Source organism: Pseudoalteromonas sp. SWXJ133, assembly GCF_015864365.1.
Lineage (GTDB): Bacteria > Pseudomonadota > Gammaproteobacteria > Enterobacterales > Alteromonadaceae > Pseudoalteromonas > Pseudoalteromonas arctica.
Map to the genome: position 1 here is coordinate 1 of NZ_JADYXJ010000012.1, position 57,671 is coordinate 57,671.

Annotated in this window: 39 protein-coding genes and 1 pseudogene (1 of these 40 running past the window's edge); 18 read left to right on the forward strand and 22 right to left on the reverse strand. The window is 38.0% G+C overall.

From position 1 onward, the window contains the following. Together I6F40_RS10720 and I6F40_RS10725 are read left to right on the forward strand one after the other, a co-directional pair. Positions 1 to 1,501, forward strand: a 1,501-nt coding sequence (locus I6F40_RS10720) for a cytochrome c3 family protein (protein ID WP_197192912.1), incomplete at its 5' end; no start/stop codon positions are given. 344 nt (positions 1,502 to 1,845) lie between these two features. Next, positions 1,846 to 4,386, forward strand: coding sequence for a TonB-dependent receptor (locus I6F40_RS10725; protein ID WP_166377577.1), 2,541 nt, complete (start codon positions 1,846 to 1,848; stop codon positions 4,384 to 4,386). Positions 4,387 to 4,465: 79 nt separating this feature from the next. Here I6F40_RS10725 and I6F40_RS10730 read toward each other — a convergent pair whose 3' ends face one another. From I6F40_RS10730 to I6F40_RS10785, 12 genes are all read right to left on the reverse strand, one after another. Further along, positions 4,466 to 6,394, reverse strand: coding sequence for a CRTAC1 family protein (locus I6F40_RS10730; RefSeq protein ID WP_166377578.1), 1,929 nt, complete (start codon positions 6,392 to 6,394; stop codon positions 4,466 to 4,468). Positions 6,395 to 6,406: 12 nt separating this feature from the next. Beyond that, positions 6,407 to 7,411, reverse strand: a complete 1,005-nt coding sequence (locus I6F40_RS10735) for a family 16 glycosylhydrolase (RefSeq protein ID WP_231609347.1) — start codon at positions 7,409 to 7,411, stop codon at positions 6,407 to 6,409. A gap of 386 nt (positions 7,412 to 7,797) precedes the next feature. Continuing rightward, positions 7,798 to 9,441, reverse strand: a complete 1,644-nt coding sequence (locus tag I6F40_RS10740; protein WP_024594191.1) for a hypothetical protein — start codon at positions 9,439 to 9,441, stop codon at positions 7,798 to 7,800. 112 nt (positions 9,442 to 9,553) lie between these two features. After that, complete coding sequence (locus I6F40_RS10745; protein WP_197192913.1) at positions 9,554 to 11,350, reverse strand: Ig-like domain-containing protein; 1,797 nt, start codon at positions 11,348 to 11,350, stop codon at positions 9,554 to 9,556. Positions 11,351 to 11,412: 62 nt separating this feature from the next. Beyond that, positions 11,413 to 15,123 carry a TonB-dependent receptor gene (locus I6F40_RS10750; protein ID WP_197192914.1) on the reverse strand — a complete coding sequence of 1,237 codons (3,711 nt, stop codon included), beginning with the start codon at positions 15,121 to 15,123 and terminating at the stop codon, positions 11,413 to 11,415. A 580-nt stretch (positions 15,124 to 15,703) separates the two neighbouring features. Continuing rightward, positions 15,704 to 16,834 (reverse strand): Vgb family protein, encoded by a 1,131-nt coding sequence (locus I6F40_RS10755; RefSeq protein WP_197192915.1) that lies wholly within the window; start codon positions 16,832 to 16,834, stop codon positions 15,704 to 15,706. 107 nt (positions 16,835 to 16,941) lie between these two features. Then, positions 16,942 to 18,813: a CRTAC1 family protein gene (locus I6F40_RS10760; RefSeq protein WP_197192916.1), complete on the reverse strand. Its 1,872-nt coding sequence runs from the start codon at positions 18,811 to 18,813 to the stop codon at positions 16,942 to 16,944. Positions 18,814 to 18,838: 25 nt separating this feature from the next. Beyond that, positions 18,839 to 20,281, reverse strand: coding sequence for a sulfatase-like hydrolase/transferase (locus I6F40_RS10765; RefSeq protein ID WP_197192917.1), 1,443 nt, complete (start codon positions 20,279 to 20,281; stop codon positions 18,839 to 18,841). A 69-nt stretch (positions 20,282 to 20,350) separates the two neighbouring features. Further along, positions 20,351 to 21,874, reverse strand: coding sequence for a sulfatase-like hydrolase/transferase (locus tag I6F40_RS10770; RefSeq protein ID WP_024594196.1), 1,524 nt, complete (start codon positions 21,872 to 21,874; stop codon positions 20,351 to 20,353). 179 nt (positions 21,875 to 22,053) lie between these two features. Further along, the gene (locus I6F40_RS10775) at positions 22,054 to 22,944 is read right to left on the reverse strand and encodes a family 16 glycosylhydrolase (RefSeq protein ID WP_024594197.1); all 891 of its coding nucleotides are present in this window, start codon (positions 22,942 to 22,944) and stop codon (positions 22,054 to 22,056) included. A 73-nt stretch (positions 22,945 to 23,017) separates the two neighbouring features. Beyond that, entirely contained in the window at positions 23,018 to 25,444 is a 2,427-nt protein-coding gene (locus I6F40_RS10780; protein WP_166377582.1) for a glycoside hydrolase family 42, read from the reverse strand. An 817-nt stretch (positions 25,445 to 26,261) separates the two neighbouring features. Further along, entirely contained in the window at positions 26,262 to 26,480 is a 219-nt protein-coding gene (locus I6F40_RS10785; RefSeq protein ID WP_024594199.1) for a helix-turn-helix domain-containing protein, read from the reverse strand. A gap of 87 nt (positions 26,481 to 26,567) precedes the next feature. Here I6F40_RS10785 and I6F40_RS10790 point away from each other — a divergent pair, with 87 nt between their 5' ends. Genes I6F40_RS10790 through I6F40_RS10800 form a run of 3 tightly spaced genes read left to right on the forward strand, consistent with a single transcriptional unit; the run spans position 26,568 to position 28,873 of the window. After that, positions 26,568 to 26,819 carry a hypothetical protein gene (locus tag I6F40_RS10790; protein ID WP_024594200.1) on the forward strand — a complete coding sequence of 84 codons (252 nt, stop codon included), beginning with the start codon at positions 26,568 to 26,570 and terminating at the stop codon, positions 26,817 to 26,819. Then, entirely contained in the window at positions 26,812 to 28,023 is a 1,212-nt protein-coding gene (locus I6F40_RS10795; RefSeq protein ID WP_024594201.1) for a site-specific integrase, read from the forward strand. Before I6F40_RS10790 ends, I6F40_RS10795 begins: the two co-directional genes overlap by 8 nt. After that, positions 28,016 to 28,873, forward strand: a complete 858-nt coding sequence (locus tag I6F40_RS10800; RefSeq protein WP_024594202.1) for an HD domain-containing protein — start codon at positions 28,016 to 28,018, stop codon at positions 28,871 to 28,873. The genes I6F40_RS10795 and I6F40_RS10800 overlap by 8 nt, the downstream gene beginning before the upstream one ends. 33 nt (positions 28,874 to 28,906) lie before the next feature. Here the strand turns inward: I6F40_RS10800 and I6F40_RS10805 are convergent, their stop codons facing one another. Next, a complete protein-coding gene (locus tag I6F40_RS10805) occupies positions 28,907 to 29,527 on the reverse strand; it encodes a hypothetical protein (protein ID WP_197192918.1) in 621 nt (206 codons plus the stop codon). A gap of 51 nt (positions 29,528 to 29,578) precedes the next feature. Between I6F40_RS10805 and I6F40_RS10810 the strand changes: the two genes are divergently transcribed. Further along, a protein-coding gene (locus tag I6F40_RS10810; protein ID WP_166377585.1) for an IS3 family transposase occupies positions 29,579 to 30,759 on the forward strand; the annotation gives its coding sequence in 2 pieces (ribosomal slippage) (positions 29,579 to 29,837 and positions 29,837 to 30,759; 1,182 coding nt in all). 389 nt (positions 30,760 to 31,148) lie between these two features. On the opposite strand, the gene I6F40_RS10815 is transcribed toward I6F40_RS10810, so the two are convergent. Beyond that, positions 31,149 to 32,510 carry a S41 family peptidase gene (locus I6F40_RS10815; RefSeq protein WP_166377586.1) on the reverse strand — a complete coding sequence of 454 codons (1,362 nt, stop codon included), beginning with the start codon at positions 32,508 to 32,510 and terminating at the stop codon, positions 31,149 to 31,151. 157 nt (positions 32,511 to 32,667) lie between these two features. After that, on the reverse strand, positions 32,668 to 33,111 hold the full coding sequence (locus I6F40_RS10820) for a DUF3592 domain-containing protein (RefSeq protein WP_166377587.1): 444 nt from the start codon (positions 33,109 to 33,111) through the stop codon (positions 32,668 to 32,670). A 726-nt stretch (positions 33,112 to 33,837) separates the two neighbouring features. Between I6F40_RS10820 and I6F40_RS10825 the strand changes: the two are divergent. From I6F40_RS10825 to I6F40_RS10835, 3 genes and pseudogenes are all read left to right on the forward strand, one after another. Next, positions 33,838 to 34,020: pseudogene (locus I6F40_RS10825) on the forward strand (NrtR DNA-binding winged helix domain-containing protein); the annotation flags it as partial. Between the two features lie 271 nt (positions 34,021 to 34,291). Further along, on the forward strand, positions 34,292 to 35,782 hold the full coding sequence (locus tag I6F40_RS10830; protein WP_007585195.1) for a SulP family inorganic anion transporter: 1,491 nt from the start codon (positions 34,292 to 34,294) through the stop codon (positions 35,780 to 35,782). Between the two features lie 10 nt (positions 35,783 to 35,792). Continuing rightward, on the forward strand, positions 35,793 to 36,644 hold the full coding sequence (locus I6F40_RS10835; RefSeq protein ID WP_166377588.1) for a universal stress protein: 852 nt from the start codon (positions 35,793 to 35,795) through the stop codon (positions 36,642 to 36,644). Between the two features lie 88 nt (positions 36,645 to 36,732). Here the strand turns inward: I6F40_RS10835 and I6F40_RS10840 are convergent, their stop codons facing one another. Next, positions 36,733 to 37,650, reverse strand: a complete 918-nt coding sequence (locus I6F40_RS10840) for a LysR family transcriptional regulator (protein WP_166377589.1) — start codon at positions 37,648 to 37,650, stop codon at positions 36,733 to 36,735. A gap of 114 nt (positions 37,651 to 37,764) precedes the next feature. Here I6F40_RS10840 and I6F40_RS10845 point away from each other — a divergent pair, with 114 nt between their 5' ends. Then, positions 37,765 to 38,388, forward strand: coding sequence for a glutathione S-transferase (locus I6F40_RS10845; RefSeq protein ID WP_166377590.1), 624 nt, complete (start codon positions 37,765 to 37,767; stop codon positions 38,386 to 38,388). Between the two features lie 455 nt (positions 38,389 to 38,843). On the opposite strand, the gene I6F40_RS10850 is transcribed toward I6F40_RS10845, so the two are convergent. Both I6F40_RS10850 and I6F40_RS10855 read right to left on the reverse strand, forming a co-directional pair. Further along, on the reverse strand, positions 38,844 to 39,788 hold the full coding sequence (locus I6F40_RS10850; protein ID WP_166377591.1) for a siderophore ABC transporter substrate-binding protein: 945 nt from the start codon (positions 39,786 to 39,788) through the stop codon (positions 38,844 to 38,846). Between the two features lie 162 nt (positions 39,789 to 39,950). Beyond that, positions 39,951 to 40,934, reverse strand: a complete 984-nt coding sequence (locus tag I6F40_RS10855; RefSeq protein WP_166377592.1) for a LysR family transcriptional regulator — start codon at positions 40,932 to 40,934, stop codon at positions 39,951 to 39,953. A gap of 134 nt (positions 40,935 to 41,068) precedes the next feature. Between I6F40_RS10855 and I6F40_RS10860 the strand changes: the two genes are divergently transcribed. Beyond that, positions 41,069 to 43,141, forward strand: coding sequence for a TonB-dependent receptor domain-containing protein (locus tag I6F40_RS10860; protein WP_166377593.1), 2,073 nt, complete (start codon positions 41,069 to 41,071; stop codon positions 43,139 to 43,141). Positions 43,142 to 43,257: 116 nt separating this feature from the next. On the opposite strand, the gene I6F40_RS10865 is transcribed toward I6F40_RS10860, so the two are convergent. Next, entirely contained in the window at positions 43,258 to 45,414 is a 2,157-nt protein-coding gene (locus I6F40_RS10865) for a 2Fe-2S iron-sulfur cluster-binding protein (protein WP_166377594.1), read from the reverse strand. A 395-nt stretch (positions 45,415 to 45,809) separates the two neighbouring features. On the opposite strand from I6F40_RS10865, the gene nirB reads away from it, so the two are divergent. From nirB to I6F40_RS10895, 6 genes are all read left to right on the forward strand, one after another. After that, entirely contained in the window at positions 45,810 to 48,383 is a 2,574-nt protein-coding gene (nirB, locus tag I6F40_RS10870; RefSeq protein ID WP_197192919.1) for a nitrite reductase large subunit NirB, read from the forward strand. Next, a complete protein-coding gene (nirD, locus tag I6F40_RS10875) occupies positions 48,370 to 48,723 on the forward strand; it encodes a nitrite reductase small subunit NirD (RefSeq protein ID WP_002959861.1) in 354 nt (117 codons plus the stop codon). Before nirB ends, nirD begins: the two co-directional genes overlap by 14 nt. Before the next feature lie 9 nt (positions 48,724 to 48,732). Next, positions 48,733 to 49,596 (forward strand): uroporphyrinogen-III C-methyltransferase, encoded by an 864-nt coding sequence (gene cobA / locus I6F40_RS10880; protein ID WP_165727787.1) that lies wholly within the window; start codon positions 48,733 to 48,735, stop codon positions 49,594 to 49,596. Positions 49,597 to 49,870: 274 nt separating this feature from the next. Continuing rightward, positions 49,871 to 51,133 (forward strand): nitrate regulatory protein, encoded by a 1,263-nt coding sequence (locus I6F40_RS10885; protein WP_197192920.1) that lies wholly within the window; start codon positions 49,871 to 49,873, stop codon positions 51,131 to 51,133. A gap of 269 nt (positions 51,134 to 51,402) precedes the next feature. Further along, positions 51,403 to 52,593 (forward strand): sensor histidine kinase, encoded by a 1,191-nt coding sequence (locus I6F40_RS10890; RefSeq protein ID WP_197192921.1) that lies wholly within the window; start codon positions 51,403 to 51,405, stop codon positions 52,591 to 52,593. A 58-nt stretch (positions 52,594 to 52,651) separates the two neighbouring features. Beyond that, the gene (locus I6F40_RS10895) at positions 52,652 to 54,370 is read left to right on the forward strand and encodes a two-component system response regulator (protein ID WP_197192922.1); all 1,719 of its coding nucleotides are present in this window, start codon (positions 52,652 to 52,654) and stop codon (positions 54,368 to 54,370) included. Positions 54,371 to 54,523: 153 nt separating this feature from the next. Here the strand turns inward: I6F40_RS10895 and I6F40_RS10900 are convergent, their stop codons facing one another. The 3 genes from I6F40_RS10900 to I6F40_RS10910 form a co-directional block, all read right to left on the reverse strand. Next, positions 54,524 to 54,973, reverse strand: coding sequence for a response regulator (locus tag I6F40_RS10900; protein ID WP_166377599.1), 450 nt, complete (start codon positions 54,971 to 54,973; stop codon positions 54,524 to 54,526). After that, positions 54,970 to 56,424, reverse strand: a complete 1,455-nt coding sequence (locus I6F40_RS10905; RefSeq protein WP_166377600.1) for a sensor histidine kinase — start codon at positions 56,422 to 56,424, stop codon at positions 54,970 to 54,972. The genes I6F40_RS10900 and I6F40_RS10905 overlap by 4 nt, the downstream gene beginning before the upstream one ends. 289 nt (positions 56,425 to 56,713) lie before the next feature. Beyond that, on the reverse strand, positions 56,714 to 57,151 hold the full coding sequence (locus tag I6F40_RS10910; RefSeq protein WP_197192923.1) for a PACE efflux transporter: 438 nt from the start codon (positions 57,149 to 57,151) through the stop codon (positions 56,714 to 56,716). A 129-nt stretch (positions 57,152 to 57,280) separates the two neighbouring features. Here I6F40_RS10910 and I6F40_RS10915 point away from each other — a divergent pair, with 129 nt between their 5' ends. After that, positions 57,281 to 57,671: the start of a LysR family transcriptional regulator gene (locus I6F40_RS10915; protein ID WP_166377601.1), read on the forward strand. It continues 518 nt past the right edge of the window; only the first 391 of its 909 coding nucleotides appear in the window; the start codon lies at positions 57,281 to 57,283; the stop codon falls past the right edge of the window.

Sequence of the window (57,671 nt, forward strand, 5' to 3'; positions counted from 1 at the left end):
TCAAACAAGCCCTACCAATATGTCGCAGTGGAAAATAATTGGCGATAATAAAATTGCTACTTGGCAAGGTGAGCCGCGCGATAACAGCTTTATGCAAGGCTGTTATGCGTGTCATTCGCTTAGAAGCCCGCTGACTGATGGCTTTGATAACAGCCAAGCGTTTTTGGATCAATTTAGCCCTTCATTTTTAGAACCGAATTTGTATCACGCCGATGGCCAAATTAAAGAAGAAGTGTATGTGTTTGGCTCTTTTGCACAAAGTAAAATGTACAAAGCCGGGGTTAACTGTGTTGACTGCCACGATAAACACACCATGAAAGTTAAAACAAAAACGAATGGGCTGTGCTTACAGTGCCACAGTGCCAGCGAATACAACAAACCCGAGCATCATCGTCATAAAGAACAATCAACCGGTGCACAATGTGTTAGCTGCCACATGCCAACCAACAGATACATGGGCGTTGATGACAGGCGCGACCACAGCTTTAAAATTCCGCGCCCTGACATATCAATAAAATACGATACACCTAATGCGTGTGTGCAATGCCACGACGGTCAAACCAACGAATGGGCAGCAAGCACGCTTGAAAAATGGCATGGTAAAGCACCGGCTTTGAGTGCAAGCGAGCACAGTATGCTTGAACTGCGCTCATTAAAAGCGATATCGCAAAATGCACATATGAGCTTAATTAATGACTTTTCGTTAAATGAAATAGACCGCGCCAGTGCAATTGCCTATTTAGGTAATTCGGGCGCTGAGCTAAACGATGCCACAGTAAAAAGTTGGGTTAATTCGCCGCTCCCGCTTATTCGCTTAGCGATTGCTAAAGTAGGCTTTTTACTCCCCGAAGCAGAGCGCTTAAAAAGCTACAAACAACTATTAACCGACAAATTAAAGTCGGTGCGTGTTGCTGCAGCGCAAAACCTAAGCCAAACAACAGCGCAGTTAAACGGGCTTAATCAATCAATTATAGAGCTTGCACACGCCAATACCGTCAATACATGGCGCGGTGAAGGCAACATCAATCAAAGTATGCTCGCGCTTAATAAACAAGACATAAACGGTGCTATAACGTCGTTACAAAAAGGCATTAGCGTTGACCCTTACTTTGATGCAAGTTATGTAAATTTAGCCGATATTTATTATCGCCTTGGTCAAACAGCGAAAATGCAAAGCACGTTAAACAGTGGTTTAAAGGCCGTACCTACGTCTGCGTCGCTGCACTATGCAAACGGTATGGCGCTTATTAGAAGCGGTAACAAACCCGCTGCGGTTGACTCGTTTAAACACGCAATGGCACTTGAGAATAATAACGTGCAATACGCTTATTTATACTTTTTAGCACTAGATAGCATTGGCTCAACAGCGCAAGCCGTGAGTGAATTAAAACTCAAAATTGGTGCTTATAATAATGCGCCGCAGCTTAAAAATTTAGGAATGAGCTTTGCTCAAAAGCTTAAAAATGCTGAGGATTACCACTTTTTTGCTCGTTTAAAATAATTTTTAAAAATTGAATTATTTTTCATTCTAAATTTGTAATTTAGATTAGAGATTAAAATTCAAACACTTAACTTAATAATCTTGTGTTACTTAAACGGTAATACAAGGTTATAACCTCAATATCACAAGCAACATTTAATAAACAAGTAATCAACACATTGCACTTGCAAACATCATATGTTTAAATTGTTAGAATGAATCATTCGTGATTATTTACACTTCTTGATTGCTTATAGCTTTATCGCAATTAAGAGTCGCTGTTTAATTAGCCTGATTCTAAATAACAGATACTGCCGTTGCATTATCTGCACACACAGTAATTATGAAGAAACGGAGTGGTTAAAATGCTTAAACACAGTAAATTGCATACAGCAATATTACTTGCATGTTGTTCTTTATCAGCTTTCACACACACTGCATATGCACAAGAAGAAACAACCGCAAAACAAGCTAAAAGCAATTCAGACGATTTTGAAGTTATTTTAGTGAGCGCACAAAAACGCGATCAAGCATTAAAAGAAGTTCCCTCTTCAATCGAAGTGCTAAGCGGTGATTTAATTCAAGAAATTGGTATAGATAATGGGTTTGATCTAGTCACCTACTTACCTGGTTTTGGCATTGATGACAGCAGTGAAATACGAACTACAACATTAAAAACACGTGGTATAGGCACTTTTACAAATTCAATTGGCTTACAGTCTTCAAACCTAGTCGTTATAGATGGTGAAGTATTACCTCGCCAATCAATGCTTAACTTACCTATTTCAGATGTACAGCGTGTAGAAGCAATGCGCGGCCCACAAGGGACTTTATTTGGCCAAAACACATCAACAGGCCTATTGCATTATGTAACTAAAAAGCCGCAACTAGATGACCGAGTTTCAGGCACGGTTAGAGCACAAGTTACTGAGTTTGATGGCACTGATTTTAGCGGCACCGTAAATGTACCACTTAACGAAAACTGGGCAGCTCGATTTAACGCACAATACAGTGATATTGATGGTTGGATAAAAAACACCATGCCTGGTGAAGAAGATTACACTATTGGCGCAAAAACAACGAAAGCTGGTCGCGGCCAACTTTTGTACGACAACGGTGAAGAGCTAAACGTACTATTTCGCTTAGAATATTCAGAGACAGACACAAATTGTTGTTCTCTTACTCGTTTAGGTGGAATAAACCCAGATTTTGGCCCTCGTCCAATCGTTAATGTAAAAGACGATGGCACTATTGAAGGCACAACCTATAACCGTGTAAATCCTGAGTCTACTTTTGAAGAAGCCGGCGGCCCGGTTACATCACGTAATGCAGAAGGTAACTTTGGTAGAACAGAAAATTTTGGCTTTTCAATATCGGCTGATTACTACCTAAATGATGAAATTACACTTAGCTATAATGGTAGCTACAGAGATTTTGATTTATATAACAGTTCAGCATTTTTTACTATTAATTTTCCTGTAGAGCGAACCGCTTTTGGTGGTAACGAATCGGTTGATGTTCTTCAACAAGAGTTTCGTATTTCGTCATTTAATAATGAAAAATTTGATTGGGTATTAGGTCTTTTTTACCATGATACCGACGGTCAGCGCTCTGAAATACGTGACGGTTGTATTGCAGGTAACCGTGGCTTTATTGAAGGCGGCGAATTAACAGGGTGTTATTCAAAGCAATCTACCGATGCTTTTTTAGCTAACTATGCAACTACTGGCGATGACGACCGCTCATTACTAACACCTTCTCGCTTACTAAATAGTGGTGATTTTACAACTGGTTTTGAAAACGTCGCTATTTTTGGACAACTTGAATACCAAATAACTGAGCAATTAGATGCTACTTTTGGTTTTAGATTATTACACGAAAAAAGTGATGCAACCTTTGCACGTACAGATTTGGCAACACCTTCTACAGGTGTTGGAATGGAAACATTCAATGAAGTATTAGAACTTGCTCAAACAGATCCATCGCTTATTTTACGCCAAGACGCGCCAACTAAATTTGATAACTCAGACACCGCATTTATATACAAAGCGGTTGTAGGTTATGACTTTACTGATGATATTCGCGGTTATGTGAATTATTCTACCGGCTATAAAGGGGCATCTTACTTTGTAACAACAAATACCGATCCTGCCGATGCAGACAACTTCCCTACCGATCCTGAAAACTCTTCAAACTTTGAAGTAGGTCTGCGTTCAGCTTATTTTGATAACGATTTACTGTTTAACTTTACGTACTTTGATATGAGAGTTGACGATTATCAAGTACGTGCCAGCCGTGTAATAGATGAAGAAAATAACATTATTTTTGCAGGCTATGTAAACGCAGCACAAGCACGTTCAACCGGTATTGAAGCCGATGTAGTGGTTAAAATATCAGATAAATTAAAGTGGTCGTTTAACTACGCTTATTTTGATGCTCGCTACGAGGACTTTGCTGATACACCTATAAACTGTCCTGCTGGTGATGGTGGTTTACTTGCTTCTCGTTGTACAACTGATTCAACAGGCCGTCAGAGCTTTGATCAAACGGGTTTATCTTTCCCTAATAATGCTGAGCAACAATTTTTAAGTACTATTTCATATAATACACAAATTGCTGATACAGGCTGGAATGCTAATACACGTGCAGTTTGGCGTTATAATGGCAGCCATACACAATCAATTAACGAACTTGCCTTTGGCGAATCAGCTAACCCATCGTCAAGCATTTGGGATGGTTACTTAAGCGTAAGCAAAGATAACTTACAGTTTAGTGTATTCATTAAAAACTTATTTGATAAGTCGTACACTACTCGCCAACGTATAAACTCTGAAGGTTTTGGGGAAGCATTCTACCCTCGTGACTGGAGTCGTTATGTGGGGGCAAGCGTTCAATATAGCTTTTAATACATAACGAAAACTGAATATAAAAAAATAGCGCTAATTAAGCGCTATTTTTCTATCTGCATTTTATTATTTAAATTACTTACAATGGCTCTTTTCTACCAACTAACTGCCCGTTAGCATCATTTATTACCGCATTGCTAATATCTACATGTTCATTATTACTCCAACGAACCGATACATTATTTATCTTTGTACACGTACCTAAACCAACGTGTAGCTTGCTGTTTTCGCTTTGTGAAAAGCCAGCACCTGTTGCGCCTACAACGCGTTTATAAGTTTGCCCACACGCTTTTATAGTCGCAGTAGCTCCCAATGCCGACACACCAGCGTTAAGTGAGTAACCAATATTAGTGACTAAAAAATTATGCTGCGCGTTTAAAGCTGTGTTGTTGGTAAATAAATGCCAACGGCCGCGCTCGTTTGAATAAATTAAGTCAAGGTCGCCGTCATTATCGTAATCAAAGGCCTGTGCGCTACCCCCTGTTGCTCCAAGCTCAGTTGAAATAACACCATGGTCTTGTAAAGTCTCAAAACCTTTACCTTGCTGATTTAAATACAGTAGCTGCTCGTTAGCTTTTGCCGGATTGCCATAACGTAATACAAATAAGTCACTCCAACCATCGTTGTTAAAATCCCCGGCTACAGCACTGGTTGTGGGTTCGCTAAGATTAATATTGAGTTTGGCTGTTGCATCAACAAATTTACCTTGCTGGTTTTCTAATAATACCGCTGGTAATGGCTCAAGCCCTTTTACTTTGGGTGAATTAGTCACTCTTTTAATAACACCCGCTGTAGGCGATTTAGTATCCCCCGCTACGCGCCAAGTATCGTTACCTAAGTAACCTATGTATAAACCTTTTTTATGTAGTTTTTTAGGCCAGCCAGCAGCTTGCTCTTTTGTTACCTGTACCGTACGTTCACTACCGCCATGCCCTTCGAGTGTTAAAGGCGCACTATTTTTGCCAATAAACACATTAAAATGGGGGTAAGCCATTTGGAGGTTTTCTATTTCAAAATTGCCTTCGATTTTAAAATCTTCAAATTTAAATGCTTCGTTACGAGTAAAAAAAGCAAAATTTTGAGATTGAGCGTCATAAAAAGTGTGTTGTTCAAATTGGTGTTTAGCGCGGGTTAAAAATAAATCAAAGTCACCGTCATTATCAAAGTCGATTTCGGTCATGCTGCTTACATGGCTAATATTGCGATTATTTCCTAGTACAGCCTTACTTTTATTTTTATAACCTAAATCAGATTTACTCTGCGCTGCAACAATGTCATCTCCACCGTAAAAAAATAAATCATCGTGCCCGTCATTATCAAAATCACTAACTAAGGCTTTATATCCAAGCCATTTTGCAGTAGGTAAGTAATCGACAAACTTAAATTGATTATGCCCTTCGTTTTTATATATATGATTAGCTCCCTTTTTTTGCTTTTTAAGTGGAAAAGCAGAGAGCATTAAATCTAAAGTGCCACTGTTATTACCATCAATTAATTTAACCGCACGTCCGCGTGTACGTTCAAAATCATCAAATGTTTCTCCACCTTCAACAGTACGGTCATGATTTATTTGAAACGATACAGGTAAACGCGGTTTTAGGCCTCCACCACCGCCTTGGGCTATTATTAAATCCATACGACCATCTAAGTCATAGTCAGCAACAGCCACGCCGTGTGTGTCGCCTTTAATAATTATCTGTGGTGCTGAAAAGGTATTGTTTTTGTTATTCCAAAAAATTTTTACTGCGTGGGTATGCTCAGTAATTAATACATCTTGATAGCCGTCTTTATCAAAGTCTGCAATCAACGCACTGTCCCATTTACGACGCGATAGTGGCTCAAAAGGTATGATATTGTGCGATTCGCTAAACATTAATTTATTACTGCTGTTGTCGCTTAGCGTTTCATTGCTTGCCCTTTGAGTGGTGTTACATCCATAAAGCAGAACACTTGTAGCGATCAGTGATAAACAAAATAACGTGTTTGCTGGCTTACTATTTTTTTTCATTTAACCCACTCGTTACTTAACTGACTGTAATGGTTTTTGTTGCCACACACGGATGTATTCAATTTCAAAGTCGACCACACCATCATCTTTTTTGCCCTCAGGGCTATTACGTTCAAGCTCTTCTTTACTTTTTGGTACGCCATGCCAAGGAAAAGTCTCCTGATCAAGCCATAAAAACAGTGGCTTAGTGGCTACGTAACCTTTATCAACCCCGCGATGCTCTTTTGCCCAGGCATCAGCTTGTTCTGCAGATACTTCGCTAAATAATTTACCGTCAACATAGTATTTAATTCCTTGGGCGCTCCAATCAATTCCATACACATGAAAGTCATCGGCTACTCTAAAACCTAAGTCTTTTCGTTCTGTGTAAGTGGGCTTGCCCATTACCTTTTTATTCCAATCGCGGATTGACCACCATAATTCACTGTCTATGTGATCTTTTTTAGGGTCGAGCGAATCGCCAAATAATTCAAAAAAATCAACTTCTAACTTTTCGCCCATCGACCAAAATGCACTGCTCACTTGCGCATCAGCGGCTTTGCTTTTAATTTCTATGTATCCGTACTGAAAAGACTTTCTGCCAATAAAGCATGCCGTTGTCAGGTTTTCGTATTTAAGTGCATCGCCAAACACGGGTTTATGTATTTTTTCTTCAAAAGGAAAGTCGGGTTCCCACCGTGTTTCTAGCTTTAGTTTGCCATTTTCTAGTCGGTAGTTATTACCCGAAAATTGCGAAGGTGCGCGGCCTTTCCATACTTTTTTATTTGGATTATCTGGATGCTTATAAATAGGTTTACCGTTTTCTATTTTACCCACAATGTACCAACGTTCTTCATCGATACTGCTGGCTTCAAATTCATCACTTACTTGAGTGTTTAAAACCCACTCGCCTTCATTTTGGGGATCCGTTAGTGGCAGTAGTAACTCATTAGCCGAAGCGCTCTTACTACCAAAAAACATCAACATACTAAGAGCAATTACACTTATTGCTGGCTTTTTAATGTGTAAAGTATTCATATAAAATTTTGCATCCTATAAATCAGATTTTAAAATTAATGTTAGGGAATATTTAGGGCATGTTGATCTTTGTGGATTGAAATTTGTTCAATCTAGGGGCGATTAAATCGCGGCGCGAGGTTTGTAACCTAGTGGGCTAAGTAAAAACCGAGCAACAAAGAGTTAATCGTCCCTAGAAAGAACCCAAAGGGCAGCGCATGTTTGGTCTTTATGCTGCGTTATCGCCTATTTATGGGGAATAACCACACTGCATAGACTCTGCCTTGCCTAAAAACCAAACAGTCTGCTGCAAATTCACCCACCAAAGATCAACACGCCCTAATTACGAGTTCAAAACAAAAATCCCATAGCTAAACTAACTATGGGATTAAAATTAAACGGCGCAGTTATTTGGTAATAAAATCGGTGGCGCTTTTAATACTGCCACCATTTTGATTAGTTCCATCAATGGCATTTTCGCGATAAATAGTCGATCGATTACGCGTAATATCACCTGCATTAAGTCCTAATAATGAATAATCAAGTGTAGCGTCAGCTTGTATAGCAGCATTAATTTTAATGTTGTATCGACCGCCAAACTTTCTATAACGCTTTCTTAGTGTGTTATTGCTACCTTCATCTAAATCTTGTCCAGATGCTTGAGCTGGGGCTTCAATATCACCATCAACAGTAAGTAAAGGGTTGTCGTAACGCTTAACTAAGTCATTCCCTACATCACTTTGAGAATATGAAGACACTACTGCAATTGGTGCTATGGGTTGACCTAACCAACGAGCGCCTGAACCATCGCGAGGCAATTTAAACAACTGAAAATTACCGTTAGAGCCATTTGATGCAGTATCACGAATACCCTCTCGCGGTAAAAAGTAACTACCAGCTTTAGTGATATCTGACTTAAAGTTTTTATTACTAACAATGTGCTTTACCGTGCCGCCTATTTTAGTGTCAGTAAAATATCCACGCGTAAAACCTATGTCGTCCGTATCAGCCCATACCGGCGCACTGCCTGAGTCAGCCCAAATAACAAAAGTGCTATTTTTACCTTCAGTTGTGCCTTTAATTTCTATGTTTTCGTTTATTTTTGTATGCGGTTTTAAAAATATGGCTGCAAACCCACCTGTATTACTAATATCTTCTAATATAATGTTTCTGTATGCACCGATACGTGGACCAGCTCGGTTTAAGCGATCTGTTACTAAACCACTGCCAGGCTCTATGCGCACTGTAATACCACGCTCACCGCTTATATTTTTAAAGTATAAATCTTCGCCACTAAAAGGTTGAATAACGGCATACCCTGTTGCTATTTTTTCTCCACTGATGTCAGCTAAATAACCTTTTTTAGGTATGCGAGCATAACTTGAGTTAAATACAACATTGCGATTTATATTAGTACCACCAGCGTCAGTTTTAACACCTGGTTGGCCATTATCATCTGCGACTAAAAATATATTGGGTGTTTGCGAGAAGTTATCTTTTTGATGTAGACGAGAAATAGAGAAATTTTCGGCATAACCAACTCTCACCATCCGTTTATCCTGAAAAATAGTATTAGTATTTACATCAATAATAAAACGGTCATTTCGGGTCGCATTTGTTTTTGCACCCGTTGTGGTTATTTCAATATTTTCTGCTTTTGCTCCATTGCCGCCACTTTTACCAAAATCAAACAAAATATTTTGATTCATTTTTAAAATAGTATCGGGTTCTATTTCAAGGCGAACATTAGAGGGCATAACAATGCGATTTAAAGTATAAGTACCTTTTTTAATAACTACTACACCACTAACCGCTGATGCAGCATTGAGTGCATTTATAATTTTATTAGTACATTGACCTGGAGTAGATGCACTATTGCTAGTACCACATTGTCCCGTATTAGTGATTGTCGCTTCTACGGTATTAGTAATAGTATTTGTAAAATACCCTGCTTTATTACCAATTGAGTCTGCGTAAGCTGAACTAATTGATGCACTTAGTAAAAGAGTGCAAAACGTAACTTTCTTCTTTTGTGTGTGTGTGAATTTCATAGGTAATCCTATTTAACGTGTGAGTTATGTGCCTCAATCGGCACATCGTTGCTAAAATAGCCATTACTGAATAAATAGTAATAACAGCAATAACTAATATTTGGTCAAGCTGTTATTCACTTATAATATCGGTACGTGTAACTGCGTAATCGTCAATCAAGATTGAATCACCCGTTGGCAGTCCATACACTTCCCAAAGGGTAAACACATCGGTAATTGAGCTCCATGTAGCTGGAATAGCCCAGTCCCGTTGATTAGTTGAATCCTCTACAAACTCGATGTATTGCCACTGCGTAGTAGCTGCGAGTGCTGCGCTAAATAAGCCGGCTTCTGAGTAACGACCTGTAAATCCATTTGCATCCTCAGGTATGCCGTCATAAACCCACGGTACAACCACATGGCGTAACGTAACGGGTTCAACAGGCACTTGATTTAACTTAACCCACACGGCATAACGGTATGTTTTACCAACAGACTCAGCACCACGCCCATAGTTGGCGCTATACCAGTTGCGTTGTTTATTCCAAACTTGCTGAGTTGCAAAAGAGTACGGTGTATTCGCTTCACCTTGAGTAGCAGTACCCGCTGTAATTTCAAGCGAACGACCATTACCCGACACAGAGGTTGCCGATACACTATAAGTGGCATTACCTTTATAAGGTGCGCCTTCACCATTGAGGTTAAAGTCGGTGTTAAAGCCTGCTTCGTGTTCAGACACACCCGGCTCACACATTTGGTTATTAACAGTATTAACCGTAATACTTTTTTGCGAAATAAGTGATAAAGGTGTACTTGCTGTATCGCCATCAATAAGTTCAACCGTTACCGTATTTGGGCTGTCTATTGTTGTAGGTGCTTTAATGGCAAGTACTTCTCCAAAGCCGCTTTTTGCGGTTAAGCTTTTCGTAAATGAAACTTCATCGTTAAGTGTCCAATCAAAAGTATATTCGCCGCTTAACTCTGCGTTTAGTAAAGCCGGCTGCACTTCTACACCACTGACCACACAGATTGGAACGTCCTTGTTACCTGAAGAAGCGCCTAACTCGTTTTTATCGTCGTTTGTTATTGCAAGACTAAAAGCACCTGTCACTGTAAGTGTGGCGCTTGCTGAAGCTTCGGGGTTATCAACACTTGTGGCTGTAATAGTCGTTTCACCGGTATTTTTAGCGCTAATAAGGCCATTTTCATCAATGGTTGCAATATCTTCATCTGCAATTGAGTAAACAAGTGCGGGGTTACACGCGTAATTTGGTATCGCTGATGCGAATACACTTGCTTGACCACCAGCAGGGATTTCAATCGGCGAGACGCTGACCTCAGTTACAACATCATCAATCGCATTGACAGTTAATTGTAATGTACGTGTAGGCAGTGCGCCGCCCGCAGCAATAGCTGCACCATTATTGATAGAATATGTAATGTTATAAATAACTTGGCTCGGAAAGTCTAAGTTACCATCAGCAATAGGGTTACCATCGCCATCTAAAGCGCCTCTTATATCGGTTTGGTCGCATTGTCTTAATGCCGCCGAAAACGCATCGGTATTTACAACTAATTTAGTGCTATCACTTGATTGCGTGAAAGGTGAAATTCGGTGTGATGCAATAGTATTAGCACTTGTTTGTGGGGTAGTGAAATTATTATTAGCCACAAACTCTAACTCACTTACGTTTATGGTTGCACCTGACTCAGAGGCTGGTTTACCGTCGATTGTTACGCCTTGCAGTAAATCAATTTCTTGAACTCCGGACTCTTCATTTAATGTGCTCGTGATCACTGCGGTATCGATTACAAGTGCTAAGTCAGATTTAAACTGCGGATCGTAACCTTCATCCGTTCCGCCGCACCCTGTTAATACTGAAAATATAATACTGCTAATTGCTGTTTTTATTAGTAAGTTATGTTTCATCTTACTCTCCAAGATTTGTAAGGCAGCGCGCCTAACGTGGCCCGCTGCTAATAGTTTCTCAATTAAAAGGTACCGCGAAGACCAACACGGAACTGACGACCTGTTTTCCAAACTGATGCTGTACGCGAAGTAGTCACACTGCCATCTTCAATTGCATTACCTTCATCAAGCACAACCTCTTGCGAGTTAGCTTCAAACGCATTACGACTAAATGAACTGGTGTAATAAATTCGGTTAGTTTCATCAGTTAAGTTAAGTGCCTGAAAAGTTAAGCTAAAGTTTTTATTAATTTTATAACTTGAGCTAAAGTCCAAACGATGGGTTGCCTCTTGCCATGTAGCGCCGCCAACTAAACCTCGGTTAACTAATTGATCCCCGGTGTAGCGACTCGCTAAACGTAATTGAATCCCTTTTTGTTCCCAATACAGTGTTGTATTTAGGGAATGCTTTGGAGTGAAAGGTTGTGGTAGTGGTTTTAAAAATATATCGGTATTACCTACCTGCTGACGATCAGATTCTGAATCTTGGTAGGTATAGTTCATGTTTAAACCTAAGCCACCCCAATAACTTGGTAAAAAGTCATAATTTTGGTTGTAACCTAGTTCAACACCTTTAATATCGGCGCCTTTACCATTGGTTACTGTGGTTACGTTTACAACGTCACATTCAATGCGCCATTGGTCAAAAAAGCCCGCGACTTGCCTAAGTGGCATACAATCTTCTTCGCCACCTGGTGCTCTATTCTCATCGTAATCAAGTAATAAATCGGCTGTTTGTAAATCGTATTCGGTCCTAACATCTTTGTAGTGATACGGAACAACCACCGTTTCTTCAAAGTCTTTCATATCTTTGTAAAAGAACGCAGCTGAAAGTAAACCTGAATCGCTAAAGTACCACTCATAAGACAAGTCGAGATTGGTTGATTTAAGCGGTTTTAAATTTGCATTACCTGCTGAGCCATTAGCAGAGTCCCATTGTTGCTCAAAAATTTGTGTACGTGGGTTTAATGAATCAAAACGAGGGCGCGTCATTGTTCTACTAACAGCAAAACGTGCAATCATTTCGTCGTTAACTGCATAATTTAAGTTTAAACTAGGTAAATAAGCGTCATGTCCGCCTTTTTTAGTTACCCATGCAACGCGGTCTTGTACTTCACGTCCGCTACCTTGTGTTCCTGTAAATGAAGTTGTTCTGTCTAAAAATGGCCAAATTTGTCCGTTACTTGCAAAGTGTGCCCATGCATTAGCTGACGTTGGAACTAAATTTCCGTTGCTGTCGTAAATTAAAGAAGGCAATGCATTGTTAGCTATAATGTTGCCATTTTCATCTACAAACACTTGCTGATTTACACCCAATCCTGTGTTGCCATCAGCCCCGGGAATTACAAATTGACCCGTTTGCGGATCAACAGGGAAAGTAGCTGGATTTGAGCGGTTATACGCATGAGTGATTTGCCATGCCCAACAATTTTGTAGCTCAGCATCGTTTGCTGGTGTGTAACGATGATCAGGCTGCCCCGTGTCAGATACCCCCATAACAGCTGCTGGGCAGGCATCTAAATTTGTATTTGCTAAACCACGCTCAACTAACAAATTATACGCATCAACCATTTGTGGAAAACGCGTATAGTTAATACCGCCTACGCCTGTTGCTGTTGTGTCATCTTTTACATACCTAAGGCCTAAGTTACCTGTTAGCTTGCCATCCATCAGCTCAAAGTTTGCTTTAAAATAAGCGGCTTTTGTTTCGGTTTCAATATTACGACTGCCTGTAATGGTTTCGCGTATACCTACTTCGCCTGCATCTTTACCTGAAACAATTTCAAGCGCTTTTTCGGCATCAAGTAACGGCCAGCCATTAAAAAACTGTGCAGAGCGATCTGATTGAATATCTTCACCAAAATTATCGTAAGGATAGGCACTATCAGCTACTATATCGGCTAAGCGAATTGTACCAAGCCCACGTACTTCAAACGCTTGATCAGGGTCTTCTAAATCTATTAAATCACTGCCATTTGTGGTTGCTCTATTTTGAATAGAGACATCTTTTTTACGATTTGACCACTTAACTCCAAATTCAAGCGATCTAATAAAGTCGCCATCAAGCGCATAGTCAAAATCAACAAAAAGCGACTTGTTTGTATCCGCTAATTTGTTTTTACGAAGCACTAAACTACCTAAGTGATTGTGCTCCATGTCATACGGATTAAAACGGCTGTATACCGCATTAGACGTACCATCAAAGGCATCAAATTCCCCTGGAGTAACGCCAGTTGAGTAACTACATTCTCCATTGCTGCCACAGTCGTAGCCAACCATTTCGTGGCTACCATCGGGCATTGATTCAACTATTTGACGACCTGCCGTGCCCCATGTGGCTGTACTAATAGAGATGTAACGGTCTTTTTCATCATCGTCTGGTGTTTCATCTGTCGTTTTAGAAAAACCAGCTCTTACATTCATATTTAATGAATCGGTAACCTGATAATCAATATCGAGTGACGCTACATTAGTATCAATTTCTCTAAGTCCGTAGGAGCGAACAAAGTTACCACCTGTAGAGCGGCTACTTGATTGCTGCAATGTATTGGTCGATAAATCAACCCCGTTTAGTGCTGTATTGTCATCACCGGCATAAATTAAAGGTGTTACAGGTCCCATGTTTAAACGCAGTCGTTGACTGTCGGTTAACACATCTTGCTCTGTATGAGTTACATCTAGCTGAATATCGAGTGACTCTGTTGGTTGGTATTGAAAACCTGTAGACACTGACAAGCGATCTCGTTGGTCATTATTTAATGTAAAATCAATAACCTCACGCGCTAAAACAAATAAATCACCTTCATGTAATATTTGCGTTTCAGGGTCGTAATTATTAAGTGAACTCAGTGGATTTAATAATGCTTCTCCATTTTCACCAAAAAGCTTATTTCCATCAGCATCACGTTGATTGCCAAGTACCCTGATTGCTTTGCCTGTAACAGTGTCATGTGCTGTACGACCAGTTGCATCATCTAAATCAACAATAGGAATTGCGCCGTTAGCCCAATCGGTATTGATACGATCTTGTCGTGTTTTTTGGGTATCTTTAGAGGCCGTTATAATAAAGCCAAAGGTGTCGTCGAAGTATTTATCAGAAAAGCTAAAATTAATGCGTGAGTCACTTTCATCAGAAAACTCGTTGTAGCGCCCTTCAACCGTAAAAGAGCGACGTGGTTTGTTTAAATTTAGCGGTTTTACAGTTCTAAGCACAACACTTGCGCCGAGTGAGCCTTCATCGTTATCAGCAGAAGATGTTTTAATTACATCGATAGATGACAATATATCTGACGAAAAAGAGCTTAAATCAACACTGTTATCGTTAGTAGCACCCGCACTAGAGCCATCGGTACTTAGCCCGCCGGTAAGTGCGACACCATTCATTGATATTTGATTTAAAGAAGGTCCGGCACCACGAATTGATATACGAGTTCCTTCACCACCCTCTTCTTGAATACTCACCCCGGTTACTCTAGATAGTGCATCAGCGATGTTTTGATCTGTTGATTTACCTACATCTTCAGCATGAATTGAGTCACTTACGTTGTCGGAAAAGCGCTTTGTGTTTACCGCTTTTCGTAAGCTACTTTTGATCCCTTGGACTTCAATTATTTCGATATCTTTTTGTAGTTTTATTTTCTCTTTTTTTTCATCTTCTTGTGCAAAAGCAGATGATGAAATAAGCGAAGCAATAATAGCTGCAGAGACTGCTGATAACCTAAAGTTATGCTGCATTGTGTGCTCTCCTGTTTATCGGCATCGTTTTTCTCAATGCCAGTGTGTGATGATGTTGTCTGTTTTTATTGTTAGTTAAGCGCCACTGATAAAATGAATGAACGTCCTAGTATCCTAATTTCGTTTCAGAGCGATACTTAACTTGCGATCAAGTTAAACATATGATGTTTATATTTACAAGTCGTTTACTTTGATTTTGACATTTTTGTTTCTTTTTCAAACGAAGTAATTTAAACCGCTGTTTTTAAACAATTTAAATTCATTAATATTTAAGTGAAAGTAACTTAGATATTTTTATTTTTTATACAAAACAAAAAAAGAGACTCAAAATCCCCATTAATAAATAAAATATGTTGTTGAAAATGATCAAAATTGAGTTGTTCAGAAAGAAATTTACGAGGGTTTATAATATTAACTTATGCTCATTAGAGTATTTACAGCTATCAAAAGCTGCCAATCAGCAGTTTTGAAAGCGGTAAACCAAATGTATTGCCCATAAATCTAAAGCTCAAACATACACGGCAATACACACGATTTTAATTTAAGAACCTAATTTAAGCGCTTAACTTAAATTAAAACCTTACTTATTATGTAACTTAATTTCACTTACCGTATAAGGTTTGCCATGCCCAGTATTGGTAATACCTGGGCCTGTAAGCAAGTCAAAATTCGACATAAGCAAAGAGCCTTTATAATAAATAATATCGGCGGGTTGGTCTAATTCACCATTTTCTGAATTGTTATCGGGGTACGATGCAATAACGGTTACATTTTGGTTTGTATCAATTTTTATAACTTGATTAGTTAAAAAACCTGCAGCGTATAAATTACCTTGAGGGTCTATAGTTAAGCCATCAGGTCCACTTCCTTTTGGAAGTGTTGCATAGGTACTTTGGCTAAGCAGGTTGTTGTTTGTATCAAACGTTAATTTATAAATTAAGTCGTCACCTAGGTTGGTTACAAACAAGTTGCCCTGTGAGTCAAAAACTAAGCCATCAAGTCCAAATTTACGTTGCTTATTAGCTGTTTTAGCCAAAAACAATAAATGCGGATCATCTGTACTGCTAGTCACTAATATATTGGTATCTGTGGCCTTAAAACGATATATCCCGCTGAGAGTCTCGGTCTTATTTTTACTTGGCACACGCAGTTGAGTTACGTAAATATAGCCATTTTGATAGCGCACACCGTTTGGCGAACTCATGCCTTTTGCTACTATTTGCGTATTGATGACTTTGTTATTTTTTAAGGTGAGTTTAAGTAATCTAGCTTTGCCAGCACCTTGGTTATCGGCTATAAATAACGAGCCATCGGGGGCATAGGCAAGCCCCATAGGGCGGCCCTTCCCTTTATTGTTTGGCCCCGATAACTGGGCTATTTTAGTAAACGTTTTGTCATTATTAATATTAACCAGCACACCCGCTTGTAGCCCTTTATTGGCATAGTTAACACACGATAAAGTAAGCTCTCCTGAAGGAGAGACAGCAAAAGCGTCTGGGGTTGGGCAATAATCAGGAAGTGATGCAAATAAACTCGTACTCTCAAGCAGTGTATTAGACGTTTTAACAGACGCTAAAGATGCACTTTCTCCCCCTTTATTTATGTTTTTATTATTGCTTTGAGCCGTGTGGGTACTGCAACCAAACACAGTAAATAAGCACACTAAACCCGCTAATTTATTTTTAAGATGAGTGATGTTATTTTTATTCATTATTGCTCTCTTTTACTCTTAATTTTTTGCGAAAAAAAAGCAAGGCTTGTTACCAAACCTTGCTTTTTACCTCTCATAGTTAACTTTGTCGTAATCAAACGTTGTAATTAAAAATTGATTACTTGATCTGTCCCAACCTTAGATTTACTGATTACTTCGCCATTGCTGTAACGCACACTTACGTTATCTATTTCGTTGCACTGGCCTAAACCAAAATGAACCACATTATCAAATGATTGTGTATAAGGTGCGGCATCAGGCGACACGCGTCTTGTAAGGGTTTTACCACAGCCTTTAAGTGTCGCTATAGCGCCAATGGGGCTTGCATTATGCTTAAGTGAATTACTTATACGCAATAATACATAGTGATTACTATTATTGGCTTGATTACTAAATAAGTGCCACTGACCTCTGTCGTTATTCATAATAATATCGACCTGGCCGTCTAAGTTGTAATCAAATACATTTGCGCCTGAGCCAATGGTACCTAAGGTGTTTGTTATTAATCCCGAATGAGTCGCTTGGCTAAATGTGTTATCGCCATTATTTAAATACAGTATTTGCGATGTAGGCGTTACCAAGTTGCCTTGTTTAACAACAAACAAATCTTGGTAGCCGTTGTTGTTAAAATCTCCCACACTTACGCCGGTCGTATTTAAATTTGTTTTAATGCCAGCTTTAGCACTCACATCTACAAATTTTCCACTTTCATTTTTAAGTAACAAATCTGATGGAGCTATTGGTTTTTTATTTACCGTATAATGTTTAACACCGGTTACAACACCCGTTGTAGGTGAAAAAGTATTACCCGCCATACGCCATTTATCATTGCCTATATAACCAACATACAAACCTTTATTAGGTTGGGTATCGGCCCAGCCTAGGCCATTACTGCTAACAATATTGACGTTTTGACCACTGTGCCTTTCACCTTCAAATTTATATCTATAAGTGCCTTCGCCTACAAATACATCTTGGTTTGGATAAGGTGACTGGTAGTTAACTAAATTAAGCGTATCGCCAATAAGTAAGTCATCATATTTAAATGGTCCACGCTTAGTGTAAAAACCAAATGTGTGGCTTTTAGCATCAAAAAACGTATCGCCTGCTTGTAATGGGTTAGCACGACTTATATATAAATCAAAGTCACCATCATTATCAAAATCGATTTCGCTAACACCCGTCGCATCCATTATTTTATAAGGGAAAACGTTGGCGGTTACGTCACTAAAGGTAAAGTCGCCATTGCCTTTTAAAACACGTAAAGCACCGTCGCCGTAAATTACTAAATCGTCAATTTTATCGTTATTAAAATCTGTAATAAGGACTTTTTGACCATCTCGATTAGTTTTTGGTAAATCACTTGCGTGAGTTATATTGCCGCTACCATCGTTTTTATAAATAAAATTACTGGTTTGTTTACCGCTATTAGCCTGCGGGAATCCCATTAGTAATAAATCTAAATGACCGTTGTTATTGGCATCAAAAAACTTACTAGTGCGCCCACGTAACGTTGGCAGTTTGGGTGAAAACTCACCGCCTTCAACAATTTCTCTTTTGTTAAAGTGAAATAACTTAGCATTACGCGCGTTATCGCCAGAGCCACCACCACGTGAAAGCAAAATATCTATTTTGCCATCTTTGTCGTAATCGCCCACGCCAATACCGTGCATATCACCTACAATCAGGTCGCGCCCTTTGTCGTAAACGCCTTTATTGTTCCAATACAAACGAATGGTATAACCATGATCGGTAAGTAATAAATCTGGGTAACCGTCGTGGTCTAAATCGCTTATTAATGCGTTATCCCATTTACGGCGATTTTTGTTTTCTAATTTAATTGCTTGGTGCTGCTCAGTAAATAATGTTTTGCCCGGTGTTAGCTGAGCACCCGCTAGGGCACTCGCTTGTTGACAACCTAGTAAGCTTGCGCCCATGCATAACAAAGAAACATGCCATACAATTGTTTTTACTTTCATAAAGCCTCCATGAATTTGATAAAACTTACTTAGTTGTTTTAAACGTTTTATCGAATCGTGGCATGGCATCTAATCGCCAGTTAGCACCTTCAGCCGTTTCGTGAAACCATTTTGGCTGTTGATTATCCCAGCTCCATTTTTCCATTTCGCGAACCATGTCCGTTAAAAGTGCTTTATTAGATTTACTTACATCGTGTTTTTCAGAAATATCGTTTTCGATATTAAATAACTGCCATGGTTGCTGGTTAACTTTTAATGCTTTCCATTGGTTCATACGAATTGCAGCATCGCTGTAACCTTTACGATGGCGAAGTGCATAAATAGGCTCATCTTTATGTGGGTTTTCATTTTTAATAAATGCAGGCCACATATTTGTACCATCTAAATGTTGGTTTTCTTCAACTTTAGCGCCCGCTAAAGCTGCAAATGTTGGGTATAAGTCTAGTGCCGATACAGGATGCGAAAAACGCTTGCCCGCAGGTACATGCTTAGGCCAATGAAACAACATAGGAACTCTAAAACCGCCTTCTTGTGTACTGCCCTTACCTGCTTTTAGTGGGAAGTTATTAGCGCCTTTACTTAATTTGCCACCGTTATCGCTCATAAATACGATAAGCGTATTATCATACTGATTATTTTTTTTCAGGGTTTCTACTAGTTTACCCACGCCGCGGTCAACTGCGTAAACCATACCTGCATATGTTTTACGGTCTTTATTTTTTATATCAGGAAACATCGCCATATCTTCGTCTTTAGCTTGCAATGGCACATGCGGTGCGTTGTAAGCTAAATATAAAAAGAATGGATTTTTTTTATCCGCTGCTTTGTCTACAAAATTAACGGCTTCGCGCGAAAGTGCATCAGTAATGTACTGCGTTTCTTTTACTTCTTTGCCGTTGTGCTCTAGCGGAGTAATGTACTCAAAAATATTTTTTAAGCCTTGTGCCTTTTGCTTTTTATACTGAAGTTGATATTGGTCAGGAAAATAATTATGCCCACCGCCTAAAAATCCATAATATTCATCAAAACCACGTTTATTTGGGTGATACTCCGGCGCATCGCCCATATGCCATTTACCTAATGCACCGGTAAAATAGTTATTTTCGTTTAGTAATTTACTAATAAACTTAGCGTCAGTAGGCACGCCTACGTTTGAGCCGCGTGTCGGTAAATTAAATTGTGAGCCAATCTTATGTGGATAACGACCGGTCATTAATGCCGCTCGGCTTGGGCCACAAAACGGGTGCGCTACGTAAGCGTCTGAAAAAGAAGTACCCGATTTAGCAAGATCATCAATATTTGGGGTAATAATATCCTTAGAGCCATTAAAACCAACATCTGCATAACCTAGGTCATCTGCAACAATAAGAATAATATTGGGTTTTTGTTCACTTGCGTGTATGCCCGCAGAGCCAATTAATAAGGCAAGCGATGATAAAGCGCTCAATAATTTTGTGTGTGTTTTCATAGTGCCAATCTCAATTTTGATAATAAAAAATAGCAGGCCAATTAAGGCCCACCAAAGGGCATTACTCGGCTATAAAAAAGCTTTCATGTGGTGATTAAATTTAGTTAATGATGGGTCTTCAATACGCTTAAGCTCTCCCGCCATTTTATGCACTAAATCAGTAAGCTGTTTTTTGTATTTAGGATTATCTATTTGGTTTGTGATTTCGTACGGATCATTTTTTAAGTCGTATAATTCATCGCGGCTGTCGCCTGGATTCCATACAAATTTCATTTCAGGGGTACGTATAGCTCTAATACCAAACCATCCGCCGTTGTACCATTCGTAGGCATATAACGAAATATCATCTTTACCAGCATCGGCACTATCGCCTTGTTTCATCAATGGTAAAAGTGAACGCCCATCTTCGTCGCCATCAAGGGGTAGTGTCATCCACTGGCGAAGTGTTGGTGCTATGTCGAGCATAGACACTTGGCGGTTAATTATTTTAGGCTCAAGGCTAGGGTCACGAATAATAAGTGGCATACGCATTAATTCGTCGTATGCATATGGGCCTTTGTCATAAAGGTTATGCTCGCCTAGCATACTGCCTTGGTCGCCTACTAAAATAATGTGTAGGTCGTCGTATAAACCTTCTTCTTTGGCGGTATTAATAAGCTCGCCAACTGCGTGGTCAATCATGGCAATGGCACCATAGTAAAAACTATGTGCTTTGCGCCAATCGGTTTCAGTCATGTGGCTTACATCGTGCCAAGGCCACCAAATATCATCTTGCGCCATTGGTTTATGTTTACGTTCTATACCAAAGTTTTTAGGAAGTTTTATGTCTTTGTAGTCGTACATGCTGGCGTAAGGTTCTGGTACGCGGTACGGCGGATGAGGTTGCTCAAAACTAACAATACCAAAAAATGGTTTGTCTGATTTGGCCGCATTTTGCAGCATTAATTTGCCTTCGTTTACTTCTTTAGCTGTTACTGTATCTGCGTATGTACCCGGAAGTGTTTTGTAGTAATCGTGCTTTTCGCCGTTTTTATCGCGCTCACCTGCATTCATACGGGCAACATTTTTTTGTGTACCATAAGGCGTAAAAGGACGGCCATTACGCTCTTCATCTTTATCGTGCCCCCACATAAAGTTTGCACCGCGCAGTGCTGGGCCTTGTGCACCTAAGTGCCATTTACCTACATAACTTACGTCGTAACCTACGCTTGTTGCACGTTTAATTACGCTGCCTTCACTAAGTGATAACTCCGAAAGGCGAGAATGATAAAGCCCCACGTTATCGTCAAGCCCCGTTTTATGTCCCCAGCGTCCAGTAAACATAGCCGCGCGCGAAGGAGAGCATAAGCCAGTAGATGTCATCGCTTGATCAAAACGTGTACCTTCGTTTGCTAATGCGTCAATATTTGGCGTTGAAACTGGGCCATTACGATAAGAAAACGTATCAAAGCGCATATCATCAAACAGTAAAATCAGCACATTTGGCTTTTTGGCTTCAGAGTTTTTCAGCTCTGCATCTTTTGCATATAAATTGGGAGCAAATAATGTGCAGCACCCTAACAGCATCACCATTTTTATTTTAAATAAGTTCATGTGTGTGTCCTTTTAAACAACTAAAAATTGCTACGTCAGTGTTTTAGCAATCTGCCTGTACTTTATTATAAAAGCATAAAATTGATTTCAATAATATAAACATATGATGTTTATATTGGCAACAAGTAAATTTTAATTTGGCTAATATTTACACTTTATTAGAATGGGCTTTAGGGTTTTTATTGCTTTAACCACGTTCTCACGTAATCAATTTCCATTGATGTTGGAAAACCTTGTGCAGACTGATTATCTGAAGGATAAAATTGATTACATTTCCATTGTGTATGCGGTGCGCGTAAGCCCTGCGATAATGTTAAGTTCATATCGCGGTGCCAGTACAAATTCTTTTTATAGCCAACCTGAACGTTATCTACATACCATGTAATGTCGTCTTTGGTTATATTAACCCCATAAGTATGAAAGTCTTCACTGGGATCAAATGGTAAGTGATAGCCATTATGGTTTGTTTCTGGCGAGCTACCAGGTCGCATCCACTTGGGTGCGCCATCTTTTATAACAATATTATGTAGGTCGTGGTCCGACTCCTGAAGCGTCTGTTTTTGAGTTAACTCAACTACATCTATTTCACTATATTGCACATCGCCTTCATTCGTTAAAGTACGATCTATTTTGCTGTACATCCAAAATGCAGGTGATACTCCCGGAAATTTATCCGCACCCTTTATACGTGCCTCATAATATCCGTAACTCCCTGTTGCCCTAGACTTAGCAACTCCCGAAGTGTAAAACAATCTATAATTAGGCACTTTTGTTTTATTACAGCCATCCCAAAACGTTCTTAAATGCGTTTCTCGTTTAGTGGTTAGTTTTAATATGCCTTCAGAAACACTGGCATTTTCATCTTTCCAAGACCAAACACCGTAGTTTTCTGTTTGAAAATTCCATTTTTCAGCATCTTTAATATCAAACTCATCTGAGCGTTCAGTTTGTAAAACCCAATTTTCGCCTGGTTGCGCAATATGAGGCATCGGCTGAGCATTAACCCCTGCACTACCAAGGATTAAGCTCAACGATATTGCTATTAGTTTAACCTTATTATTTGTTTTCATTTACTATCCACAACTTAATGTATCGTGTTAATTGAAAAGCGAGCACATAGGTATGTACCCGCTAAAAAACTATTTATTGAGCTGTAACTTCAACAAGCAAGACACCCTCAGAAGGAATATCAAAGCTGGTATTCATTTTATTGCTCGTCATTAAGTTTTTAACATGAATAGATTTACCATTTTTAAGCGACAGATCAACGGTTGCTGTTGTGTGGCCTAAATTTAAAATATTAACCAGGTAACTACCATTGTCTTGCTTAACAGTACGCCATGTTGTGGTTTTAAATGACTCACCATTATCTACTTTTACAACAACATCAGGCGTACTACCCGAAACCTCTGCAAGTGCAGTTTGTTTAATAGCTTCAACATCGGCCCCTTTTGGCATAACAATAAGCTTACCTTTACTGGCAACTAACTTAGCCTTACGCGGATGCCCGTACTCGTCTAAAGACAAGCTTTGCGCTGAGTCTAAAATAACGGTACCACCTTTGTTTAAATACCCTTGAAGCGCTTTAAATTCTTCATCTGTAACAAAGTTATTGCGATAAACCAGTATTGCATCCCAATTGTTATTGTCTTGCTTTTCGACTACATCTTTAGTTGCAAAACCAAGCGGGAAACCTTCAAAAAATAAATTTTCGTAAAGTGTGTAGCCCTTTGTCATATAGTCGTTTGTATTAATTGCTGTTGTTTCAGAGTAAAACAAACGAAGTGGGCGACGCTGCTCTCTAAGCTCAACAATTTCCTCAGAAAAACTATTAAGATCAAACATTACTTGGGTAACTTCGTTAGTTACATGTGGCTGCATATTGTTAGAACCCGCAAATGCACCGCCAAGACCTGGGTCAAAAAAGTCCAGATCGCCTTCTAAACGATCCTCTGGTGAACCATCTGGATCACGCGCCCAAAACCAGCCCATATTGGCATCCATACCAAGTAAAGTTGCAAGCCAATAAACACTACGTACATAGCTTGTACGTGTGTCTAAATCTCGCCACTGACCTGATGATAAAAAATGAGACTCTGAATTTACATTAATTTTATTCGGCGCAACTGATTCCATAAAGTCATGAAACATAGTAACTATGCCCCAGTTATATGCGTACTTTTCAATCCACTTAGATGACTTACCTGGGCGAATATTTTCGCTACCAAACGACTTAGCATCGTGCCCTACCATGGTTGTTAACTCAGCTAATGCTTCGGTATCAATACCGCCAGAGCGTGAATCGTCCATAAACATGCGCGGCATAATTTTTATATGGGTATCAGCGTCTTCATTTACAGAATGCAGTTCGTTTTGAACGTAAGTAAACCAGTCAGTGCTTCTGTCCATATTATAACGCGTCCAGTCGTACCACTTAGGCTCGCCTTTAATCGCAGGATCAATCGGTATCTCAATAGCTACATCTGCAAACTGGCTAAAATGCGTTCCCCAGTTTTCATTTAGCTCGTTAATATCACCTTGGTATTTTTTATCTAACCAACTTCTAAACTTATTTAGTGTGTATGAAGAGATGCTGGTCATTTCTTCATATTTTTGTGTCCAGTGGCCTTTTTCGGCGTACCAATGCGGCTCGTTAGCTAATACAAACCCAACTTCAGTAACTTTTTTGCCTTTAGTAAGCTCACCCGTTTTACGAATTATTTTACCCCAAAGATCTCGCGCTAATGGGTTATCAATATCGAATCCTGTAAATAACGAACGGCCTTTTCTAACTTCTGGCTCTTGCTCTTCAACCCACTTTGGAATACCCATTAACCAGTAAACTAAAAAACCAATGTTGGTATCAGGGATACGCGTCAGCTCTTTCATTAACTCTTCGTCAAAAGTGCCATCTTCACGCACTAAAAATGAATTAATGGCACGGTCGTGATCTACCGGGTATAAATCTTCACCGCCATGATAGAGCGCGCCTAAATGATCGTTATAAATATCTTTATTTGTAAGTGGCTGACCAACACTCTTTGAAAAGTAATCATACAAAAAGATAGGCTTGCCATTACTCACAAACATATTATCTTCTGCTTTTGTATTTTGCCAATCAACCTTGTTCACTGGGCGACGTTTAATATCACCTGCTAGCTCTTTACCAAGCTCTTCAATGCCTTTCTCTAAAATTTGAATTACTTTTTCGCGCTCAAAGTTTGGTAACTCTTTTGCTAGCTTTTCTTTATCAGCGGCATAATGGCGCTCGTACCCAAATAATTTGACGACTGCGTCATAATTATTTTCATCCCAATTGGCAAACTTTAAAAATTGTTCTGAAAACCAAATAATACTCTGTTCACGTGTTACATCAATCTGCTTACTTTGCGCTTGTTGCATCATTTTTTTGAGTTTTGCCATTTTTAGAATCGCAACTTGTTCGTAGTTATCTTGCGTTGCGCTTTGTGTTTCATTGTTATCAACTTTAACTACGCTTTCTTGTTGTGAGCATGCTGTTGTAAGCAAAAACAAGGGGGCTAGTGTGAAGCCTAAAAGATGTTGTCTCATATTTTTCTCCCGTTGAGGTCGTTATCTGTTAACAGGTTTTTACACTGTTGTTATTATGTGCAACAGATAATATACATCATATGTTTGTATTTGTAAGCTGTTTGAATGTTTTTGTAATTAAATTTAGATCAACCTTACATATTGAAGACTTAGGAGTAGTGTAACTTGAATGTTTTACCTCTACTTGAGTCGCTTACTAACAAAGCAGCTAGAGTATTAAAACACTTGACTACTAAATCAATTTAGGCTGATGCTAAAAAAGTAACTCTCGAAACGACACCTGATTAAAACATATGTGTATTTTAGCTAGGAGTAATAAGAATGGATAAATCACTGAGTAATGAAAATGCTCAATTAAGGCAAGGTTATCGCTCTGTTTAGAAATATTTTAAAAAAATTAAATAACTGAATAAACATTAGCAGCCAAATCTAAAACTTATAAAACTGAAATAGACAAGTTCTTAGTAAATAACTCTCTTTTTACAAAAGCTGACGTTGCCAATCTTCTCGAAATTAAAAGTGCGGACAGACTTGTTGTTGATCAACTGATATTTTTTGTCACTAACATTTATCCTAACGCTGAGGTAGCCTACCCTCGATTTCAACTTAACTTTATTGATAAAAATTAAGTCAATAAATCTTGAGCTATCAAAGTAGGTAAATCACTCTATGAAAACAGGGATCTCCCTTTTTGGTTTAAAAGTTATAATCACACTTTAGAATGTAGTGATATTGAGGCAATGAACAAGCCTGATATTTATCAAGATATTCTATCTGGTGTATAGACTGATATAGCAACGAACTTATTTTGATCCAATTATTTTTTATACGTGATTATCTCTTCTATTTTGCAGTCGAAGTAAGCACATAATGCATCCAAAGTACGCGTAGTTGTTGAGTAATTATTGTTATTAGCCATTTTTGACATCGCGGCTTTATTTACTCCTGCGGCATTTGCAACTTCATCTAACGTAATTTTACGTCCCTCTTTCAATGACTTAGCTGCGATTAATTCCTTTAAATTATAAACAATCATTTTAATACAACCAATTATTTAAAAAGTTTCTTTACAGGATACTTTCTGTATGATTTAATCACTTTAGTTTCTTGTTAGGATACTTTTATGATTAAAAATGAATTTACTTTGCTTTCTGCTAAAGAACTTTCAAGCTTTATTAAGTTCAGTCCAGATTACATTAACCGTAAGTTGAAAGACAATGTTTTTTTTGAGGGTGAGCATTACATTAGACCTTTTGGATCAAGAAAAATACTTTACCTTTTAGAAAGTGTAATGGAAGAAATGTACAACACCACGTATAAAGCTGAGCGCGAATTTGTCATTCCTCTCGCAAGTGGAGGTGTATGTTATGGCTAGTGTAAGAAGCCGAAACGATAAGTTGTTTTTTGATTTTTATTATCAAAATATACGATGTCGTGAGCAGACCTTACTCAAGGATACAAAAGCTAATCGTATCAAACTTGAGAAAGTTCTAGAAAATATTGAAATTCAAATTATGCTCGATCGTTTTGTTTACCGAGATATGTTTCCGAATAGTAACCGCTGCAAGGCTTTTAAACTGTTTGATGACCAGATAGAAGCTATAAAAGCTAATGAAACGAATAAAGCTGATGTTATTTTACAGAATGTACCTAACTTCGAGGCATTTGCTTATGAGTGGCTAGAAGAAAGTAAAATTCATTGGAAAATTAGTCATTTTAAAAATGTGTCTATGATCTTTGAGCGTTATTTAATTCCTGAATTTGGCAAGTTTAATCTTGATGAAATAAGCCGTGCTCATATTATTAAATATCGCGCGGGCATATTAGAGCCTAAGCGTAGTAGTAAAAAACAATTGAGTAATGATTGGATCAATCATGTTATGACACCTCTTAGAGGCATACTTAAAGAAGCGTCATTACGTTATGATTTTCAAACTCCTTTTAACAATATAAAACCACTAAAAGTAGTTAAAACCAAGATAGAACCTTTTTCACTCAAGGAAGTTCAGCAATTTCTTAAGTATGTAAGAAGTGATTTTCGTAATTATTATACCGTTCGCTTTTTTACTGCGATACGAACAGCAGAGATTGATGGCCTCAAGTGGGAATACGTTAACTTTGATCGAAATGAAATTACTATTCATGAAACCTTAGTTGATGGCAATGTTGAGACACCTAAAACAGCCACATCATATAGAAATATCCAGCTATCTAGAGTTGTTGTTGATGCATTAAAAACACAATTCAAAATAACTGGTAAGAACACTTATGTTTTTTGTAATAAAAAAGGTAACCCTCTTGACCATCGAAATATAACTAAAAGGGTGTGGTATCCAACGCTAGAAGAGCTCTCTTTAAAGAGGAGACGCCCTTATCAAACAAGACATACATGCGCAACCTTATGGCTTTCTGCTGGTGAAAACCCTGAATGGATAGCTAAACAAATGGGTCACAGCACCACTAAAATGCTATTTGAAGTTTACAGCCGTTATGTTCCAAACAATACTCGACAAGATGGTAGTGCTTTTGACCGCCTACTTCTAAATGCCAACATTGAAGAAGAGGCTACTTATGAATAACTATATCTATGGTTGGTTAAAAAATTTACATATTAATGGTACTTTGCCAACAGCCAATTGTGAGCTATTGATAAGTAAGCAAATAATTTACGCTATTACATCTGCTGATATTGCTAGAAAATGCCAAATAGTGTCTGGCTTAGCTCAATTTCAGTTAACTCACGATATAATGGGTAATCATGTAGTTTGTGATATAGAGCCTATACTTTCTCAATGTAACGAACAGCAGTACCTTAATTTAACTTCGATGATAAATAATACAAATGAGCATTTAATAGCACGATTTTTTAAGCTACTTAGCTTCGTCACATGCAGTGAGTTGCAGCCTTTTATTGATTTTATTTTAACTAAACAAAGCATTTTACAAAAATTCATACAAGCACCGGCTAGCCTAAACCACCATCATTCTTATACTCATGGATTATTTGAGCACAGTATAGAGGTAGCTGAAATTGCATTTAATAATGCTAAACACTTAAATCATTCCAGTATTGAATGCCAAGCTGCATTAGTAGCTGGCTTATTTCACGATATTGGTAAAATATTTGTCATGCTACATCAAGCCAACGATCGCTACATACCAGGACCACACGAAGGTTATAACTTTGCTATCTTAGCTGAACCTTTAGCGAAGCTAGGCAGTCGTAATAGGCAATTGCTGGAGTTATTAAGCAGTTTATTAGCAGCCAAGCCATCTGGCTATCAAGCGAGATATGCAATTGAGCATATTGTGCAACAAGCTGACCGATGCTCTTCTGAATCAGCTTTTATACATGCTAAATTTCAAGAACTTCCTGATTATTACCATTTTTGTAAAGTTGGCGATAAAGTTCTTAAAAGAATGAGTTAACGTTTTAAAATACCTAAACTTAATTTGAAGCTATTAAGGGGCTTCGCCGGCCCTATAACTTATAATAAGCAGCAAATGAAGAAAGCTCATTAAGCTATGGTGGCGCCTCGACTTTTTATATGTACCTTTACTACCCTTTACTGTAATTAATAATCCAACTTCTAAAAAGCCATTGCCATTATGTTTACCTAGAAACCTGCCCTCCTCAATTGAGGCGCTTTCGATGTGACTATCGCTTAATCCAAATGACGAAACTAATTCTTCCCAGTAAGACCTCGCTTGAATAACATTTTGATTTTGTAAATCTACTTGATGAAAACGAAATTTGAAGTGGCTCGACTTTAATTTAAATTTTATACATAAATTTAAAAAGTTGCGTATTACTTGCTCATCAGGACAACGAAGAGCGAAATTCTTCCCTGCAGCACCATATTTCAATATTTGTAGGGCATCAAATGCTTCACTAAGCGTTACATTTTTCTGACTTAATAAAGTATCAAATTTCTGACATAAATAATAAAATGCTTTTTGTGAAGAAACTCTTTTTAAGTCATCTTTAGTATTATCTAAACTTGGGAAGTTAGGAATTAAGGGCAGCTTTTTACCTTTCCTGGGATATTCCCTGCTTTGTAGTGGTAGAGTAATTTTGGTCACCCATTAAGAAAGAAATGTTATGCTATTTGCATACAAATTTGGGTGAAAAAAATGACAAAATTAAATCGTGCAACGTACTCCGCTTCAATCAAATTAGAAACGGCTCAACTTGTAGTTGACCAAGGTTATACACAAGAAGAAGCAGCCAAAGCGATGGGTGTTGGTAAATCAACCGTAAGTAAATGGGTTGCTCAATTAAAGCAAGAACGTAATGGCCAGTCACCATTGGCTTCACCAATGACACCCGAACAAATTGAAATCCGTGAACTTAAAAAGCAAATCCAACGCATTGAATTAGAAAAGGATATATTAAAAAAGGCTACCGCTCTCTTGATGTCCGACTCCCTGAACAATTCTCGTTAATTGAGAAATTAAATCAACGAGAGCGTTACCCTATTAGTGTGCTATGTAGTGTATTTAATATGCATCGTAGCAGCTATAAATACTGGGCTATACGGGATACGACACCGACACCAGAGCAAGTAAGGTTAGAGGCTGAAGTTAAAGCCATACATACAATGAGTGGGGGCTCAGCAGGTGTGAGGACAATCGCGGCAATCGCAACGAATAACGATTTTGAATTAAGCCGTTATCGTGCTGCTAAGTTAATGATTAAATTAAAGCTAGAAAGCTGCCAAGTACCTCAACATTCATATAAACGCGGCGGTAATGAACACCTTGAAATCCCAAACCTGCTTGATAGGCAGTTCGATGTTGTTGAGCCAGATACCGTGTGGTGCGGTGATGTTACATATATTTGGACAGGCAATCGCTGGGCTTATTTAGCGGTCGTTATTGATTTATTTGCGCGTAAAGTTGTGGGTTGGGCAATGTCATTGTCGCCAGATTCTAACTTAACGCTAAAAGCGCTTGAGTTAGCTTACGAAAGCAGAGGCAGACCAAGTGGGTTGATGTTTCACTCAGACCAAGGAAGCCATTATACGAGCTTGAAGTACCGCCAACGTTTATGGCGCTATAAAATCACACAAAGCATGAGTCGACGCGGAAATTGTTGGGATAATGCGCCAATGGAGCGATTTTTTAGAAGCTTTAAAACAGAATGGATGCCAAAGGTTGGATATGGGAATTTTATAGACGCTAAATATAGTGTGAGTGATTATATCAACGGATATTACAACAATGTTAGACCGCATCATTATAATGCTGGTTTAGCGCCAAATGAATCTGAGATTAGATACAAAGACTCTAAAACTGTGGCCAAATTTTATTGACCACTACAATATTTAGTACGTTTGGCACCTTCTAGCATCTCGCTATGACTTAAAATACAGTTATCTACAAATATCCTGATTGGTGTGTTCATAAAGCTATCTCTAATTATTATTTCAACCAATATATATGAACTTAAGTTCATTGATAAACTGTCAATAGGTCTGATGAGTGTATTATTTGATAGAGGTTTTTAAAGTTTGTATGTGAAAGGAGTCGATATCAATCAGCTTTAGTTGATTGTTAGTAATTTGGGTTGTTTAAATCTTCTTTTCTAACACGCTTTTGTCCAAAAACGAGTTGACCCACAGTCCGGTTATCGCTCTTTGCCGAAGTTCGGCTCAGTGCCAACAGCGGACATTAGTGACGCCTCGTTATACGCTGAATGCACCTATCTAAAAGCTTTAATTGCCTCATTAAGCTGCACATCTTTTCCGCTTTCAATATTGTTCACATTAAGAAATACAAATTCATGATCTACAGGCAATCCAATGTTTTCATAATTTTCCCCATGAGAATTGAGATACCTTTCATTTGATAATGTGATCCCCCAACCATTAGGCAAAGCTTTTGTTAACGCATCGCTAAAAGCTCCGTAGCTTCTTTCACCAATAAAAGTAACATTGCCCCTTGCTTGTAAACCTAAAAGAAATACTTCAGCCGCACTAGGTGTTTTTTGACTAGTTAGAACAACAATGCTTCCTGTGTAATTATTAATTTTTGATGGAGCGACAACAATTTTTTGAAGTTCACTGTAACCTGTCGATGTTTTAAACTGTTTCCCCCCCAAGGCTAATTCTGAATCTATTAAGTAAGATAAAATAGAAAATGCCACTAAGTCACTTCCACCCATACTAAAACGTAAGTCAATAATTAAACCATTGCTTTGTTTGATGATAGGCGTAAATATCTCCATAACCTCTTTTGTTGCTTTTACGTCATTATTTGAGAAATCATCAAAGTTACTTATTTTTAAATAGGCAATATTTTGAGGCGTGTTTGCTAAGGTAAAATTATCGTGATATTGAAGAGTGGAATAGTTTTTATCAATGTAATTCTTAATGCTTTCCTGAGATTTTTCAATTAATGCGGTATGTAATTCCCAGTAAGTTGAGTATTCAGGGTAATTTACTGAGTGCGCTTTTAATTCATCCCAAAATGACCACTTTCTTGGTGAGTAATGTGAAAGCCTATCAAGTTCTTGATTGAGTAATATGGCATGACCGTCGCGTAATTCTTTAAGAAAGTCATCTATGATACTAAATAGCTCATCTTGCGTAGTTTTTGAGGTTATTCTTTTTTGCCAAAGTTTTCTCTGCTCAACCCAATTAATATTTTTATCTTTTGAAAATGCATAGTGCTCTTCAAAATTATTCATTAGAACGTCAAGAACAATACTGGCATTAAATTCATAGTTTTTGTCTTTAATACTAACAATTTTTTCGGATTGACATTGAGCGGGTAAACTATCTAATTTCGTTAGCTTTAACGGAAACAAACCACCAAAGTTAAGTAAGCGAGTATCTTTATTCACTTTTTTTGTTTCTTCAATGAACGAGATTTGTTCAAACTCATCGGTGATAAAGTGGTTTTCCAAACAATGCTTAGTTGTTAAATCAAAGGCTGTTGTTTTATTGTCCACAGTATGAAAAACGTAACCATAACCTTGGGTTTTCCAAGTTGTCTCAGCGGAGTTCGCAGAATTAATGGTACAAAGTACGGTGAGTAGAAATAACAAAATCCCTTTATTCAAAGTTTACTCCTAATAGTGAATCACAACCGAACTAGACTAAGCGTAGAATGCTGTCTTAAGCGGCAAATTGCTGTTGGCTAAAAGAACTGAGGTCCACCATTTTTAAAATTTGTAATTAATAGCTGATTTTACTGGTCGTCCACCTTAGGGCGTGTTGTTAGGCAACGCTTTGCGCTATTTTGCCCCGTAACCTTTTTATTTGGAATAGACTTACAACAACAAAACTAATGCCTATGCCTAACAAAAGCAGACTTGGTAACCATAAGGACATAAATCCACTTATTACAGGAGCTTTAACATTACCACCGCTATAAAGAACGGTTACTTGCTCTTGTTCTTTATAGCAAGCAGGACTACAACCATAATTAGACTCAAAAGTATGCTGTTTTTCAGTTTCATCCATGAAGCTTACTACAGGATATAGCGAGTCGTCTTTTTGAATTAACTCAATTACAGTGCCTTTTGCTGATAACGCGTTGTCGATAAAATCTGACGTACTTTTAGTAATATACAAGCCACCCAAAAACATGAGAACACCAAGTACCAGATACATATATCCTATCTTAATGTTGTTGTTCATTTTGCTGACGATACTGAACATACTTGAGTTACCTAAAAATTTAATAGTGCGCTCATCGCACATATTCCTGCCGATGCCACGCTCATTTTTCTACATTATATAGTTTTAGCAAATAACCTAAGGTATTACTATCACTAAGTTTTCTAAAACTTTTAGGTAAAGTTAAATGAACCAATATGCGCGCAGCACTCATTTTCATGAATATATGCGCTAACGACACACTTTAACGAATCAATTCACGATGATATTTGGCCAATCTCAATGTCCGCTTCTCGCTCACTGCAGACTATCAGCTGTATTTGCTTTTTAGCTGCTTATTACGCCAACCACTCTACTACGTCTTTTTACAAAAACTACGTCACGTCTAATATTATTCATTTTTAGAACATGGCCGAAGGTTGATGACCCAGTTAACAACTAAGGGAAAACGGCGATCGAGGCAGCTTAAATCGAAATAATAAAAGTTTAAAAAATGATGTTAAACGCTATTGCAAATCGTGATATTGAACAAGCGACTCACACTTTACTTAAGTGCATTAGTAATTTAACTATTGAGAAATTAGATAGTTGCTGCGAGTTTATAAAGTGTTTGGGTTTAGTAAAAAGAAAGCTTAACGAGTGAAGCAGTCTAACAACGCCAAAACTATTGCTTTAGTTCTATTATTTTAGTTCTATTGCTTTAGTTTTGGCGCTTATTAAAGGGGTAATATTTACCCTTTCATTTGCTCAGGCTCTTTGCCTTTGGACGAGTCGATTTTAAATAAATCACTCGATAAATCTAACTTTAGACGTAAGTTTAAAAAAATGAACTTATTAATAAACTGCAAAGAAAAGCAAACAAATGTGGCACAAAGAGCCGCAACGCTTTATCATTTTGACATAAACGTGTACGAAATATTAAGAGAGTTTGGTTTTACGTTTGAGTATTAATTGCTTAAAAACCTTATTGGATTGAGGTTTACTCTTTATGAACTAACTGCATATTGCTAAAGTGTATGCGTTACTTACAATTTATTCCCATTATCAATACACACTAATCAAAAAGGAGCTTTTTACTTGAAACTTACGCCGCCCTAGGCAACCACTCCCTTTTTCATCAGCACATTGCATGCAACCTTAATCGCCATCTGTGCGAGAATCATTGTTATTTAAATAAAATACTCCCCTATACTCTGGGAAACTAACTAATTAGGTTTATTACATGTTTGATCACGTAAAAAGAGATTGGCTCTCTAATGTTCGTGGCGATGTGCTTGCTGGTATTGTTGTGGCGCTTGCCCTAATACCGGAAGCTATTGCCTTTTCTATTATTGCGGGTGTTGATCCAAAAGTAGGTTTATACGCCTCATTTTGTATCGCCGTTATTATTGCCTTTGTAGGCGGACGCCCTGGCATGATATCGGCTGCTACCGGTGCAATGGCGCTATTAATGGTGACGCTGGTTAAAGATCATGGTCTGGAATACTTACTGGTTGCCACCTTACTTACCGGTGTACTGCAAATATTTGCAGGCTTTTTAAAGCTCGGTGAGTTAATGCGGTTTGTATCGCGCTCTGTTGTTACGGGGTTTGTAAACGCACTGGCGATTTTAATATTTATGGCGCAGTTACCTGAGCTGACCAATGTTACTTGGCATGTTTATGCGATGACCGCAGCGGGCCTAGGTATTATTTACTTATTTCCGTATATTCCAACTATTGGCAAAATCCTTCCCTCTCCTTTAGTGTGTATTGTTGTTATTACGCTGGTTTCACTGTTTTTAGGGCTTGATATAAGAACCGTTGGCGACATGGGCGAACTGCCAGACACCCTGCCTATATTTTTATGGCCCGATGTACCGCTAACACTCGAAACGCTGCAAATTGTTTTACCGTATTCGATTGGTCTTGCGGTTGTGGGCTTACTTGAATCCATGATGACCGCCACTATTGTTGATGACTTAACTGATACAACGAGCGATCGTAATAAAGAGTGTAAAGGTCAAGGTATTGCCAATATTGGCGCAGGTTTATTTGGTGGTATGGCGGGTTGCGCCATGATTGGACAGTCAATTATTAACGTTAAATCGGGCGGTCGTGGACGACTTTCAACCTTTATTGCTGGTTTATTTTTAATCATCATGGTGGTGTTTTTAGATGAGTGGCTGCGTTTAATTCCTATGGCGGCATTAGTTGCAGTAATGATTATGGTGTCGATTGGTACATTCTCTTGGGCATCAGTTAAGGATTTAAAAAAGAACCCGCTTTCGTCAAACGTAGTGATGATTTCTACGGTTATTGTAGTTGTTGCCACGCATAATCTAGCCATTGGTGTTTTAGTTGGCGTATTGCTAGCTACGTTGTTTTTTGCGAACAAAATTGGTCGCTTTATGGTTGTTACAACTAAGCACGATGAAACTAAAAACCTAGTAACTTATGAAGTTGTAGGCCAGGTATTTTTTGCCTCAGCAGAGCAGTTTATAGCGTCATTCGATTTTAAAAGTGCGGTAACAAATGTTGTTATAGATTTAACCCATGCCCACTTTTGGGATATAACCGGTGTATCATCACTCGACAAGGTGGTTATTAAATTTAGACGCGAAGGCGCAACAGTTAATATTGTTGGTATGAATAGCGCAACCGAAACAGTTGTTGATAAGTTTGGCGTACATAACGACCCTAAAGAAGTCGATAAACTACTTGGCGGTCATTAAGGAGAATGTAATGAAAAAAATAATTACCTGTATCGATGGCTCTGTCATTACACACGCTGTAACCGAAGCTGCTATTTGGGCTTCGAAAAAGCTAAATAAACCAATTAGCTTTATACATATGCTTGAAAAAATACAACAAACTAATGTAGGTAACTACACCGGTACGATTGGTTTAGGTGCTCAATCGGCTTTGCTTGAAGAAATGACAAAACTCGATGAACACCGTAGTAAAATTTCTTTAAAACTAGCAGATGAATTACTCGACTCGGTTGCTGTAAAAGCAAAAATTGCTCATATTCAAAACTATGAATTAATTAAACGTCACGGTGATGTAATCGACGCTATTATTGATTTTAAAGATGATACTCGCTTAATCGTTATTGGTCGAAATGGTGTTGATCATCGTGTTGATTTAAATGCACTTGGTTCACACATCGAAACGCTCGTGCGTAGCGCCTCGCAACCAATATTGCTTATTTCTAGAAAGTTTAAGCAGCCTAAATCATTTATGATTGCGTACGATGGTCGCGAAACAGCCGACAAAGCACTGCAACAAGTTATTGATGGCGGTTTATTACATGGGCTTCATTGTCATTTAGTGAGTATTAATAATAATGAGAAGAACTTAGAAGAGAAGTTTCTTAACGCTCAATTTAAACTCAGTAGTATGGGTTTTGAAGTGTCTGCAAGCTTTTTAGAGGGCAATATTTTCGACTCGTTAATGCAATACAAAGAGCAAAATAACATTGATTTGATTGTTATGGGGGCTTTTGGGCATTCGAAGTTAAGGCAGTTTTTTGTGGGCAGTAATACCATTAAAATGCTCGAAAACAACGATGTGCCAGTTATTATATTAAAGTAAGTAGTTGTTTTAAGTAAGCGCCACTTTTAATTAAGTAACTATTTTAAAATAATATTTTAATAATCCACTTTAAAAAACCTAAAATCACTTAACTGATTTTAGGCTTTTTTGTTTTTGGCTTAGCTTCAAACTTTTCAAATAAAAACTGAATAAACGACGTGACCTTTTGAGCCACAAACTTTCTATGCGGATAAATAGCAAATAAACCAAACTCAAAGGTTTTATAACCTTGCATAACCTGTACAAGTTTACCCGATGCAATATCGTCTCTCACCACTATTTCAGGAATTAAGCCAATACCGCCACCCGCTACAACCACCTCTTTTACAGCTTGTGGATTATTAACCGAAACACGCGAGTTTACGCTTGCCGTTAATGCCTCGCCACTAGGTGAAACGAGAGGCCAATGGCGACCTATTTTAAAGTTGCTATCAATCACCGTAGCATGTTGCTCAAGCTCGTCAACACTCGCTGGTGCGCCAAAGCGCTGAATATAATCTGCTGATGCACATAAAATTAAAGGGTAACTGGTAATTTGCCTCGCGATTAAATTAGAGTCAGACACACTGCCAATTCTTATTGCTAAATCAACCCCCTCTTCTAGCAAATCAATTGTTTTGTCTGAAAGCACTAAATCAATACTTAAATCAGGATAACGGCTCAGTAATTCAGGCATTAACGGCGCAAGGTTTGATTCGCCAAACGACACCGGCGCACTCACCCTAAGCTTGCCGCTAGCAAGCGCTGTTTGACCCGATAAGTTATCGAGCATTTCGCTGTAGCTTTCAATTACAGGCACTACGCTTGCGTAATAACTTTGCCCCGCCTCGGTAATCGAAATTCTGCGCGTGGAGCGGTTAAATAATCTAACCCCTAAGTCTTGCTCTACAATGCCCACGTACTTACTGACCAGCGCCTTTGAAAGCCCTAGTCTGTCGCCTGCGGCTGTAAAAGAGCCTGTTTCAACAACCGCGATGATTGTTTTAATGCCAATAATAGTATCCATGATTGTCAATATAGCATTGACATTAATTCCTTACTAGCTCGGTTTTTCAATACTGATAATAGTGAAAGAATAGCGTTATTAAAAATTACTATTCAAATTAAAAACAGGATAACCATGAGCAACCTAACGCTATACCGTTTTACTTTATCTGGTCATTCACATCGTGCAGAGCTATTTACATCGCTTTTAAAGCTTGATGTAAATATGGTCGATGTTGCATTGCAAAACGGCGCACAAAAACAAGCTGACTTTCTAAAAATGAATATTTTTGGGCAAGTACCCGTACTTAAACATAACGATGACGTTATTAACGATTCAAACGCTATTTTGCTGTACTTGGCACAAAAATTTGATGCTAACAGAACCTGGTACCCAGAAGATGTAACTGTTCAAGCGCACATTCAGCGCTGGTTGAGCGTTGCTGCAGGGCTTGTGGCTTCAGGTCCGTGTGCAGCTCGTTTAGTCACTGTATTTGGCGCAGAGCTTGATCATCAAAACGCGATAAACATTGCCCATACATTATTTAAAACAATGGATGCGTATTTACAAAATCGCGAGTACTTAGTAGGCACTCAGCCTACTATTGCCGACATTGCCAACTTTTCATACATAGCACACGCACCAGAGGGTGGCGTATCACTTGAGCAATATCCAAATATTTTAAGATGGTTAAACAACGTTCGTAAACTTGATGGCTTTATAGCAATGCCTGAAACAAAAGCAGGTTTACTGGCTTAGTTTTAAGTATTTAATACTGTTTTATAAGAGGCTATTAAGCCTCTTTTTTACGATATAAAATCAACTATTTTAGTAAACTCACATCACATAATAATCATATTCACCTAAGTGGTTATAACTTAGATGGTCAACATTATGGGTTAAGAGTTGATTACAATAACTTAAAAATTATTTATGATAATATCTTCGAAACTTATGCGTTTTGAGACGTTCATGAGGGACTTATGCCTGTTCATTTGGCATTTGAAGGTATGTAATCAATCTGACAACAGGTACTGAATTACTCTGCTAGAGCTAATAAAGCTATCTATTGCAAATTTTAAAAGTCCTGAGCTAAATTCTGTTATGATCACCAGATATGCCGCTCATTTCAATTTTTCGCTATCCGTTTTGTATCTAACTAAAGTGAATTGGTGAGCAAATATTCATAATCAGCTCACCTTTAATAAAAATGTTTACCAAATAGTATTTAACTCGTTCACGGTATTAAGAACACTCGTATAGCCGCCTGTTATTACATACCATTGCGTTGGGTTTAAGTAGTAAACATGTTTTTGTTGCCACGCTTGAGAGTTTTCTATAAACGGTGCTTTTGCTAAAGCTTGCTCAATATTGCTTTGCCCCCCAGTTGCTAAACCTCTGTCGAGTATAAACAGCCAATTTGGTTTTGTTGCCATATAATCCTTTGTTAATACTGCAGCTTGTTTGGCTTTTTGCACTTTAGTTTGGCTTTTATCGTTATCTTTTAGCTGTGGTTTATTAATTTTATCTGGGCTTTTTATACCAAGTAGTTCATACACCATACCAAATCTGTCTCCAGATAAGTGCGCAATAAACATATCTTTTACAGTAAATAAAACAAGCCCTGGCCCTTTACCCATTGCTTTAGCCTGTAAAGCATTAATTTTATTATTTAGATTGTTCCACAATAACTTTGCTTGCTGTTGTTTTTCAAAAACATCACCCAGTAATATAATATTTCTTTTAATATTAGAGACAAAATCATCGGAACTTAATGTTAAATCGATGGAAGGTGCAATTGCAGTTAATTTATCTAATGCTCTACGGCTGCGTGGTCCGACTATAATTAAATCAGGTTTAATTTTTTTAAGTGCCTCAAAGTCTGGCTTAAATAAGCTACCCGCTATTGCTTTGTTTGGGGAGTTATAATGAGCTAAATACTCAGGAAACACTCCCTTAGCAACCGCTGTTACATCAACATCAAGTGCTGTTAATGTATCAAGTACACCTAAATCGTATACAACTACTTTTATAGGCTTTTTTTTTATAACAACTTGGGTATTCCCTTGGCTAATTGTTATTGGGTAATTAGCAAAGCTAGCTACTGAGAAAAAACTACAACCAGCTATAAAAAATATTTTTATTAGTATGCCGTACATTTATATTTCCTTTTTAATTTATGAACATATTAAGGACATGCTAGCATGCCACACATTAAATGATAATGAGTAGCATTTACTTTTATTGATTAAAAAGCGGTTTTTTACGTTGCAGTTTCTAAAACACTTAAAATAAATTGTCTAAGTAATACTAAATAAAATTTACATTTCTTGGCAAAGCTCATTATCCCATTCCTGCGGTAAATTGCTTTTTATATGCTCTATAAAAGCACGCTGCTTTTTGGCTAATTTACCAAAAGGATAACATAACCAAATAGGAACAGGATGACCTACCCAGTCTTTTAAGCAACGCTCAAAGCATTCGGGGTGAGCATTAAGACGCATGTTTGCTTGCCATAGAGGTAATAAACCAAGCCCATGCCCTTGGCTTATTGCATCTCCTTGTAACACCAACTGATCTGACTGAATTCGTGACGAAGGAACTGGTACACTTAATGTTTCTCCTCCTTGGTTTGTCATAACTAACTGCTCATTTTTATTGCCAATTAATTGTAACCAGTGAGTATTTATTAAATCTTCCGGTGAGTTAGGATAGCCGTTACACTTAAAGTAATCTTTACTACCAAATACCCCCTGCCAAAGAATACAGAGTTTTTCTTGGCGTTGGCTGGATTCAGGTAACTGCCCCATACAAAGCAAAATATTGTCTTGCCATTGGTTTGAGTTAGATTTTATATCTGTTTTAAGAGTCACGCTAACATCTGGAAAGCGCGTTAAAAACTGAGTAACAACATCACCTAGCCATCCTCTTAATAAGCCGGTATCAACATAGATAACTACTTCACCCTGTACTTTTTCATCTAAGGTATCTAATTCTTGTTTAGCTTCTTTCGCTATACTTAGTATTTGCTCACAATAATCATAAAAACACAGCCCCGCCTCTGTAGGCACCAAGCTGTTAGGCATTCTTTTAAGTAAAATACTCCCTACATCTTGCTCTAAGTTTTTAAGATGTCGGCTAATAGTTGATTTAGACAACTGCAGTGTTTTTGCCGAATTTGATAAGCTTCCTGAACTAACCACAGAGACAAAACTACGTAATTCTTTAAATTGAGGCATTGCAACATCCCTACTGCGTTTAATACGCTCAGTGACGGCTAATTTACATAATAATAAATTAGCCATTACACGAGCAAACGATCAACATGTGTTGCAACTTTGGCAACACATTGTTCCATTTAAGTTCCTTTACATGATAACAATAAGTATTATCATTTGCACTCTTGAATTTAGGCCTACATGTAAAGGAGAACATTTTAATGTCCAAACGATCAATGTCGAAGTTAGTACCATTGACCTGTAAAAAGTTACCTCTCGCTATTTTGATCCCTATAGCCATGAGCGCTTCAGCGGCAGAAAAAACAAATGAAATGGAAACAATGGTTGTAACAGCAACCGGTTATCAGCAGAAAATTATAGATGCTCCCGCATCTATTTCGGTCATATTACAAGAAGAGCTACGCAAACAATCTTATACCACTGTTGTTGATGCTGTTCGCGATATACCAGGCGTATATGTAACTGGTGGCGGTAATATGCAAGATATTAGTATCCGTGGTATGGATGATCAATACACATTATACCTTGTCGATGGTCGTCCTCTTTCGGCGGGTCGCTCAGTAAATACTAATGGCTCAGATGGGGGTAAACAAATAGGTATTCCACCACTTGCAATGATTGAACGTGTGGAAGTTATTCGTGGTCCTATGTCATCACTTTACGGCTCTGAAGCAATGGGCGGAGTGATTAATATTATTACTCGTACGGCTCCACAACAATGGGCCGCAAGCTTAGCCGCAAGCTATACTTCATCTATGAATGATGTGAGTAATGATCAATACAATACCGACTTTTACGCTGGCGGTGCGTTAATTAAAGATGTATTAGGCATGGAGCTTACAGGCTCAATACAACATACAGATGAAAGTGATTACTCTGGCGGTGGCGACGCTACTGCTAGCCGCCCAGACTCAGATACAACCCAATTTGGGGTTAAATTTAACTGGGCCGTTGATGATAAAAACAAGGTGAGTCTAGCCTACGATACATCAAATATTGATTTTGAGCATACACCAGGTAACTCAATAGCTATTGATGCAGAAGGCTCACAGTACGAATTTGAAAAACAAATGTACTCCCTCACCCATATGGGTAATTACGGAAAATTAACAACAAACACTTATCTTCAGCAAGATTTATCTGAACGCGTGCAAGATGAAGATAAAAAAGAAGAAATAATTACGTTTAATACATCTGCAACTTATGCAGCAGAGCAACATATTTATACTGTGGGTGCACGATATAAAACCGAAGAACTTGTTGACGAAACGAATGGTTTGCTAGATGCCAACGTGGCTATTGCCAGTGATACAGTTGACCGATGGATTGGGGCTTTATTTACTGAGGTTGAATGGAACTTTATAAAAGACTTATCCATAACTACCGGTTTAAGATACGATAACGATGAGCAATTTGGTTCTCATTGGTCACCTAGGATTTATGCTAACTGGCATGCAAATAACCGCTTTACTGTTAAAGGAGGGGTTTCTACAGGGTATACTCAGCCTTCATTATCTCAAGCTACTGCAGGCTTTGGTCGAGGCACAGGCGGGGGCGGATCTCCTAACCTATCTTCCACTGGAACATCCATTTCACGTGCCCTGATAATAGGTAACCCTGACTTAGATCCAGAAACTAGCGTTAACTACGAAGTTAGTTTTATTTATAACGATCATAAAATTGGACTATCGACCAGCTTAACGTTTTATCATACTGATTTTGATGATAAAATAGCAGAAGATCGCTACTGTATTAGTGAAAATATTGATAGAAATGATTTTGAAAACTATCAATGTGAATTCAGTGGGAACACTTATCAATTTTTGAGTACGCAAAAAAATATTTCAGAGGCAGAAATGCAAGGGGTAGAAGCGACTGTAAACTACCGTATTGCCGACAACCTTCGCTTTAAAGCTGACTACTCTTTTACAGACTCTGAGCAAAAATCTGGAGACTTTGCAGGCGAGCCTTTAAATAAAATACCCAAGAGTATGGCTAATGCTACCTTAAACTGGGATGCGAGTGACACGATAAATTTATGGAGTCGTGTAAACTACCGTGGTGAAACCACTGACTATTTAAGCCGTACAAGCTTAAGTGATGGTACACCCGGCTACACCATGATGGACATAGGCGCACAATATTGGATGACTGATAATCTGAAAGTAATGGCTGGTTTATACAATGTTACAGACCGTGTAGTGACTAATGAAACCTACGGCGTTGTGCTAGACGGAAGAAGGCTTACGGTCAGTTTTAATTTTGAGTTTTAATAAAAGTAATTCAACGGAGCGTTTTTAAAACGCTCCGTTTGATTAACAAAAAACAGTTGTTTTAGCGCATAGTTTTGTATTTAAAAGCGCTGTATTTAAAAACGCTATATTAACAACTACAGCTCTAAATCAAGCACCTCAACGCCTTTAGCAGGTACGGCGCAGCAAATTAGCGCCTGCCCTGTCTTTACTGGGTAACTTACGTTATTGCGATAAACCACAGCGCCTGCGTTTATTTTTACAGCGCAACTGCCGCAGCTGCCGTTTCGACAGCCAAACTCAGGTTCTAAACCATGGGATTCGGCTACATTGAGTAATGTATTGTCACCTTTATTCCAACGCTGTTCAAAGCCCGATTTACTAAATTTAATTACAGTGTTGTCTGCTTCTTCTACGCTAATCTCTTTGCTTTTATTAGGCGCTTCGTTTGTGTTAAGTACTTTGCGCTTAATACTGGAGGGTCCAAATGCTTCAGCAAATATGTTTTTATCCTGCACACCGAGCAATAACAGTTCGTTATATACGTGCTGCATAAACGCAGCAGGTCCGCATAAAAAGAACTCGTAATCATCAAGTGGTAAATAGTATCTAAACACATCCGCATTTATGCGCCCTTTTAAATCAAAGTTTTTGTCTTTTAAATTAAAGCTCTCATCTTTTGAATTAGAGCCATTGCCTTGCTTTTCATCAAGCTCAGGCTGAGATAAAAGTGAGTAGTAATCAATTGCGCCGCCACTTGTATCTGCAAGTGTTTTTAGCTCGTTATAAAACGCACGCTGCTGGGCATTTTTAGCACTGTGAAAAATATGCAACGGGCGAGTATAACGGGTTCTTAACCCTTCATTGGCAATGTGTTTAGCCATTGAGATCATAGGTGTAATGCCTATTCCTCCACCAATCAATACCGCTGGTTTGGTACTGGTTGGGTCAATAAAAAACTGCCCTTGTGGGTATTTAGCTAAAATAACGTCGCCTACTTTTACGTTATTATGAAAGTAGTTAGACACCTCGCCACTGAGTTCTTTTTTAATCGATAACCGATAAAATAGTTCATGAGGGCTTGATGACACGGTGTAGGTTCTAATAACAGGTTTGCTATTACTGTTATTGCTATTGCTACTATTTTTACTTGGTATTTGTACGGTTAAATGCTGCCCTGCTTTAAACGGTAACAAGGTTGTATTGTTATGCCCTTCTAAATAAAAGGAGGTAATTACATTACTTTCTTTAATTATTTTGGTTACTTTTAAAGGCTGCCAAGTATGTTTTAGTTTTTCGGCTTGTTTGTTTTTATCAGCCTCAAGCCACGTGCCCGTCATTTTAGTGTTAGGGGAGTAAGCATCAAATTTAGCACTAAACGGGAGTAAGTTTTTAAGCCTCATTCCTTTAGTGAGGGTAAATTTCCAGCCTCGGTCTGCGCCAATAAAGCCTTCAAGCTCTGGGTGCCCGTCCCATAAAATTTCAACGTTGCCGGTAAGCATTAATACATTGCCCGTGTCAAAATCAGGAAATAACAAACCTGCTTTTGGGTTTAATAAAAAGTTACCCAAGGTATTAAAAAAATTGTTTCCTGCGTAATCAGGAATCGTTAATGTGTTGCCTTCGCGCTTTACAAAACCCGGCAACCCACCACGGTGAGAAACATCAACCCCTTCAATTTTTGGATTGTTTTTAGCGGTTATAAAGCTTGAAACAAAAAATGTATCGGTTGTGTCAATTAACGTACTGGCTGCGTTATCAAGTGTATTAAATTCAACTTTTTGTACTGCACTACTTTTAACTAAAGGATCTCTATTAAACGTTAAGTCGCGCGTTTGAATATACTGTGGGCAATTCCCAAAGGATTGATCAACATTAAAACTCACCTGATTATCGTCAATTACCTCACCTACGCGCACATTTAAACGGTTACGCCTACGCGTGCCTAGCTCAATGCCTAATAAACCAATTGGCGAACCGGCAATCTTTAATGTGTTATGTAGAGGGTCGTTTTTATCAACAGCGTGGGTCATTAATAACGACGTAGGAGTTGGGGCGCTTAAAAAGCCTGACTGTCCTGAAACAATAGATACCCACGGATTAGCGTTTTCATCAACACTGCCTGCAACCACAAATGGTAACTGCTCAAAAAAGGCTTGATGCTGCTTTGGCATAAATGAGCGCACGGCACGTTTACCAAATGTTTCCATTATTTCTCGTTTACCGAGTTTGTCTTGTATTGCCAGCTCGCCTTCGTGAAAAGGTGAAGCATCTATTGAGTTTGTGTTAGTCATTTTTCTCGTAAATTTGTGTGCGTATTTTATGGGTTAAATTTAACTCAATACACAATGAATGATAATGGGTGTTTTATTGACTGATAATGCACAAAACAATGACAATACTTGCACCCTCTTAGTGCCAGGCGCGCACCAACATATAACAAAACAGGTTTTATCCTCACTCTAAAAATACATTAAATACTATTTAAACAATAACTTAAAAAACTGGCTGTATTTTTGCAAACATTCTATTAACAAGCCCGTTTTACTTACGGCAAAAATTTAGGTTGTTAACACAATAGCTATTAGCAACCATCGGCAAAGAAGCCCGCACTCAATTATGCATAATGCGTATTTGTGGCGGGCTTTTTTGTTATTTGTATTTAAACCGTCACTTTAAGGAATGCCCTATGCAAACCTCGCAAAAAATACTCATTATTGGTAATGGTATGGTCGGACACCACTTTGTTGAGCAAATGCGCCAAAGCGATGCCAACGCAGACATTACTGTACTTTGCGGAGAAGCAAATCTTGCATACGATCGCGTGTACTTATCAAGTGTATTTGATGGCAAAACAGCCGCCGATTTAGCACTTACAACTCACGACAACTATAAACAGCTTAATATTAATGTGCATACCAGCCAGTGGGTTGAAGGCATTGATAGAACAGCAAAAATAGTGACCACATTAACCGGTGAGCAATACCCATACGACAAACTGATACTCGCGACAGGATCGTTTCCGTTTGTGCCGCCTATAAAAGGTAACGACCAACCCCATTGTTTGGTGTATCGCACATTAGAAGATTTAGAACAAATAAAAGCCAGTGCCGCTGTAAGTAAAAGCGGTGTTGTTATTGGTGGTGGTTTGTTGGGGCTTGAAGCCGCAAACGCCATTAAGCAACTAGGGCTTGATACCCACGTAGTTGAATTTGCGCCACAACTTATGGCTGTTCAACTTGATGGACAAGGCGGTACGCTACTAAAAAATAAAATAGAAAAACTCGGCGTAACAGTACATACATCAAAAGCAACCAGCGAAATAGTAAAAGGCGAAACCAGTCGCTTTAGATTAAATTTTTCGGACGAGTCATTTTTAGAAACAGATCTGATTTTGTTCTCTGCCGGTATTCGCCCGTATGATCAGCTAGGTAAAATTGCTGATTTAGAGCTCGGTGAGCGCGGCGGTATTATTATTAATAACCAATGCCAAACATCAGATCCTGATATTTTAGCCATTGGTGAATGTGCTTTGTGGGACAAAAAACTATTTGGCTTAGTTGCACCGGGTTACAACATGGCGCGCGTTGCAGCGAGCCAATTAAGTGGCGGCGAGCTTGAGTTTTTAGGTGCTGATATGAGCACAAAACTTAAGCTGTTAGGTGTAGAAGTAGGCTCAATAGGCGACGCTCATGCAAAAACGCCAGACTGTAAAGAGCTTATATATCAAGACGCTATTCGCGGCTGTTATAAAAAAATCATACTAAGTGAAAAAGGCGATAAATTACTGGGCGCTGTACTTGTTGGCGATACCAGCGATTACGATGCTTTATTACAGTACATGCTTAACGACATGGACTTGCCAGAAAACCCTGAGTGTTTAATTTTACCAGATAGCGGCGGCGCGCCGTCGTTATCTGGCAGTGCCCTACCCGACACAGCCACTATTTGTTCATGTCACAATGTGAGTAAAGGCGACATTGTAGGTGCGATTGATGGCGGCTCATGCGATTTAGCCTCTGTAAAATCATGTACTAAAGCAGCAAGTGGCTGTGGTGGTTGTGCCGCGTTATTAAAATCAGTTGTTGATAATGAATTAGCAAGCCGTGGAGTTGAAGTTAACAACCATGTATGTGAGCACTTTGCGTATTCACGCCAAGAACTACTGCATATGGTTAAAGTAGAAAGCATTAAAAGCTTTGATGACTTACTAGCTAAACACGGCAGCGGTCATGGCTGTGAAATATGTAAACCTGCCATTGGCTCTATTTTAGCCTCAACATGGAACGACTTTATTTTAGAGCCCGCCCATGTTGGCTTGCAAGATACTAACGACACATACCTAGCAAATATGCAAAAAGATGGCTCTTACTCTGTAGTACCGCGTATTGCTGGTGGCGAAATAACCCCCGACAAACTCATTGTAATAGGACAAGTAGCCAAAGACTTTAACCTGTACTGCAAAGTAACGGGTGGTCAGCGTATTGATTTATTTGGTGCGCGCTTAGAAGAGCTTCCTGTTATTTGGGAGCGATTGATCGAAGCCGGATTTGAGACCGGTCATGCTTATGGTAAGTCTCTCAGAACCGTTAAATCGTGTGTAGGTAGTACGTGGTGTCGTTATGGTGTGCAAGACAGCGTTGGACACGCAATAGAAATTGAAAACCGCTATAAAGGACTGCGTGCACCGCATAAATTTAAAATGGCGGTATCGGGTTGTACCCGCGAATGCGCCGAAGCACAAAGTAAAGATATTGGCATTATAGCCACCGAAAATGGCTGGAACTTATACGTGTGTGGTAATGGCGGTATGCGCCCTCGCCATGCTGACTTATTTGCGACCGATTTAGACACGCCAACACTAATTAAATACATTGACCGCGTAATTATGTTTTACATTAAAACGGCTGACAAATTACAGCGTACGTCGGTATGGATGGAAAATCTTGAAGGCGGTTTAGATTACCTTAAAAGCGTAGTAATTGACGATAGCTTAGGCATTTGCGACGAGCTAGAAGCGCAAATGGAATTAATTACACAAACCTATGCCTGTGAGTGGAAAAAAGCGATTGAAAGCCCAGATGCTGCCAAACGATTCCGTCAGTTTGTTAATAGCCCCGAAACCGACGACAACATTTTATTTGTGCAAGAGCGTAACCAAATTCGCCCTGCAACAGAAGCCGAAAAACGTGAGCAACGTAATACACAAAACCGTATTCCAGTAATGGAAGTTGAAGAGGAGCAAGCTGATGTCTTGGCATAATATTGGAACAATCGATAACCTAGTGGCTAATAGCGGCGTGTGCGCATTAGTTAATAATCAGCAAGTTGCTATTTTTTATATTCCACAAAACCCAACGGCTGTGTTTGCTATTAGCAACTACGACCCTATTGGTAAAGCGAATGTATTATCGCGTGGCATTATTGGCTCTATCGATAATAAATTAGTGGTCGCATCGCCTTTATATAAGCAGCACTTTTGCCTAGAAACAGGTGAATGTTTAGAAGCAGAAGCAATACACTTACCGGTTTTTAATGCAAAAATTGAAGACGGCAGTGTATTTATAAGCTCTGAACCAAAAGTTACAACGGCTGTGGCTTAGGGGAATATTATGAGTGTACTGTCTTATTTTTCGGGTATTGAAAACGTGTGGTTAAATAAGCTTGTTACCAAGCTAACAAGCTCAAATAGTCGCAGCGCCAAAAGTGGCAACGTTTATATAATTGGTGCAGGCCCAGGAGACGCAGAGCTAATTACAGTAAAAGCGCAGCGTTTAATTAATACCGCCGATGTTGTTTTGTACGATTGGCTAGTAAGTGACGATTTACTAAAAACACTACCTAAAAAAGCACAGCGTGTATTTGTAGGTAAACGTGCAGGTAAGCATTCGATGACCCAAGCTAACATTTGCGAACTACTGGTTAAATACGCGCAACAAGGCCTAAACGTAGTGCGTTTAAAAGGCGGCGATCCGAGTATATTTGCACGTATTAACGAAGAAGCCGATGCGCTTACAAAGCATAATATTAATTTTGCTATTGTTCCGGGTGTAACAACGGCTTGTGCTACTTCCGCTTATACGGGTATTCCGCTTACAGCAAGAGACGTAGCGCGCAGTGTTACGTTTTTAACGGCGCAGTTTGCCGATCCTAACAAGCAGCCTCATTGGAAAAATTACGCGTTTATGCCTGGAAACAACAACCCCACTTTAGTGGTTTATATGGGGCTTTCGCGCTTACAAACGCTAAGCAACGGTTTACAATCAGTGGGCTGGCCAAGTAATACACCCATTGCACTAATCGAAAATGCCACTACTACTAAGCAAAAGGTAATTACCAGTACGCTTGAACTGATAGTAAATGAGCATGCTAAACACAACCTTCAAGGCCCTACCCTAATTATGATTGGTGAAGTGATAAATCATAAAATGGCAATTAGCCCTGAGTTATTAAACAGTATAAATGTTAACGCATGATACAAAATGAATAATGCACTTTTCGCGCTTACTACCTCCCCAGGAGTAGGCGCTTTTTTTGTTTTTAATTTGGGTTCAAGTTGTGTGCAATAACATGCTTTAATGCACCAAATAAGTTAAAAGTAATGGTAAGTTAAATTATAGAAACACAGTGACAAACAAAAATAACACTTTAAGTAATTGTATTAGCTTGATTTTAAATTCAATGATGAAATTTATTAATGATTGGAACGGTGGTTGCACTTTAAAAACAAAAAAGTGTGGAATACTATCAATGGCGACAAACAATCCTCTCACAAAACAGTTTTTATTAGCGGCTAAATATCAAGAAATACACGCGCTAAAGCAATTACAAAACAGTTGTTCCTCGCTCACTAAGTTAGGCGATTTTGTACATCAGTTACAAAAAGAACGCGCAATGAGTAATATATTTTTGGCCTCAAATCGAGAGCGATTTAAAACCCAATTACAAGAACAAATCCCTTTAAGCAACAGCGCACAAACTGCATTTTATGATTCTCTTAAACAAACATTTATAAACGACAACGCCGATACGGGCCATACTCGGTTATTTAATTTAATTACCTACAGCTTACAAGCACTCGATGCATTACCGGTATTGCGCAAGCAAATAGCACAACAAAACATTAGTGCAGTACATGCTACGCAGTCGTTCACGCAGTTAATTGCTAGTTTACTCAATATTATTTTAGAGGCAGCTGATGGCGCAAGCGATCCCAAAATAACACGCTTATTAGTTGCCTTTTTTAATTTTATGCAAGGTAAAGAATACGCAGGACAAGAGCGTGCCTGTGGTGCACAAGCATTTGCGGCGAGTAAATTTACCACTGAGCAAAAACAACAACTCGCGCACTTTGTACAAGAACAAAACCACAGTTTTGACTTTTTTAATGAATACGCCGATGCGCACCTTTTAAAATGCTTTGCCACACTAACAACGCATCAGGTTAATAATCAGGTAGAGCAACTTAGAAGTTTACTGCAAAAACTCGATGACGAGAACGCTCAACCGCTCTCACAACTTAGCGAAGTATGGTACGAAGTAACCACTACGCGCATAGATATAATGCACAAAATTGAGCAAAACATAGCAGATCAGTTAATTGATACCGCAGCAATGCAAATAGCCTGTGCTCAACGTAGCTTAAATACAAATAAGCAGGTACTTAACAATATGGTAGAGCAACACATAGCCCCTACTTTTGGCCAATTAGCCGTTAAGCAACCAGATCCAGAAGTAAGCCAAAACATAGCGGCTGATAAGCTCAATAGTAATAAAAGTATGTACGATTTAATTATCGAGCAAAGCCAACATATTAAACAAATAAACCAAGCGTTACTTGACGCTAAAAAAGTAATTAGTGAGCAAAAGGTAATTCACCAAGCCAAATATATACTTATTGAACAGTTAAAACTCACTGAAGAGCAAGCCCATAAACAGCTACAAAAACAAGCAATGGATACACATAAAACCTTATTTAACGTAGCGCAAACAATTGTACAAATGAGCGATTAAATATGCTGTTCTTATTGGTTTTAATAAGAACAGCACCCCGCTAAGTGCTTATTTACTCAGTTATAAGTTGCTCGCCTAGCTTAAGTCTCTCTGTATTTTAAAAATAGATTCATAATCTACTGACTACAATAAGGTAAGGCTCTTATGTGGAGTCAATTTATAATGCAAATTATTCAACGCATTCAAAATAATCAACTACAATAAGTTAATCATTTGTTACATCTCATTTTATTGAGGCGTATTTATTTAATAGTGTTGTAGGATTTTGAATGCCCAATGTAGAGAGTTATATCGCAGATGTATTATTAATTGATGAACAGCAATTAATTACGCCTGTTGATAATGGCATTCAAAAAAACTTAGAGAGTATTGCTGAGCTAATTTTAACTATTTTTGATGCCACCGCATTTTCTATTGTTGCTAACCTCCCTGAACGTTCCGTTGAGCTATATAAATCCGGTTCAAAAATAACAGTAGCTAAAGAGCAACTATCTGATGACGTTTTTAATGAATCGATTATCGAACATGATCCTAAAATATTTAGAGTGGTATCACTTATTATTTTGCCCTCAAACCTTAAATTTGGATGGTTTATATTTGACCGAGCAAGTGATTCACTACTTACCGAAAAAGAAAAATTAATCTTAAATAGTTTACAAAAAAACTTTGTTAATCAGTTGGTCCAACGTAAAAATTCATTAGATAAAATAAACAGTTCTAAGTTTCACTCAACAATTAGCGAGCTAAAAAAAGACGAAACTGAAAAAGATCGCCTAATCAAAAAATTACAAAAAATGAGCGATGAACTAGATGAATTTACCAGTATTGCTTCACACGATCTAAAGTCACCATTAAATGCTATAAAACGTTTATTAGAGTGGATTTATGATGACTGTAAAGATTTACTCCCTCAAGAGCACCTAGAAAACTTTCAGCTTGTGCTCAGCCGGGCTAATAGAATGCAAGTACTGCTAGAAGATTTACTAAGCTACTCGAGAATAAATAGCTGTGATTCAACGCGTGCAAGCATATCTTTAGAAAGTATTTACCAAGATATAGAACAAATTTTAGAAGTTCCAAAAACTGTCACTGTTGATATACACGCCAATAACGAAGTACTCGATATACCGCTACTCCCTTTTAAAACTGTTTTTCAAAATCTTATTAGTAATGCAATAAAACATAACAATAAAGAGCACCCGATTATCGATATTTCACTTATCCCTTCTAATCAATATTACATTATTGAGATAACAGATAATGGGCCTGGAATTGACCCTAAATATTTTTCACTCATATTTAAGTTATTTCAGACATTGCAATCTCGAGATGATGTTGAAGGGAGCGGCATTGGACTCTGTATTGCCAATAAGCTCATTATTAATTATGGGGGCAAAATTGAAGTAGCCTCCGATGGGAAACTTGGCAGTACATTCACTATTTATTGGCCCAAAGTTTAACTATGAAATTATCAATTATAAACGAGCATCATGTAGATGCTGCTCTTAGAAGGAACTTATGAATATTTTAATTGTTGATGATGACTTAGTTGATCGCAAATTAATTAAAAAAATGCTTATTTCTGATGGCTCTCATCATCATGACATTACCGAGGTAACGTGCGTATCCGAGGGCTTGAAAGCCATTGAAGACACGCACTTTGATATAATACTACTCGATTATAATATGCCTAAAGAAGATGGCATTGAAATGCTAATTGAAATGCGTGCAAAGCCTAAACTCGGTAACACCGCAATTATCATGATTAGTTCCTCAGAGAACTCAGCTTTGGCTATTGAGTGTATAGAAGCCGGCGCTCAAGACTTTTTACCAAAAGGTGATATAACGAGGGATAGTTTAAATAAAGCGCTTATATATGCCAAAAAACGCTTCGAGGCAGAACAACGTATGCACAACAGTTATCTTGCTGTAAAGCATATGGCAGAAAGGGATCAGCTTACTGGTTTGTCTAATCGATATCATTTTGAAGAAATACTAAAAGTAATGATAGCTAACAATAAACGTGCTAAAAACTGCGTGGCGTTACTTGCTTTAGATTTAGATAACTTCAAAAATATTAATGATACGCTTGGGCATAGTGTCGGCGACGAAATTTTAATACAAACAGTAGAAAGGATTCATAGTTGCCTGAGGCAAAACGAAGGATTTGCACGCTTAGGAGGCGATGAATTTGCAGTTATAATAGGTGGGATTTGCAACATTAATCAAATAGGTATGATAGCAAATAGAATTTTAGCTGAAGTTTCTAAACCCTTTTTACATGAAGGTAGAACTTTAAATTGCAGTGTTAGCATTGGAAGCGCCATATACCCAAATGATGCTACTGAATCTCATGAACTGCTAAAATGTGCTGATATTGCAATGTATCGCTCAAAGCAAAGTGGTAAAAGTAGAATAAGCTTTTACAAAGAGCAATATCAATATGAATTTAGTCGTCGGGTAGATATTCAAAATAGTATAAAAGAGCATATAGAGGAAAAAAACTTTAGGCTATTTTATCAACCTGTTTATTGTTCAAAAACACAAATAATGACAGGTGTCGAAGCCCTGATCCGTTGGCCAGATACAACCGTTAATTATACCCCCGATGAGTTTATTCCTATTGCTGAAGAGTGCCGATTAATAGCCCCCCTTGGAAAATGGATAATTGCGAGCGCTTTAAAGCAGTTATCTTTGTGGCAGAAAGACTATCAAACGCCGTTAACTCTATCTATTAATATTTCACCGATACAGCTGCAAAGAGAAGTTTTACAGACGTATCTATTAGGGACGGTCGAAAAATACAATTTAAAAACCAGTAGTATTATTCTCGAAATAACAGAAACAGCTTTTATGGAAAACAGTAAAGAAGTGATTGAGATATTAACTTCTTTGTCTAATAAAGGGTTTAGAATTGCTTTGGACGATTTTGGTATGGGTTATTCATCCATATCTCACCTTATTTCCTACCCTATTGATATAGTAAAATTAGACAAAAGCATGCAATCGTTAGGTGGAGAAAATAATAAGCGATTAAAAATAATCGAGAGCTTATCTTTAATGCTGAAGAAACTAGATTTTTCTGTGGTAGCTGAAGGAATCGAAACTGAAACCCAGCATCAGCTGTGTAAAAAATTAAATATAGACTACTTGCAAGGTTTTCTCTTTTCAAAGCCTATGCCTGTAAACGAAATTAATTTGCTGCTCGATGACTATAGTAAAAAAATAAGCCTTTAATAAATAGGTTATTTTGAGCCTTTTTAAAATTGAAGCTTAAATCAAACATCTGTGTAACCTTAAGCTAAAAACCTTTGGTTTGTGTCACATACTCAAACTAAAGGCTCTTTAATTGGCACAGCCTAGCGGGTTAAAACCTAAAACACATGCAAATCAGCTGTGTTTTTCCAAATGCTGACCGATGACAGCCAATACTTTTTCTTTTAACTCTGCTGCCTGAAAGCTTCCTTTTACAAGGTAACCTTTAACAAAATCGTGTGACATTATAATCTTTTTTTCTTCTTCTCTTTCTGATGAGCTAAACATCATAACCACACACGAGCTGATTTCTATCATCTTCCTCAGTTTAGAAAACTCTTCTAAAAACTGAATACCATTGACTCTTGGCATATTGATGTCCAAAAATATGAGTATTGGAGGAAATCCATCAGGGTACTCTTTTCTGTTAGCTTCATAATTTTCTAGAAATTCTAATGCTTCCTGACCATCTTTTTTTTCAAAAATTGTAAGATCTAATTTAGCCTCTTTAATTAATCTTTTAAGAATATACCGGTCAACTTCATTGTCATCGACAATTAATATAGGAGGTTTAATTTTTGTCATGTTAGCTTATCCATTAGTATTATTATTTTAAACGTCGTACCTTCATCAGAGCTTTCCAGTGATACTTCACCATTTAAATACTCAATATGTTTTTTAACCAGCGCCATCCCTAAACCAGAGCCGGTACTCGTCTGTGCATGAAATCGCTTAAACATATCAAACACTTCACTTTGATGCTTTTGTGGTATTCCCATTCCGTTATCTGTAACAGTAATAAAAAACGTCTCTTGCTCATTAAAAATATCACAGCGGACATAAGGCGAGTCTTTATTTCTATCGTAATACTTCAACCCATTTGAAATCAAATTTTCAATAATTTGAGCAAAACGCGCTTTTTCCGACCTTATAGGTACTGATAGATTAATTGTTGTTTCGAGCGTACAAGGATTATCTTTCATGAGCCAAGACAGTCGTTCTTTCATATCAATAATTAACTGATTAAAGTCAATTAAATCTTTATCTTCATTGCCAATTTCAGCTTTGGCTAACAATAAAATATCAACAACAAGTGTTTCTAACTTTTCCATTTGTTGATAAATAACCAGTGCATTTCGGCTTGCCTCCTCTGTGTCTCCCGCTTTTATATCTTCGATAACAAAATGCGCTAGAGATTTAGCCCCTGACAGCGGTGACTTCAGGTCATGGGAAGCCCGATAAGCAAACTGGGCAAGCTCATCATTTGCTTGCTGCAGGGAAGCTGTTTGGCTGTTTATAATCTCTTTGAGTTCAATACTGTTTTCAATATTTAAAAGATCATTTTTAATTCGCTGTCTGGCCGCGATAACGAGTGCTTTTAATTCACCCGACGTTTTTATATCAAGTTCATCGTCTAGATTAATATTGTTTTCGGGCTTACTTGATAAAAGTAGAGTTAGATTTCGAATAGAGCTCGATATTGTGCGAGAAAGATAACTTATAAAAAGAATATTAAAAAAAGATATGATTATAACAAGTGGAATTAACGTCATTAGTATAAACGATACTGTTTTTCTAATTGGTTCCTCAAACAGCTCCGTATTTTTATTAAAGCCACTTAGCGAAGTATTAAGATTTAGTAAAAAAGCGTCTCTACTAAGTTCCCCCTTTTTATACTGATTAACTGACAATAAGGCTTTATCAGCAATTTCAATATCGTTTTCACAGATTGTTAATGTATGATCTGTGTTAATAACTTTCATAACAGCATAATTTAACGGGTTTATTTGTTCAATACATTCAATCGGTTGCTGCCTAATTAACAATATATCCGACTCAATGGCATTTATATCTATGGGGATATCATTTTCTATTTTTTTAACTGACTTAGTAAGTTGATGTGTATACTTTAAATGAAGAAAGTTAAGTTGATGAAACTTAGCTCCTTTAGCTATTTCAAAAGCTGAGTAGACAGTAATACTTATCTCTGCTGCAGTTAATATTACAATAAGCATCAGTTTTCTTGAGATATTCATATACGACACCTATTTTAGCCACTAACCCAAAAATTTTAAATAACACTATAATAATTATAGTATTTATAACCTTAGGTATAGCAGATTTTATCTTTTTTACTAGCTCCTCTATGAATAACAATTGATATTTAGCTTTATTCACTTTTAATAAAAAGATCCTTTATTAGTTTTTTGCCACTATAAAGCAAACTTGGGTAATATTACGCCTCTAAAAGTGCTGGTGCATTGGCAAATACACCAGCAGCTAAATACAAAACTTTGCTAAGTCATCCCATATTTAAAAAGTGTATTAACATGCAGCATTTTTTGAATGAAAAATATAGGCTCGTGTGTGGTCGTACACTAGGTTAAAAGTAAAAGCGTAAAGGGTTATAAAAAAAGTTACGCCGATATCCATTATTAATGCTTCCCATAAGCCTACGTTTAAAATGCTCGCCATTACGGGAATAGTAAAAACAAGTAACCCGCCTTGAAATAAAATCACGTGAAAAATACGGAATAATACAGAACGTTGCTCTTTTGCACCGGTAGCTACTTTGTCAAAAAACCAATTAAAAACAAAATTCCAACACATCGCAATCGTTGCAATTATAATCATAGTGCCCGATAAAGCCGATATTGCATGCTCTGTAAATACAGCCAAACCAATAATCGACAGCGTTACCGCTAATACTTCAAACAAAACAGCCTGAAATATCCTCTCTAGCGACCCCATTTTTGCATCCATAATTACCCCCTTTTACGCCAAATAATTAAAGAAAATAATAGTGACATAATTTAATTATTTGCAAAGTTAGTAGCCATCACCTTTAGTGATAAGATGAGCAAATAAGTACTCACCTTTAAGTTGAATGATATGTATAGTTTTGAGCAACTAAAAATTTTTGTAACCGTGGTAGAAACAGGATCTTTTTCGGCAACAGCCCGAAAGCTTAACCGTGCACAATCGGGAATTAGCCAAGCTATTTCTAATCTTGAAATAGCGATTAATCAAACATTGTTTACGCGTAATAAAAATATACCCAGCTTAACGATTAGCGGTAAGGCATTGTTACCTGTCGCATACTCTATACTTCATCAGCAAAAATATTTTGACCAAAAAGTGGATGCATTAGCAAAAAATTATGAGCATGAGGTAATTATAGCTATTGATGAAAGCCTAAATAATCATGATATTTTAAAAGTGATTGCCCCACTTGCTGATCAGTTCCCGATTACTAATTTCGAAATAATATCGACAACAACTG

What these genes read in the sequence shown, in the direction of transcription:
- I6F40_RS10725 (WP_166377577.1), top strand. Translation starts at nt 1,846, where the DNA reads ATGCTTAAACACAGTAAATTGCATACAGCAATATTACTTGCATGTTGT.
- I6F40_RS10730 (WP_166377578.1), bottom strand. Translation starts at nt 6,394, where the DNA reads ATGAAAAAAAATAGTAAGCCAGCAAACACGTTATTTTGTTTATCACTG.
- I6F40_RS10735 (WP_231609347.1), bottom strand. Translation starts at nt 7,411, where the DNA reads ATGAATACTTTACACATTAAAAAGCCAGCAATAAGTGTAATTGCTCTT.
- I6F40_RS10740 (WP_024594191.1), bottom strand. Translation starts at nt 9,441, where the DNA reads ATGAAATTCACACACACACAAAAGAAGAAAGTTACGTTTTGCACTCTT.
- I6F40_RS10745 (WP_197192913.1), bottom strand. Translation starts at nt 11,350, where the DNA reads ATGAAACATAACTTACTAATAAAAACAGCAATTAGCAGTATTATATTT.
- I6F40_RS10750 (WP_197192914.1), bottom strand. Translation starts at nt 15,123, where the DNA reads ATGCAGCATAACTTTAGGTTATCAGCAGTCTCTGCAGCTATTATTGCT.
- I6F40_RS10755 (WP_197192915.1), bottom strand. Translation starts at nt 16,834, where the DNA reads ATGAATAAAAATAACATCACTCATCTTAAAAATAAATTAGCGGGTTTA.
- I6F40_RS10760 (WP_197192916.1), bottom strand. Translation starts at nt 18,813, where the DNA reads ATGAAAGTAAAAACAATTGTATGGCATGTTTCTTTGTTATGCATGGGC.
- I6F40_RS10765 (WP_197192917.1), bottom strand. Translation starts at nt 20,281, where the DNA reads ATGAAAACACACACAAAATTATTGAGCGCTTTATCATCGCTTGCCTTA.
- I6F40_RS10770 (WP_024594196.1), bottom strand. Translation starts at nt 21,874, where the DNA reads ATGAACTTATTTAAAATAAAAATGGTGATGCTGTTAGGGTGCTGCACA.
- I6F40_RS10775 (WP_024594197.1), bottom strand. Translation starts at nt 22,944, where the DNA reads ATGAAAACAAATAATAAGGTTAAACTAATAGCAATATCGTTGAGCTTA.
- I6F40_RS10780 (WP_166377582.1), bottom strand. Translation starts at nt 25,444, where the DNA reads ATGAGACAACATCTTTTAGGCTTCACACTAGCCCCCTTGTTTTTGCTT.
- I6F40_RS10785 (WP_024594199.1), bottom strand. Translation starts at nt 26,480, where the DNA reads ATGATTGTTTATAATTTAAAGGAATTAATCGCAGCTAAGTCATTGAAA.
- I6F40_RS10790 (WP_024594200.1), top strand. Translation starts at nt 26,568, where the DNA reads ATGATTAAAAATGAATTTACTTTGCTTTCTGCTAAAGAACTTTCAAGC.
- I6F40_RS10795 (WP_024594201.1), top strand. Translation starts at nt 26,812, where the DNA reads ATGGCTAGTGTAAGAAGCCGAAACGATAAGTTGTTTTTTGATTTTTAT.
- I6F40_RS10800 (WP_024594202.1), top strand. Translation starts at nt 28,016, where the DNA reads ATGAATAACTATATCTATGGTTGGTTAAAAAATTTACATATTAATGGT.
- I6F40_RS10820 (WP_166377587.1), bottom strand. Translation starts at nt 33,111, where the DNA reads ATGTTCAGTATCGTCAGCAAAATGAACAACAACATTAAGATAGGATAT.
- I6F40_RS10830 (WP_007585195.1), top strand. Translation starts at nt 34,292, where the DNA reads ATGTTTGATCACGTAAAAAGAGATTGGCTCTCTAATGTTCGTGGCGAT.
- I6F40_RS10835 (WP_166377588.1), top strand. Translation starts at nt 35,793, where the DNA reads ATGAAAAAAATAATTACCTGTATCGATGGCTCTGTCATTACACACGCT.
- I6F40_RS10840 (WP_166377589.1), bottom strand. Translation starts at nt 37,650, where the DNA reads ATGGATACTATTATTGGCATTAAAACAATCATCGCGGTTGTTGAAACA.
- I6F40_RS10845 (WP_166377590.1), top strand. Translation starts at nt 37,765, where the DNA reads ATGAGCAACCTAACGCTATACCGTTTTACTTTATCTGGTCATTCACAT.
- I6F40_RS10850 (WP_166377591.1), bottom strand. Translation starts at nt 39,788, where the DNA reads ATGTACGGCATACTAATAAAAATATTTTTTATAGCTGGTTGTAGTTTT.
- I6F40_RS10855 (WP_166377592.1), bottom strand. Translation starts at nt 40,934, where the DNA reads ATGGCTAATTTATTATTATGTAAATTAGCCGTCACTGAGCGTATTAAA.
- I6F40_RS10860 (WP_166377593.1), top strand. Translation starts at nt 41,069, where the DNA reads ATGTCCAAACGATCAATGTCGAAGTTAGTACCATTGACCTGTAAAAAG.
- I6F40_RS10865 (WP_166377594.1), bottom strand. Translation starts at nt 45,414, where the DNA reads ATGACTAACACAAACTCAATAGATGCTTCACCTTTTCACGAAGGCGAG.
- nirB (WP_197192919.1), top strand. Translation starts at nt 45,810, where the DNA reads ATGCAAACCTCGCAAAAAATACTCATTATTGGTAATGGTATGGTCGGA.
- nirD (WP_002959861.1), top strand. Translation starts at nt 48,370, where the DNA reads ATGTCTTGGCATAATATTGGAACAATCGATAACCTAGTGGCTAATAGC.
- cobA (WP_165727787.1), top strand. Translation starts at nt 48,733, where the DNA reads ATGAGTGTACTGTCTTATTTTTCGGGTATTGAAAACGTGTGGTTAAAT.
- I6F40_RS10885 (WP_197192920.1), top strand. Translation starts at nt 49,871, where the DNA reads ATGGCGACAAACAATCCTCTCACAAAACAGTTTTTATTAGCGGCTAAA.
- I6F40_RS10890 (WP_197192921.1), top strand. Translation starts at nt 51,403, where the DNA reads ATGCCCAATGTAGAGAGTTATATCGCAGATGTATTATTAATTGATGAA.
- I6F40_RS10895 (WP_197192922.1), top strand. Translation starts at nt 52,652, where the DNA reads ATGAATATTTTAATTGTTGATGATGACTTAGTTGATCGCAAATTAATT.
- I6F40_RS10900 (WP_166377599.1), bottom strand. Translation starts at nt 54,973, where the DNA reads ATGACAAAAATTAAACCTCCTATATTAATTGTCGATGACAATGAAGTT.
- I6F40_RS10905 (WP_166377600.1), bottom strand. Translation starts at nt 56,424, where the DNA reads ATGAATATCTCAAGAAAACTGATGCTTATTGTAATATTAACTGCAGCA.
- I6F40_RS10910 (WP_197192923.1), bottom strand. Translation starts at nt 57,151, where the DNA reads ATGGATGCAAAAATGGGGTCGCTAGAGAGGATATTTCAGGCTGTTTTG.